This window comes from Bacillus sp. FSL R12-0074 (genome assembly GCF_038005725.1).
Lineage (GTDB): Bacteria > Bacillota > Bacilli > Bacillales > Bacillaceae_G > Bacillus_A > Bacillus_A mycoides.
Genome location: NZ_JBBOTR010000001.1, coordinates 3,809,152 through 3,866,822 on the forward strand (window position 1 = coordinate 3,809,152; position 57,671 = coordinate 3,866,822).

The 57,671-nt window shown below is 36.9% G+C and carries 57 protein-coding genes, 1 pseudogene and 1 other annotated feature (2 of these 59 only partly in view); of the genes and pseudogenes, 6 read left to right on the top strand and 52 right to left on the bottom strand.

Annotated features, from left to right (window positions below; translation table 11 throughout):
• Together NSS97_RS19655 and NSS97_RS19660 are read right to left on the bottom strand one after the other, a co-directional pair.
• On the bottom strand, positions 1-234 hold the 5' end (the start) of the coding sequence (locus tag NSS97_RS19655; protein WP_002066784.1) for a DAK2 domain-containing protein. The gene continues 1,443 nt to the left of window position 1, outside the view; only the first 234 of its 1,677 coding nucleotides appear in the window; its start codon is at positions 232-234; its stop codon lies off the left edge, out of view.
• Between the two features lie 22 nt (positions 235-256).
• A complete protein-coding gene (locus NSS97_RS19660) occupies positions 257-619 on the bottom strand; it encodes an Asp23/Gls24 family envelope stress response protein (RefSeq protein ID WP_002014507.1) in 363 nt (120 codons plus the stop codon).
• A 378-nt stretch (positions 620-997) separates the two neighbouring features.
• Between NSS97_RS19660 and rpmB the strand changes: the two genes are divergently transcribed.
• Entirely contained in the window at positions 998-1,186 is a 189-nt protein-coding gene (gene rpmB, locus NSS97_RS19665; protein WP_000124776.1) for a 50S ribosomal protein L28, read from the top strand.
• A 73-nt stretch (positions 1,187-1,259) separates the two neighbouring features.
• Here rpmB and spoVM read toward each other — a convergent pair whose 3' ends face one another.
• The 17 genes from spoVM to NSS97_RS19750 all read right to left on the bottom strand — a co-directional run bounded on the left by spoVM (position 1,260) and on the right by NSS97_RS19750 (position 19,279).
• A complete protein-coding gene (gene spoVM / locus NSS97_RS19670) occupies positions 1,260-1,340 on the bottom strand; it encodes a stage V sporulation protein SpoVM (RefSeq protein WP_001213599.1) in 81 nt (26 codons plus the stop codon).
• 66 nt (positions 1,341-1,406) lie between these two features.
• Positions 1,407-2,087, bottom strand: a complete 681-nt coding sequence (locus NSS97_RS19675; protein WP_002014506.1) for a thiamine diphosphokinase — start codon at positions 2,085-2,087, stop codon at positions 1,407-1,409.
• 100 nt (positions 2,088-2,187) lie between these two features.
• Entirely contained in the window at positions 2,188-2,832 is a 645-nt protein-coding gene (gene rpe / locus NSS97_RS19680) for a ribulose-phosphate 3-epimerase (RefSeq protein WP_002014505.1), read from the bottom strand.
• A gap of 2 nt (positions 2,833-2,834) precedes the next feature.
• Positions 2,835-3,716 (bottom strand): ribosome small subunit-dependent GTPase A, encoded by an 882-nt coding sequence (gene rsgA / locus NSS97_RS19685; RefSeq protein WP_002014503.1) that lies wholly within the window; start codon positions 3,714-3,716, stop codon positions 2,835-2,837.
• Between the two features lie 270 nt (positions 3,717-3,986).
• Positions 3,987-5,960: a Stk1 family PASTA domain-containing Ser/Thr kinase gene (gene pknB / locus NSS97_RS19690; RefSeq protein ID WP_107886425.1), complete on the bottom strand. Its 1,974-nt coding sequence runs from the start codon at positions 5,958-5,960 to the stop codon at positions 3,987-3,989.
• Between the two features lie 8 nt (positions 5,961-5,968).
• Entirely contained in the window at positions 5,969-6,721 is a 753-nt protein-coding gene (locus NSS97_RS19695) for a Stp1/IreP family PP2C-type Ser/Thr phosphatase (RefSeq protein WP_002066780.1), read from the bottom strand.
• Positions 6,722-6,725: 4 nt separating this feature from the next.
• Positions 6,726-7,814: a 23S rRNA (adenine(2503)-C(2))-methyltransferase RlmN gene (gene rlmN / locus NSS97_RS19700; RefSeq protein ID WP_002014500.1), complete on the bottom strand. Its 1,089-nt coding sequence runs from the start codon at positions 7,812-7,814 to the stop codon at positions 6,726-6,728.
• Positions 7,815-7,818: 4 nt separating this feature from the next.
• Entirely contained in the window at positions 7,819-9,153 is a 1,335-nt protein-coding gene (rsmB, locus tag NSS97_RS19705; RefSeq protein WP_107886424.1) for a 16S rRNA (cytosine(967)-C(5))-methyltransferase RsmB, read from the bottom strand.
• Positions 9,150-10,094 (bottom strand): methionyl-tRNA formyltransferase, encoded by a 945-nt coding sequence (gene fmt / locus NSS97_RS19710; RefSeq protein WP_002014498.1) that lies wholly within the window; start codon positions 10,092-10,094, stop codon positions 9,150-9,152. The genes rsmB and fmt overlap by 4 nt, the downstream gene beginning before the upstream one ends.
• Positions 10,095-10,116: 22 nt before the next feature.
• Positions 10,117-10,587, bottom strand: a complete 471-nt coding sequence (gene def / locus NSS97_RS19715) for a peptide deformylase (protein ID WP_002014496.1) — start codon at positions 10,585-10,587, stop codon at positions 10,117-10,119.
• An 11-nt stretch (positions 10,588-10,598) separates the two neighbouring features.
• The gene (gene priA / locus NSS97_RS19720) at positions 10,599-13,004 is read right to left on the bottom strand and encodes a primosomal protein N' (protein WP_341113867.1); all 2,406 of its coding nucleotides are present in this window, start codon (positions 13,002-13,004) and stop codon (positions 10,599-10,601) included.
• Positions 13,001-14,206 carry a bifunctional phosphopantothenoylcysteine decarboxylase/phosphopantothenate--cysteine ligase CoaBC gene (gene coaBC, locus NSS97_RS19725; RefSeq protein ID WP_002014494.1) on the bottom strand — a complete coding sequence of 402 codons (1,206 nt, stop codon included), beginning with the start codon at positions 14,204-14,206 and terminating at the stop codon, positions 13,001-13,003. Before coaBC ends, priA begins: the two co-directional genes overlap by 4 nt.
• 197 nt (positions 14,207-14,403) lie before the next feature.
• Complete coding sequence (gene rpoZ / locus NSS97_RS19730) at positions 14,404-14,616, bottom strand: DNA-directed RNA polymerase subunit omega (protein ID WP_002014493.1); 213 nt, start codon at positions 14,614-14,616, stop codon at positions 14,404-14,406.
• Positions 14,617-14,618: 2 nt separating this feature from the next.
• Positions 14,619-15,236, bottom strand: coding sequence for a guanylate kinase (gene gmk / locus NSS97_RS19735; RefSeq protein ID WP_002014492.1), 618 nt, complete (start codon positions 15,234-15,236; stop codon positions 14,619-14,621).
• Positions 15,237-15,249: 13 nt separating this feature from the next.
• The gene (gene remA, locus NSS97_RS19740; RefSeq protein ID WP_001251456.1) at positions 15,250-15,513 is read right to left on the bottom strand and encodes an extracellular matrix/biofilm regulator RemA; all 264 of its coding nucleotides are present in this window, start codon (positions 15,511-15,513) and stop codon (positions 15,250-15,252) included.
• Positions 15,514-15,580: 67 nt separating this feature from the next.
• Positions 15,581-16,456: a YicC/YloC family endoribonuclease gene (locus NSS97_RS19745; protein WP_002088227.1), complete on the bottom strand. Its 876-nt coding sequence runs from the start codon at positions 16,454-16,456 to the stop codon at positions 15,581-15,583.
• A gap of 99 nt (positions 16,457-16,555) precedes the next feature.
• Entirely contained in the window at positions 16,556-19,279 is a 2,724-nt protein-coding gene (locus NSS97_RS19750; protein ID WP_002033778.1) for a calcium-translocating P-type ATPase, SERCA-type, read from the bottom strand.
• 105 nt (positions 19,280-19,384) lie between these two features.
• Here NSS97_RS19750 and NSS97_RS19755 point away from each other — a divergent pair, with 105 nt between their 5' ends.
• Positions 19,385-21,094, top strand: a complete 1,710-nt coding sequence (locus tag NSS97_RS19755; RefSeq protein ID WP_002014489.1) for an Rqc2 family fibronectin-binding protein — start codon at positions 19,385-19,387, stop codon at positions 21,092-21,094.
• 41 nt (positions 21,095-21,135) lie between these two features.
• Here the strand turns inward: NSS97_RS19755 and NSS97_RS19760 are convergent, their stop codons facing one another.
• Positions 21,136-22,317 (bottom strand): lysozyme inhibitor LprI family protein, encoded by a 1,182-nt coding sequence (locus tag NSS97_RS19760; protein ID WP_044442880.1) that lies wholly within the window; start codon positions 22,315-22,317, stop codon positions 21,136-21,138.
• A gap of 449 nt (positions 22,318-22,766) precedes the next feature.
• Here NSS97_RS19760 and NSS97_RS19765 point away from each other — a divergent pair, with 449 nt between their 5' ends.
• A complete protein-coding gene (locus NSS97_RS19765; RefSeq protein ID WP_044442879.1) occupies positions 22,767-23,837 on the top strand; it encodes a M24 family metallopeptidase in 1,071 nt (356 codons plus the stop codon).
• An 85-nt stretch (positions 23,838-23,922) separates the two neighbouring features.
• The gene (locus tag NSS97_RS19770; RefSeq protein ID WP_107886422.1) at positions 23,923-24,447 is read left to right on the top strand and encodes a mycothiol transferase; all 525 of its coding nucleotides are present in this window, start codon (positions 23,923-23,925) and stop codon (positions 24,445-24,447) included.
• Here the strand turns inward: NSS97_RS19770 and NSS97_RS19775 are convergent.
• Positions 24,446-24,727 (bottom strand): annotated as a pseudogene (locus tag NSS97_RS19775) (YoqO family protein); the annotation flags it as partial. The gene NSS97_RS19770 and the pseudogene NSS97_RS19775 sit on opposite strands and share 2 nt — an antisense overlap.
• A 15-nt stretch (positions 24,728-24,742) precedes the next feature.
• The gene (locus tag NSS97_RS19780; protein ID WP_341114666.1) at positions 24,743-25,174 is read right to left on the bottom strand and encodes a YoqO family protein; all 432 of its coding nucleotides are present in this window, start codon (positions 25,172-25,174) and stop codon (positions 24,743-24,745) included.
• 101 nt (positions 25,175-25,275) lie between these two features.
• Between NSS97_RS19780 and NSS97_RS19785 the strand changes: the two genes are divergently transcribed.
• Positions 25,276-26,661, top strand: a complete 1,386-nt coding sequence (locus tag NSS97_RS19785; RefSeq protein ID WP_044442873.1) for a membrane protein — start codon at positions 25,276-25,278, stop codon at positions 26,659-26,661.
• Between the two features lie 166 nt (positions 26,662-26,827).
• On the top strand, positions 26,828-27,082 hold the full coding sequence (locus NSS97_RS19790) for a YbeF family protein (RefSeq protein WP_002033769.1): 255 nt from the start codon (positions 26,828-26,830) through the stop codon (positions 27,080-27,082).
• A gap of 116 nt (positions 27,083-27,198) precedes the next feature.
• Here NSS97_RS19790 and pyrE read toward each other — a convergent pair whose 3' ends face one another.
• The 30 genes from pyrE to spoVE form a co-directional block, all read right to left on the bottom strand.
• Positions 27,199-27,831, bottom strand: coding sequence for an orotate phosphoribosyltransferase (gene pyrE, locus NSS97_RS19795; protein ID WP_107886420.1), 633 nt, complete (start codon positions 27,829-27,831; stop codon positions 27,199-27,201).
• The gene (gene pyrF, locus NSS97_RS19800; protein WP_107886419.1) at positions 27,828-28,544 is read right to left on the bottom strand and encodes an orotidine-5'-phosphate decarboxylase; all 717 of its coding nucleotides are present in this window, start codon (positions 28,542-28,544) and stop codon (positions 27,828-27,830) included. The genes pyrE and pyrF overlap by 4 nt, the downstream gene beginning before the upstream one ends.
• A complete protein-coding gene (gene pyrD / locus NSS97_RS19805; protein ID WP_002088238.1) occupies positions 28,529-29,458 on the bottom strand; it encodes a dihydroorotate oxidase B catalytic subunit in 930 nt (309 codons plus the stop codon). Before pyrD ends, pyrF begins: the two co-directional genes overlap by 16 nt.
• Complete coding sequence (pyrK, locus tag NSS97_RS19810) at positions 29,455-30,234, bottom strand: dihydroorotate oxidase B electron transfer subunit (RefSeq protein ID WP_002088239.1); 780 nt, start codon at positions 30,232-30,234, stop codon at positions 29,455-29,457. The genes pyrD and pyrK overlap by 4 nt, the downstream gene beginning before the upstream one ends.
• Complete coding sequence (gene carB / locus NSS97_RS19815) at positions 30,231-33,449, bottom strand: carbamoyl-phosphate synthase large subunit (protein WP_002165154.1); 3,219 nt, start codon at positions 33,447-33,449, stop codon at positions 30,231-30,233. Before carB ends, pyrK begins: the two co-directional genes overlap by 4 nt.
• Complete coding sequence (locus NSS97_RS19820) at positions 33,434-34,531, bottom strand: carbamoyl phosphate synthase small subunit (protein ID WP_002111416.1); 1,098 nt, start codon at positions 34,529-34,531, stop codon at positions 33,434-33,436. Before NSS97_RS19820 ends, carB begins: the two co-directional genes overlap by 16 nt.
• Positions 34,528-35,814 carry a dihydroorotase gene (pyrC, locus tag NSS97_RS19825; protein WP_002165153.1) on the bottom strand — a complete coding sequence of 429 codons (1,287 nt, stop codon included), beginning with the start codon at positions 35,812-35,814 and terminating at the stop codon, positions 34,528-34,530. The genes NSS97_RS19820 and pyrC overlap by 4 nt, the downstream gene beginning before the upstream one ends.
• Positions 35,798-36,712, bottom strand: coding sequence for an aspartate carbamoyltransferase (gene pyrB / locus NSS97_RS19830; protein WP_002128846.1), 915 nt, complete (start codon positions 36,710-36,712; stop codon positions 35,798-35,800). Before pyrB ends, pyrC begins: the two co-directional genes overlap by 17 nt.
• Before the next feature lie 147 nt (positions 36,713-36,859).
• Positions 36,860-38,152, bottom strand: a complete 1,293-nt coding sequence (gene uraA, locus NSS97_RS19835) for a uracil permease (protein ID WP_002014712.1) — start codon at positions 38,150-38,152, stop codon at positions 36,860-36,862.
• Positions 38,153-38,298: 146 nt separating this feature from the next.
• Positions 38,299-38,841, bottom strand: coding sequence for a bifunctional pyrimidine operon transcriptional regulator/uracil phosphoribosyltransferase (pyrR, locus tag NSS97_RS19840; RefSeq protein ID WP_001156489.1), 543 nt, complete (start codon positions 38,839-38,841; stop codon positions 38,299-38,301).
• 203 nt (positions 38,842-39,044) lie between these two features.
• The gene (locus tag NSS97_RS19845) at positions 39,045-39,953 is read right to left on the bottom strand and encodes an RluA family pseudouridine synthase (protein WP_002033761.1); all 909 of its coding nucleotides are present in this window, start codon (positions 39,951-39,953) and stop codon (positions 39,045-39,047) included.
• A gap of 4 nt (positions 39,954-39,957) precedes the next feature.
• The gene (gene lspA, locus NSS97_RS19850; protein ID WP_002128849.1) at positions 39,958-40,416 is read right to left on the bottom strand and encodes a lipoprotein signal peptidase LspA; all 459 of its coding nucleotides are present in this window, start codon (positions 40,414-40,416) and stop codon (positions 39,958-39,960) included.
• A gap of 124 nt (positions 40,417-40,540) precedes the next feature.
• Positions 40,541-40,870, bottom strand: coding sequence for a molecular chaperone DnaK (locus NSS97_RS19855; RefSeq protein WP_044442869.1), 330 nt, complete (start codon positions 40,868-40,870; stop codon positions 40,541-40,543).
• Positions 40,871-41,028: 158 nt separating this feature from the next.
• Positions 41,029-43,794: an isoleucine--tRNA ligase gene (ileS2, locus tag NSS97_RS19860; RefSeq protein ID WP_002066877.1), complete on the bottom strand. Its 2,766-nt coding sequence runs from the start codon at positions 43,792-43,794 to the stop codon at positions 41,029-41,031.
• Between the two features lie 72 nt (positions 43,795-43,866).
• Positions 43,867-44,091: a binding site (T-box leader), on the bottom strand.
• A gap of 51 nt (positions 44,092-44,142) precedes the next feature.
• The gene (divIVA, locus tag NSS97_RS19865; protein ID WP_001131609.1) at positions 44,143-44,649 is read right to left on the bottom strand and encodes a septum site-determining protein DivIVA; all 507 of its coding nucleotides are present in this window, start codon (positions 44,647-44,649) and stop codon (positions 44,143-44,145) included.
• Positions 44,650-44,738: 89 nt separating this feature from the next.
• Positions 44,739-45,506 carry a YlmH/Sll1252 family protein gene (locus tag NSS97_RS19870; protein WP_107886418.1) on the bottom strand — a complete coding sequence of 256 codons (768 nt, stop codon included), beginning with the start codon at positions 45,504-45,506 and terminating at the stop codon, positions 44,739-44,741.
• A gap of 15 nt (positions 45,507-45,521) precedes the next feature.
• Positions 45,522-45,785, bottom strand: coding sequence for a YggT family protein (locus NSS97_RS19875; RefSeq protein WP_002014720.1), 264 nt, complete (start codon positions 45,783-45,785; stop codon positions 45,522-45,524).
• Between the two features lie 6 nt (positions 45,786-45,791).
• Positions 45,792-46,262, bottom strand: coding sequence for a cell division protein SepF (locus NSS97_RS19880; protein WP_328010498.1), 471 nt, complete (start codon positions 46,260-46,262; stop codon positions 45,792-45,794).
• 19 nt (positions 46,263-46,281) lie between these two features.
• Entirely contained in the window at positions 46,282-46,956 is a 675-nt protein-coding gene (locus tag NSS97_RS19885) for a YggS family pyridoxal phosphate-dependent enzyme (protein ID WP_002033757.1), read from the bottom strand.
• A 5-nt stretch (positions 46,957-46,961) separates the two neighbouring features.
• Positions 46,962-47,771: a peptidoglycan editing factor PgeF gene (gene pgeF, locus NSS97_RS19890; protein WP_002128855.1), complete on the bottom strand. Its 810-nt coding sequence runs from the start codon at positions 47,769-47,771 to the stop codon at positions 46,962-46,964.
• A 117-nt stretch (positions 47,772-47,888) separates the two neighbouring features.
• Entirely contained in the window at positions 47,889-48,167 is a 279-nt protein-coding gene (locus NSS97_RS19895) for a YlmC/YmxH family sporulation protein (protein ID WP_012261605.1), read from the bottom strand.
• 293 nt (positions 48,168-48,460) lie between these two features.
• Positions 48,461-49,240, bottom strand: a complete 780-nt coding sequence (gene sigG / locus NSS97_RS19900; RefSeq protein WP_002014725.1) for an RNA polymerase sporulation sigma factor SigG — start codon at positions 49,238-49,240, stop codon at positions 48,461-48,463.
• Between the two features lie 157 nt (positions 49,241-49,397).
• On the bottom strand, positions 49,398-50,117 hold the full coding sequence (gene sigE / locus NSS97_RS19905; protein ID WP_002128857.1) for an RNA polymerase sporulation sigma factor SigE: 720 nt from the start codon (positions 50,115-50,117) through the stop codon (positions 49,398-49,400).
• 19 nt (positions 50,118-50,136) lie between these two features.
• Positions 50,137-51,054 (bottom strand): sigma-E processing peptidase SpoIIGA, encoded by a 918-nt coding sequence (gene spoIIGA, locus NSS97_RS19910; RefSeq protein ID WP_002165147.1) that lies wholly within the window; start codon positions 51,052-51,054, stop codon positions 50,137-50,139.
• 457 nt (positions 51,055-51,511) lie between these two features.
• Entirely contained in the window at positions 51,512-52,666 is a 1,155-nt protein-coding gene (gene ftsZ / locus NSS97_RS19915; RefSeq protein WP_002014730.1) for a cell division protein FtsZ, read from the bottom strand.
• A 39-nt stretch (positions 52,667-52,705) separates the two neighbouring features.
• On the bottom strand, positions 52,706-54,007 hold the full coding sequence (gene ftsA, locus NSS97_RS19920) for a cell division protein FtsA (protein WP_002014731.1): 1,302 nt from the start codon (positions 54,005-54,007) through the stop codon (positions 52,706-52,708).
• Positions 54,008-54,408: 401 nt separating this feature from the next.
• Entirely contained in the window at positions 54,409-55,179 is a 771-nt protein-coding gene (divIB, locus tag NSS97_RS19925; protein ID WP_002014733.1) for a cell division protein DivIB, read from the bottom strand.
• A gap of 98 nt (positions 55,180-55,277) precedes the next feature.
• A complete protein-coding gene (murB, locus tag NSS97_RS19930) occupies positions 55,278-56,183 on the bottom strand; it encodes a UDP-N-acetylmuramate dehydrogenase (RefSeq protein WP_107886416.1) in 906 nt (301 codons plus the stop codon).
• 61 nt (positions 56,184-56,244) lie between these two features.
• Positions 56,245-57,339: an undecaprenyldiphospho-muramoylpentapeptide beta-N-acetylglucosaminyltransferase gene (gene murG / locus NSS97_RS19935; RefSeq protein ID WP_107886415.1), complete on the bottom strand. Its 1,095-nt coding sequence runs from the start codon at positions 57,337-57,339 to the stop codon at positions 56,245-56,247.
• Between the two features lie 102 nt (positions 57,340-57,441).
• On the bottom strand, positions 57,442-57,671 hold the final stretch of the coding sequence (spoVE, locus tag NSS97_RS19940) for a stage V sporulation protein E (RefSeq protein WP_002014736.1). Its footprint extends 862 nt past the window's final position; only the last 230 of its 1,092 coding nucleotides appear in the window; its start codon lies beyond the right edge, outside the window; it ends in the stop codon at positions 57,442-57,444.

Here is a 57,671-nt window from a genome sequence, read left to right on the forward strand (position 1 = left end):
CATTAATAATCCTTTGGCTAAACTTACACCGACTTTACCAGCATGCTGCGAAGGATTTGCTTTCACTTCACGTGCGCCTGAAGTCATTGATAAGTTCATGTTTGTACCGGTATCGCCATCTGGAACTGGGAATACGTTTAATGCATCAACAAGCTGAACATTATTTGTTAAATTATTGGCTCCTTGAATGATCATTTGTGATAAACGTTTTCCATCAATTTTTTGAATTGACACAGATTTTCCTCCTTAATGCACATTACAAGTTTATTACTTTAACTCCTTGTACGTAGATGTTTACAGAATCTACTGCTAGTCCTACAGTTTGATCTAATGTATATTTCACTTTAGTCTGCACGTTATGTGCTACTTCTGAAATTTTCGTACCATAGCTCACAATAATATACATATCAATATGTACTTCATCTTCATTTTTACGAACAATAACGCCTCTAGTGAAGTTTTCTTTTCGTAAAATTTCTGTTAATCCATCTTTTAACTGATTTTTTGATGCCATACCTACGATACCGTAGCAATCTACTGCGGCACCTCCAGCAATTGTTGCAATTACATCTGTACTAATATCAATTTGACCGTACTTCGTTTTAATTTCAATTGACATCTCGTTTCCCCCTTCATAAATGGTGAAAGTGAGCTAGACTACTTTAGTTACTATCATATAATCTTTTTAAAGAAAATTCCATCGTTCTTTCTTTTTCACTCTCATATTTTATGTTTTAAATTACATTTTTTTATGATGAGCAAAATAGTCCATTGTTATTATACAACATGTACCACTATAATATGTCAAGCAATTTTTCTTGATTTCACCTTTTCTTCATTGACATATAGTGTCAAGTATTTTTTCTTGATTTCTTTTTCCTACGGTGTTGCATTCTCTTTTTAGTTGTGTTAAATTATAGTAGTGTTTTTAGCATCGCATAAAAGACTAATATTGAAAAATTACGTATGTTACGGTAGTTAAGGGAGGGAAATATAAATGGCTCGTGTTTGTGCTATCACTGGAAGAAAAGCTCGTTCTGGTAACTCTCGTTCTCACGCAATGAACGCTACAAAACGTAAATGGGGCGCTAACCTTCAAAAAGTTCGCGTACGCATCGACGGAAAAGTTCAACGTGTTTACGTTTCTGCTAGAGCATTAAAATCTGGCAAAATCGAACGTGTTTAATAATAAAAAAAAGAGCCGCTAGGCTCTTTTTTTATTATACCATTGGAAAAAGCACCGGTAATAGGTGCTTTTTTTAGTCTTTTTTGAAGGTATTTAACATCGCACGAACAATTCCACCAAGAAATTTAGGTAACTTAATTGTATAAAATCTCATGGTTTCCCTCCTAATCCCCATTACTCCACTTGTTCACTATATGATGCAAGGAGCAAAATTGTTTCTTCAATCAGTGCTTCTTATCATCATTAATATGCCAGAAGTGAATGAAAAAGTACCTTTTTCCTCAACGAGTTCATTACTAATACAAAGTGTCGATCCCCACTCTATTGTTTTATTAGTAAGGGGATACTTAAAACCGTGAAGTGTAATACCTTCTACCCTTTCAGTAACTGGTACAAATGATACGTATGGAAAATGTTCGTTTCCTTCAATTATATACATACCAAACTTTTTCACCATTATTTCATTTTTATTGTCCACAATACACATTTCTATATTTACTTCTAATCCCTTTAAAAGCATCTGAATATTTGCTAAACCATGATCAAGTCTTCCACCAGTAGCACCAAAAATACGAATTAATTTTGGTTTCTGTTCTAAAGCCCAGCTAATTGCAATTTCTAAATCTGTTTGATCTTTTTCTCGCGGGACGATATGTAATTCATTTGTTTGCTGCCTCATCCATGCTAATTCCTCATCAGTAACTGAATCATAATCCCCAAACGCAACAGCCGGAGTGATTCCTCTTTTCAACAAACGGTACACTCCTCTATCAACGGCCGCCCAAACTACTTCTTCATTTTCATACCGCGAAAAATCTGCGCAGTATTCTGCAGGTCCTCCCGCTAAAATATGAATAATCATTTTTCCTTCCCCTTCTATTGTAAAAAGGCAATCTGCCATTCGGTAGATTGCCTTTCTCCTTATTTGCCACTCTAACATGTATAAATAGTGAAGTCTTAATGAACTAGAAGCTTCACTAGGATAAAGGTTCGTTCATTCTTTATCCGCGAATTACACGAATTGCTTCACCGCGGTCTTTTTGATTGTATACTGCTGATCCCGCTACAAGAACATTCGCTCCTGCTTCAATACAAAGTCTTGCCGTTTCAGCGTTGACACCACCATCAACTTCAATTTCCACTTCTAGATTTCGCTCTTTAACCATTTCTGCAACTTGTTTGATTTTCGGTAATACAGAATGAATAAACTTCTGCCCGCCAAATCCAGGATTTACTGTCATAAGTAATACCATGTCTATATCTTCTAATACATGCTCAATCGTTGAAACTGGAGTATGCGGATTTAATACAACCCCTGCTTTAATGTCATGAGATTTAATTAACTGAATTGTACGATGTAAATGAGGACACGCTTCTACATGAACAGTAATAATATCCGCTCCCGCTTTTGCGAAAGTTGGGATATAGTTATCAGGATTTTCAATCATTAAATGTACATCTAACGGTAATGATGTAATCGGACGGATTGCTTCTACAATTAATGGTCCAATCGTAATATTTGGTACGAAATGCCCATCCATTACATCGACGTGAATGTAGTCAGCTCCGCCTTTTTCTACATCTTTAATCTCTTCCCCTAATCTTGAAAAATCTGCTGATAAAATCGATGGTGCAATTTTAATCATGACTAATACCTCGGCTTTCTCTCTCTAATTTCTTCTACGAATTGTTTGTAATTCTTATAACGATATTCGGTAATCTTTCCTTCTTCAACCGCAGCTTTCACCGCACATTTCGGTTCAGCAAGGTGTGTACACCCTCTAAATTTACAGTATTGGCTCGCTTCTTTCAACTCTGGAAAACAATATGTAAGATCTTCTACCTCTATATCTATGAAATCAAGCGAACTAAAACCAGGTGTATCCGCAACAAGTCCGCTTCCAACTGTAATTAATTCTACGTGTCTTGTCGTATGCTTTCCACGTCCTAAATGTGAAGAAATATCATTAGTTTTCAATTCTAAATCTGGACGTAATACGTTTAGCATTGAAGATTTCCCAACACCAGATTGGCCTGCAACGACGGAAATACAACCTTCTAAGAATGGTTTCAGAATATCAATACTTTCCGATGTATTTATAGAAGTAAACAACACATCATAACCCATTTCACGATAATCATTTGCATAAGATTCAACAGTTTCTCTCATTTTTTCATCTACTAAATCCATCTTACTAATACAAATAATTGGTTTAATGTTATGATATTCAATTAATACTAAAAATCGATCTAACAGTCCTGGATTAAAATCTGGTTCTACCGCAGAGAAAACAAGAATAGCTTGATCAACATTAGCAATAGGAGGTCTAACAAGTTCATTTTTCCGATCAAATACTTCTAACACATAACCTTCATTCGGATTATCCGCTTGAAAAACAACTTGGTCTCCTACAAGTGGCGTAATTTTATTCTTTCTAAATACACCACGCCCACGACATTGTGTAATCCCTTCCTCATTCTGCACATAATAAAACCCACTTAGAGCTTTTACAATTTTTCCTTCTGGCATATAATTCTCCTTTATTTTGTATAAAATGAAACTGCAATTAAATATGAATAGACTAGCGTTCTTTAAACAATTAGTTCAAAGCCCACCAAATATATATCCAGGTTCATATATTTAATCTACCATCAAATTTGAAATATTATTTACAACAGTATCACTTTTACAGCTTTTTGAATCATATATTTTTGCCTGTTATACAGTCCACGATGTAGACAGCATAACAGGCAAGAGTAATAAATTCCATCTTCTATATAAGGACGATGGAATTCACTATTATTGAGCTGGATATGGTACTTCCTTGTCCATAATCGTTACTCCATCTCGGACAATTTTATAGTGTCCCTTTGCACCTTCTTGAATTACAAATTCTAAAGAAATAATCGCTGACTCAGTAATTGTTCTCGTTTCAACTGGTTTATCCATTTTTTGCTGCATATCTTCTTTATAAATTTCTATTGTTTGCGGCTTTTTCTCACCTGCTGCAGAAGCTTCATATGGGATAGAAATGTTATCCACTTTTACCGTTTTCGTCACTTTAGGCTTCGGACCATCGGAGATAACAATCGATACTTTATCTCCTTCTTTTAAAGGTGTCCCAGGCTTTGGTAACTGTGAAATAACAAGACCTTTATCAACCTTATCTGAATACTCTCTTTGTATATCAGAAACAAGCTTTCTTTCATTTAAATAACCTTTTACACTATTTTCAGTCCATCCTGAAAAATCACCTGGTCTTATTTGATAAGGTCCTTTACTTACCCAAATTTTCAGCTCTTGTTCTGTCTCTATAACCATTTGATCAGGCGTTGGTATTTGCTCTACAATTTCACCTTTCGGCTTATCATTTTCAATATAATTTATTGTAACTTGTTTATATTTTTCTTCTAACTCAGCTCTTATACTCTCGAAATCTTTTCCTGTCAAATCACGCATCTTACTTTTCTTTTTCCCACCTGATTGATAGATAGTAATTTTAGAGTTTTCTTTCACTACTCTTCCTGCTATAGGATCTGTTTTTATCACGTTTCCGGCTTCAACATCATCTGTATATACAAGATTAGGTTCAGTAACTTCAAAACCTTTTTCAACTAATGTATTTACCGCTGTCGTATATTTCATACCAGCCACATCAGGAACCTTCACATCTTTCGGAATAAAGAAGCCTGGAATAACAGTAAGTGCTAATGTTATCCCTATCGCTAAAAGTAAAAATGTTGTAATTAAAACTTTCAGCCATTTATTATTTCGCTTTTTCTTCTTACCTGATTTGGTCTCTTCTTTTCTTACTTGTTCATCCACTTTACTTCCTTTTAATACAATCGTTTCATCACTTACATTTTGAAATAGTTGTTCTTGTTGAATAATTGGAATCGCTTTCGTTGCTTCCATATCTTCTGGTATGTAAAATGGTTGTTCATTTATTCGTTCTGGGTATAGTGCTGTTTCAATATCTCGTTTCATCGCGTTAGCAGATTGATATCGATGGAACGGATCTTTCGCAGTTGCCTTTAATATAATATTTTCAACACTTTGTGGAATATTGTCATTCCATCTTTTTGGAGATGGCATTTCATTTTGTAAATGTTTTAACGCAATTGCAACAGCAGATTCACCAGAAAACGGTTGTCTTCCTGTTAACAATTCAAACATAACAATCCCAAGTGAATAAATATCTGATTGTTTATTCGCTATACCGCCGCGCGCTTGTTCTGGTGATAAATAATGCACCGAACCGAGCACCGAATTTGTATGTGTAATTGTTGCTGCACTTGTAGCTGTCGCAATTCCAAAGTCTGTTACTTTGACCACTCCGTCATCTCGAATCAAAATATTGTGTGGTTTAATATCACGATGTACAATCTCAAAATGATGGGCGTGTGCCATAGCGGACGTTAACTGCTCCATTATATCAAGAGCCTCTCCTATCGGTAACATCCCTCGATCAATTATGTATTGCTTCAATGTTCGTCCAGGTACATATTCCATTACAAGATAATATATATCATCCTCTTCCCCAACATCATACATATTCACAATATTTGGATGCGACAACGTTGTAACAGATTGCGCTTCTCGATGGAAACGTTTAATAAACTCTTCATTATTTGAATAGTCGAGTCTTAATATTTTTACCGCTACATCTCGGCCGAGTATATCATCATGAGCTAAATATACATTGGCCATTCCTCCACCGCCAATCATTTTCAGCAGCTTATAACGGTCATTTAAGCGTTTTCCAATCAGCACGTTGCACTTCACCTACTTTCGTTTGTCGAATCCGTATAATCAATAATAACGAGGGTAATATTATCTTCTCCACCACGATCATTTGCTAATTGAATGAGATGCTCTCCCTTCGCCTCGAGCTGTTCATTCAATTGTAAAATTTGTTGCATATCAGCAATAGAAACTTTGTTAGACAATCCATCCGAGCAAAGAAGTAATTGATCATCTTCTTCAAGCACCAATGTTTTAACATCTAATCCAACTGTTTCTTCATTTCCTAATGCTCTTAACAAAACATTCTTTTTCGGGTGATATTCTGCATCTTCCTTTGAAATTTCGCCATGTCTTACAAGTTCATTTACAAGCGAATGATCTTCCGTTACAAGCGTCATTTTCCCCTCTGATACCATATAACAACGACTATCTCCTATATGACCTATCGTCACAAAATTCGATGTACAAATGGCTATTATAAGTGTTGTTCCCATGCCATTACATTCTGCATGCTGCTGAGAGTAAGCATATATGCGCTCATTAATAATTCCAACGTTAGTATGTAACCACTTTTCTACCTTTTTAGGCTCATTCATATTATGCGTTTGCTTCCAATAATCATGGAATAATTGAATAGCCATCGAGCTAGCTACATCGCCAGCTCGATGACCTCCCATTCCATCTGCTACTACCGCTAAAATATTTCCATCTAAATTGCGAAAAACTCCTGCACTATCTTCATTATGTTGACGAACTTTTCCTTTATCCGATAGAAACACGGCTTTCATCTAGTCACCTCGTCTCTTCTTTGCGCTCCTTTGCACGCAACTGACCGCAGGCTGCATCAATATCATGACCTTGTTCACGGCGAATGGTTACATTCACTCCACGATCTTTTAGCGTCTTTTCAAATAAGAAAATTTGCTCTCGTGGCGTACGTACATAATCACGTTCTGGCACGTAGTTTACCGGAATTAAGTTTACATGACATTTTACACCTTTTAAGAGCGCAGCAAGTTCTTCAGCGTGCTCAACTTGGTCATTTTCTCCTCCAAATAAGCCATATTCAAATGTAATACGACGCCCTGTTCTATTTACATAGTATTTAACAGCTTCCATTAAATCAGGTAGCTTATAAGCACGGTTGATCGGCATTAATTTTGAACGTATCTCTGTATTTGCAGCATGCAATGAAATCGCAAAATTAATTTGCATATCTTCTTCAGCGAACTTATAAATTTTTGGAACAATTCCACTTGTTGAAACTGTCATATGTCTTGCACCAATATGAATTCCTTTTTCATGATTTACAATGCGTAAGAATGACATTAAGTTATCATAATTATCAAATGGCTCTCCAATTCCCATAACAACAAGAGAACTTACACGTTCTTCTGTTTCATCAAGCGCACGCTGAACTTCTACTACTTGCGCTACAATTTCTCCAGCCTCTAAGTTTCGTTTTAACCCACCAAGTGTAGAAGCACAGAACGTACAGCCAATGCGGCAACCCACCTGTGTTGTTACACAAATGGAATTTCCATATTCATGTCGCATTAGTACAGTTTCAATAGAGTATCCATCGTATAACTGGAATAGGAATTTAATCGTTCCATCCGAAGACGTTTGTTTTACTAAAGTGTTTAAAGTAGTAATATCAAAGGAATTCGACAATTTATCGCGCAATCCTTTAGCAAGGTTTGACATATCCTCATAATTTTTTACACGTTTTTTATATAGCCAATCAAAAATTTGTCCTGCACGGAACTTAGGTTCCCCTTGTTCCTTTAACCAATCTTGCATTTCATGAAGTTGTAAAGAATAAATTGATGGTTTCTTTGTTTCTAGATTTTTCTTTTGTTTTTTTACAGTCGTTTCCATGATGCTACACCTTCTTTCTTAAACAAGCAATATAAAAGCCATCTGTTGCAAAATAATGCGGTAAAATTCGTACTTGACCTTCATCAATATACGGATTTAACTTTTCTGGCATGCGATCTTTTATCGTAGTATCCCATTCAAATTCAGGATGCTCTTGTAAAAATTGCTTTATTACTTGTTCATTTTCTATTTTTTCAATTGTGCACGTACTATAAACAAGGCGACCACCTTGTTTTAACAATGGTGCTATTTTTTCTAGTATCGCAAGTTGAATCGTTGATAACCTTTCACTATCGCCCTTATCTTTACCTAACTTAATATCAGGTTTACGTCTAATAACACCAAATCCAGAACATGGTGCATCTACTAATATTTTGTCAAAAGATTCATTTGCAAAATGCTCTTGAACTTTTCTAGCATCTAAAGCCATCGTTTCTACATTTTCTAAACCAAGTCTCTTCGCCTGTTGTTCAATTAAACGTACTTTATGTGCGTGTAAATCAAGCGACATTACCTTACCAGTTCCGTCCAAACGCTCTGCAATATGAGTTGTTTTTCCGCCAGGAGCAGCACAACTATCTAGAACTGTATCTCCTTTATTCGGTTCTAAAGCACGTGCTACAAGCATTGAGCTTTCATCTTGAATAGAAAGGCAACCTTTTTTGAACGCTTCTGTATGTGCGACATTTCCTCTTTCAATTTGAATTGCATCCTCTGACAATTCGCCACGTTTTGCTTCTATACCCTCATCAGCTAATAACGCAACCGCTTCTTCTACCGTTACTTTATCAACATTTACACGTGCTGTTGGTACAGGTGGCAACATATTTACTTCACACATTTTCTCTGCTGTCTCTAAACCATATTCGGATGCCCATTCTTGTACAAGCCACATTGGATGACTCGTTGCAATCGCAAGACGTTCTACTGGATTTTCGATTTCTTCTAACGAAGGTACACCTTCTCGCTGAATTGAACGCAATACTCCGTTCACCATGCCTGAAATCCCTTTATGCCCACGACGCTTTGCAATCTCAACTGCTTCATGAATAGCCGCTCTTTCTGGAACTCGGTCTAAATATAGCATTTGATATAGAGATAGGCGAAGCAACACTCTTACCCACGCTTCAACCTTTTTTCTTAAAAATGGTTGTAAATAATAATCTAGTGTGTCACGACGTTGAATTGTTCCATATACCATTTCAGTTAATAAACCAATATCTTTTCTGTCAATTGTATTTTTTTCAATCAAATTATTTAAAAGTAAGTTGCTATATGCACCACTTTTTTCTACTTGAATTAAGCCATCCAGAGCTAACTCACGAACATTTTGTCTCATGCATTTTCTCCTAACTTCGTACCAATTTCAGGTTTTGTTCCACGTAAAAATTGTGAACAACTCATACGCTTTTTACCAGATGGTTGCAATTCAGTGATTTTAACGCCTGTCTCGTTCCCTGTTGCAACAACAAATCCATCTTCTTCAAGAGCTACTATTGTACCTGGTTCAGCTTTCTCTGTAATAGAGACCTTCTCTCCCCACCATACTTTAATAACTTGTCCTGCCAAAGTCGTATAAGCAACTGGCCATGGATTCAATCCGCGAATGTGATTGTATACTTCTTCACCTGTTTTTGTCCAATCAATTATCTCTTGCTCACGTTTTATATTATATGCAAACGTCACTTCAGCTTCACTTTGTTTAATTGGTTCTAGTTTACCCTGAATTAGTAAAGGAACCGTTTTAGATAAAAGGTGTGCTCCTGCTTCGCTTAACTTATCAAATAATGAACCTGTTGTTTCACGCTCTTCAATTTCTACTTCTACTTGCGTTAATATATCGCCCGCATCTAATTTTTCTACCATATACATAATTGTAATACCTGTTTTCTCTTTACCTTCCATGATCGCATAATGAATTGGTGCACCACCGCGAAGTTCTGGAAGTAATGATGCGTGGACATTAATACATCCATACTTTGGCGCTTCTAAAATTTCATTCGGTACGATTTGTCCAAATGCTGCTGTTACAATTAAGTCTGGCTCTAGTGCTAATACTTTTTCATATTCGTCTTTTTCACGAATTTTTAACGGCTGTACTACTGGAATACCATGTTTCTCCGCTTCTACTTTAACAGGAGTAGGTGTTAAAACCTTTTTTCTACCAACTGGACGATCAGGTTGCGTTACAACACCAACTACGTCATATCCGTCCTCGATAAGACGACGAAGCACCGGCACAGAAAAGTCCGGTGTCCCCATAAATACTACTTTCATCATTCAAAAACCGCTCCTTTTAAACCTATTCTAATTCGCCTGCTTCATAATACCTTTTCACTTTAGATGTAAATAAAACACCGTGTAAATGATCGATTTCATGCTGAATTGCACGCGCTAAGAAGTCATCCGCTTCTAATAAAAATATTTTACCGCGACGATTTTGTGCACGTACTTTAATGTAATCTGCACGCTCCACTTCACCATAAAGTCCCGGAAAGCTTAAGCAGCCTTCGGGACCTACTTGTTCACCACGTTTTTCTAAAATAACAGGATTAATTAATTCAATTTTACCCGTATCATCACCTATATCAACAACAGCAACTTGTAAGCTTACACCCACTTGTGGCGCAGCTAGACCAACTCCGTCTGCAATTAACATTGTTTCATGCATATCTTTTAACAATTTCACTAACTTTTTATCAAAGTTAATTACTCTTTCGCATGGTGTTTCTAACACTTCATTTGGATGCTTTACAATTTCTAAAACTGCCATATTTCCCTCCGCTACATTAACATTGTTGGATTAAAATCAATTGAGATTTGTAGCTCTTTTTGCATTTCTGCTTGATAATGTTCATTTACCATTTTGAGCACGTTCTTTAAGTTTGGTTCCCGTTTGTATTTTATCATGCATTGGTAACGATATCTATCTTTTATCCTTGGAATTGCTGAAGCAACCGGCCCTAACACCATTGTTTGCCTTGAACAATGCGTTCGTAAATGACCGACAATTTTTTCCGTCACTTGGACTGCCTTTAATAACTCCGGATGAGATACAGTTACAAGTACAACGTAGTAATATGGCGGATATTGTCTCATTTGCCTCATTTGCATTTCGTGATCATAAAATACATCATATTGTTGATTCTTTGCTAATTCTACACTGTAATGTTCCGGCGTATACGTTTGAATTACAACTTCACCTGGCAATTCATGTCTTCCTGCACGTCCACTCACTTGTGTCAATAGCTGATACGTCTTTTCACTCGCCCGAAAATCAGGTAGATGAAGCATCGTATCCGCCGTTAAAACGCCAACAAGCGTCACCTTCGGAAAATCAAGCCCTTTTGCAATCATTTGTGTTCCAAGTAATATATCTGCTTTCTCTTCACCAAACGCCTTTAATAATTTTTCATGCATTCCTTTACGGCTTGTTGTATCCACATCCATTCGAATGACCCGCGCCTCAGGGAAGAGTTTTGTGATTTCTTCTTCAACCTTTTGCGTCCCTGTACCAAAGAAACGAATATACGTACTATTACAAGCAGGACACTCCGTTGGCATATTTTCCTCATGACTACAATAATGACACTTTAAACGATGGTTCATTTTGTGATATGTCAACGAAATATCACAATGCGGACATTGTACGACATACCCACAATCACGACACATCACAAACGTAGAATGACCCCTTCTATTTAAAAAGAGAACCATTTGTTCTTTCTTTTCTAATCGATCTGCTATTTTTTCATGCAGTGCCTTTGAAAACATTGAGCGATTTCCATCACGAAGCTCTTCACGCATATCAACAATTTCTACAGTCGGCAAAGCTTGTTTGTTCATACGTTTTTCCATTGTAAGCAACCCATAGACACCTTTTTTCGCTCTAGCAAACGATTCAAGTGTCGGCGTTGCACTTCCGAGAACGATTGGACACTTATGGTATTGTCCTCTCCACACTGCTACATCTCTTGCATGATACTTTGGGTTATCCTCTTGCTTATAACTTGATTCATGCTCTTCATCAATAATAATGATTCCTAAATTTTCGAATGGAGCAAAAATAGCTGAACGCGCACCAACTACAACTTTCACTTCTTTTCTTAATATCTTTCGCCATTCATCATATTTCTCGCCAACAGAAAGCGCACTGTGAAGAACTGCAACTTGCGAACCGAACCTACCTTTAAAGCGATCTACCATCTGGGGCGTTAGCGCAATTTCAGGAACAAGCACAATTGCTTCTTTTCCTTTCTCGAGCACCGCTGCTATAGATTGTAAATACACTTCAGTCTTACCACTTCCTGTAACACCATATAGTAAAAATGGATTGTAAGTTTCATTTGTAATTGATGACAAAATCGGTGTAATTACTTGTTTTTGTTCCTCAGTAAGCGGAAATGGTTTCGTTTGTTCAAAATCATCATCGTCATACGGACTCCGGTATACCTCTACATACTTTTCTGAGATTAGACCCTTTTTAACAAGTGCTTTTATTGGAGCATCTGTTATTTGTAATTCTTCTGTTAAATTTTTTAACGGTACACTTTTGTAGTTTTCTACAAAATAATAGAGTACATCTTGTTGTTTTTTACTTTTCAGTTCAAATGCTGCTAATTCCAATTTATCTGCCGGCAACTCCGGTTGAACTACTCTTTGTTTCTTCTTCTGCACTTTATCCTTTACTTGATAAACCACTTCAGTCGTACCATTTTTAATTTCTTGTTGAATAGTGCGATATAGGTGCGGCTGTGCTTCGATAACTTCCCAATCTATCGTTTCCTTCCCTTGAAATAAAGAAAGAATTTCTGGTGCTACTTCTTCTCGGTTACGAAGTTGCAGACGCTTTTTATATGTTGCTTTAATCGCCGTCGGAAGCATCACCTGAAAAGCTGAAATCATATAACATAACGTTTCACTTGTAAGCCAATACCCAAGTTTTAATAATTCATCATTTAAAACCGGAGTGACATCTAATATTTCATACAACGCTTTTAACTTTTTACTTTCTAGTTCAACCGAATCCTTTATGCCAATAATAAAACCTTGCAATTTCCTCGGACCGAATGGGACTACTACACGCATTCCTGTTTGCACGATATCTTCCCATTTTCTAGGGATAATATAATCAAACGGTCGATCTGTTTGACGTGCAGGTACATCAACAATTACACTTGCAAACTTCATACATAATCATCTTCTAACATCATTTCTATTTGCTTTAATATTTCACGAGCCACTTCTTTCTTCGTTAAAAGTGGCAGCTCAATGATTTCTCCATCTTTTCTATACATTGTCACAATATTTGTATCCGTACCAAACCCAGCTCCTTGCGCTTTCACGTCATTCGCAACAATCATATTTGCATTTTTCTCACGTAATTTTCTCGTTGCGTATTCCTCTATGTTTGTCGTTTCAGCTGCGAAACCGATAAGTAACTGTCGGTCCTTCTTCTCACCTAACGTTTTTAAAATATCCACTGTTCTTTCTAATTCAATTACAGCATCGCCATTTTTCTTTTTCATTTTATTATCATGAACATATTTCGGACGGTAATCTGCAACGGCTGCTGTTTTGATGACAACATCCACACTCTGATAATGCTGAAGGACTGCCTCTAACATATCTTGTGCAGATTCTACTTGTATTGTTGTGACATGTAATGGTGACTCTAATGCTGTCGGTCCTGACACAAGTATGACATCAGCACCTAAGCCTGCTGCAACTTCTGCGATCGCATACCCCATCTTTCCAGAAGAAAAATTCGTCATAAAACGAACCGGATCAATCTTTTCACGTGTCGGTCCAGCTGTTATTAATATTCGTTTTCCTTGCAATGGTTGTTGTTCCGAGAAAGCCTCTTCTAATCGTCCAATAATTGCTTCAGGTTCTTCCAGTCTTCCTTTTGCTACATAACCACATGCTAAAAAACCTTCCCCAGGCTCAATAAATGTATATCCTAATGTTTTTAACGTCATCATGTTTTTTTGAACAATTTTATTTTCATACATATGCACATTCATAGCAGGTGCAATCCACACTGGAGCTGTAGTAGCTAACAAAGTAGTTGTAATCATATCATCAGCAATACCGCCAGCTAACTTTCCAATGCAATTAGCTGTAGCAGGTGCAACAAGTACAACATCTGCCCAATCCGCTAAATCAATATGAGCAATAACAGCGGAGTCTCTCTCATCAAACGTATCCGTATATACATCATGGCGAGAAAGTGCTTGAAATGTAAGAGGCGTAACAAACTTCATTGCCGACTCACTCATCATTACTTTTACAAGAGCGCCAGCTTGTGTCAATTTACTTGTTAACGCAGCCGCTTTAAAAACTGCAATGCCTCCTGTTACACATAGAAGTATCTTTTTCCCTTTTAGCATATGACTCGTCCTCTTTCTTTTTCAAACTTATTCTACTGAAATAGAATTTCCAGCTCGTCAGTACCAGTATTTCGTTCCGTCTTTTTCGATTCCTTTTCATCCCTATCGTAAAAAAATAACAACCTACTTGTAAATAGGTTGTTACCGTTACATAGAAAATTATAAAGTCTATGTTTTAATTTGTCGAAAAGAATGTCTTAATCAATTATTGTGTCATCGCTTGGTACATATTTTAATACTTCTAAATCGATTTCTTCTAACGCTTTACCTACACATTTATAAGAAACAGGCTTTTCAATAACACAATTGTCAGCAATTTGCATTTCACGTGCACGCTTTGCAGCTACTGTTACAAGTGTATATTTAGAATCGATTTTTGTTAATAATGAGTCAATTGATGGATTTAACATAATTATAGACCCTCCGTCATTTCTTTATAGTATTTTGCCACTCTTTCGCGGCGGCAATGTTCACCAACCACAATTGCTTTAATTCGGTCGCAAGCTAATTCAACTTGATCGTTTTCTACAACATAGTCATAAGCGTCCATCATTTCGATTTCTTCTTTCGCTACAGTTAAACGATTTTCAATAACATCTTCAGTTTCTGTACCACGGCCGACAATTCGGTTCTTTAGTTCAGATAAACTTGGAGGTGCTAAGAAAATAAATACACCTGCTGGGAAGGCTTTCTTAACTTGAATTGCTCCTTGCACTTCAATTTCTAAGAACACATCTTTTCCTTCTTGTAACGTTTTTTCAACATAATCAATCGGTGTTCCGTAATAATTACCAACGAACTCAGCCCATTCAAGTAACTTTTCATTACGAATCATTTCTTCAAATTCTTCTCTCTCTTTAAAGAAATAATCCACACCATCTACTTCACCTTCACGCGGTTTACGTGTCGTTACTGAAATAGAGTACTGAAAACGTGTGTCTTCATGGCTAAACAGCTCTTTTCGAACCGTTCCTTTCCCGACACCAGAAGGTCCCGAAAGAACGATGAGCAATCCTCTTCTACTTCTCATAAATATGTAAAACCTACCCTTCCTCACTTAAATCTTCTTTATTATTCAAACGATGTGCAATCGTCTCTGGCTGAATTGGACTTAATACTACATGCCCATCATCCATAACAATAACCGCCCTTGTTTTTCTCCCATACGTAGCATCAAGCAAAGCATTATGTTCACGCGCTTCCTGTACTGTCCGTTTAATAGGAGCTGACTCCGGACTTACAATAGCAATAATTCGATGAGCAGATACTATATTTCCGTATCCAATATTTAAAAACCGCATGGCCATAGTTTGCGCCTCCTAGTAAGTCTATCCGATTTCTCCACCACGTATAACTTTATATATTTTTTGAAAGCTACTCAATATTTTGTACTTGTTCACGAATTTTTTCAAGGTTATTTTTCATTTCTACGACATATTTTGAAATTGTTAAGTCATTTGCCTTAGAACCTATCGTATTAACTTCCCTATGCATCTCTTGCACGATGAAGTCCATTTTCCTTCCAACAGGCTCTGTAATTTGCAGTGCTTCACGAAATTGATCTAAATGACTTTGTAATCGAACTAATTCTTCGTGAATATCTGAACGCTCTGCAAATATTGCTACTTCTGTCAACAATCGTTGTTCATCTAAATCTTGATTATGTAATTCTTTTAAGCGATTTTCTAATCGTTCACGATATTTTTGTGTAACAATTGGTGCATGTGGAATAATTGCATTTACACAATTATGAATCTCTTGCAAACGATATGCTATATCTTTATGTAATCGTTCTCCTTCGCCATCTCTCATCGTTTTCAACATATGAGCAGCTTGGCGAACAGCTTCATATAAACCGGTTTCAAATTGTTCATTTACATTTTCTATTTCTTCAACTGCCGTTACTTCTGGCATTCCCATTAGTTGCCCGAGTGTAATAGAATCTTGTAATTGAAATTTCCCTTTTATATCTTCCATAATGGATTGGTACTGCTTGAGAAGTTCCCAATTCACAGTTAATTTTCTTTCAACAAGCCCTTCGCCTGTTATACTAATAGACACTTCAATACGTCCACGGCGAACTTGCTTTGCAATTATTTTACGAATCTTGTCTTCAAACGCCATCATTTGCTTCGGAAGCCGAATACTCATTTCTAAAAAACGATGGTTCACCGACTTCATTTCTACTGTTATTTGAAAAGTATCGTTTTCTACCTTCGATCTTCCAAATCCTGTCATACTACAAATCATCTTTATCACATCCAAGCCATGAAATAACTCAATGAAAAAGGCAATAGAGATGCGACTCTACTACCTTCTGTAAATTATATCATATTTTCATATCATTGACTATTTCAAGTTTAATCCCTTCTTATATAACAGCGGCTTTTTCTTTTTCTCCTTTTTTCTTGTTAATAAGGATCCTACTAATAAGAAGGTCGGAATAGATGATAATCCTCCAATTAACAACCAATCTCGTGCTTGTATCGGCATTGTGCTAAAAATCGGCTGTAATGGTGGATAATATATAACTACAAGCATTAACAGTAAAGAAATAATAACCGCCCCTACTAAATATATATTTCCAAACGGGTTGCGGTGAAATATAGAATGTTCACTACGACAATCAAATACATGAATAAGCTGAGCCAGTACTAATGTTGCGAAGGCTACCGTTTGTGCATACTTCAATTCATTCGGATGCTGGTTAAATGCAATAATAAACGCTACTAATGTCACTGCTCCGATTAGAAAACCACGACTTATAATTTTCCACGCAAGCCCTCTAGCGAACACCCCTTCTTTCGGATGGCGTGGTGTTCTCTTCATCACATCTCCTTCAGCCTTATCCAAACCTAATGCCATCGCTGGTAAACCGTCAGTAACTAAGTTCACCCATAAAATTTGAATTGGAACCATCGGCAATGGCAGTGCAAGTAACATCGCAAATAACATAACTAAAATTTCACCAACGTTAGATGCTAACAAATACCGAATAAACTTCCGAATATTTTCATATATGTTTCTACCTTCTTTAATCGCCGATTTAATCGTAGCAAAGTTATCATCTAACAACACAAGTGAAGAAGCTTCTTTTGCAACATCTGTCCCTGTAATTCCCATCGCAATCCCTATATCAGCTGTTTTAATAGCTGGAGCATCGTTCACTCCATCACCTGTCATAGCTACTATATGTCCCTTATTTTGCAGCGCCTTAACGATTTTCAATTTATGCTCAGGAGACACTCGAGCGAATACATACGTATCTTCTACAATATCTTCTAATGCCTCTACATCCATATTCGCAAGTTCTACACCTTCAACAACGCGTCCACCCGCCGGTAAAACCCCTAGCTGTTCCGCAATTGCCATTGCCGTCACTTTATGATCTCCCGTAATCATTACCGTTCTAATACCAGCTTCCTTACACTCTTTCACCGCTTGCGCCACTTCTAGTCTTGGCGGATCTATCATTCCTTGTATTCCAACAAGCATAAAATCCTGCTCGACTTCTCTTTCATGTTCAATTGAATCTGTAGCTTTTAACGGTTTAAATGCCACCGCAATCGTTCGTAAAGCTTGACTTCCTAAACTATGAATCGCTGCCTGCACTTCTTTTCGATACATTTCACTTAAAGGCTGCTGCTTATTTCCCCACAAAATTGTTTGACTCATTTGCAAAAGAACATCTGGTGCTCCTTTTGTAATAACAAATTTTTTACCTTCACGATCACGAACGATAACGCTCATCATTTTTCTAGTTGAATCAAAAGGAAATTCACGAATGACTTCAAACTTTCCTTTAAGAGCTTCACGTGATATTCCCGCCTTCATTGCAGCAGCAACGAGAGCTCCCTCTGTTGGATCTCCATCTAACACATACGTCTTTTTCTTTTGAATGACATTCGCATTATTACATAAACAGCCAAATGTAAGTAGTTGATACAGTGATTTCGTCTTAGTAGGGTCAATTACTTCTTCACCTTTCATAAACGAACCTGTTGGCTCATAGCCTTGACCTGTTACTTTCCACAATTCTCCGCCTGACCACATATGTGTTACCATCATTTTATTTTGTGTCATTGTTCCTGTTTTATCTGAGCAAATAACAGAAGCACAGCCTAATGTTTCTACAGCTGGCAACTTTCGCACAATTGCCCTCTTTTTAATCATACGCTGTACGCCAAGTGATAGCGCAACCGTAACGATAGCTGGCAATCCTTCTGGAATAGCTGCAACAGCAAGCGAAACCCCAGCCAAAAACATGTGATACACTTCATTCCCTTGATATACACCAGCTAGTACAACAAGAGCCGTCAAAATAAGAGCAACAATAATTAAAATTTTTCCAAGCTGTTCTAATCTTCTTTGTAATGGCGTTTCCATTTGCTCAGCATTTTGCAACATATTTGCAATTTGCCCCATAGCTGTATTCATTCCAGTTGCTACGACTACCCCTGTTCCAGCACCTCTCGTTATCATCGTCCCCATAAATGCCATGTTTTTTTGATCACCAATTGAAACATCTTGACCTTGTAACGCATCTACCTTCTTTTGTACAGGCAATGACTCTCCTGTAAGAGCCGATTCTTCAATATATAAACTTGAAGATTCCACAAGGCGAACATCCGCGCCAATACGGTCACCACTAGAAAATTTAATAATATCACCTAGTACAAGTGCTTTTGACGGCGCTTTTATCCACTTCCCATTTCTTAGTACAGTAACTTGAGGAGCTGCCAATTCTTTTAAAGCTTCCAACGATTTTTCAGCTTTCCTCTCTTGGAAGAAACCGAGGACACCATTAATAATAACAATTGCAACAATTGCAATCGAATCAATATACTCTCCTAAAAAAGCTGAAATAATTGTAGCACCAAATAAAACAAGTACCATAAAATCTTTAAATTGCGCTAAAAACACCATAAGCGCAGAAGGCCGCTTTGCTTCTTGCAATTCATTTGTACCAAATTTCTTTAATCGGCCCTCTGCTTCTTGCTCTGTAAGACCTACCTCCACATTCGTATTCGTTCTTTCCTCCACTTCATGTGCTCGCATTTCATACCAGTTCATCCTGCCATCGACCTCCTGATTCCAGACATACTCTAATGAAAGCTTATTCAGCCTCGTCCAAAAAAATGCTATAATTAACTTTTAGTTAGAAAGGAGTGTTCATTCATGGCATTCGATGGATTATTTACAAGAGCAATTACACATGAAATTGCAAATTCTCTTCAAACAGGAAGAATTTCAAAAATATATCAACCCTCAAAATATGAAGTTTTATTACATATTCGAGCAAACGGAAAAAACCAAAAGCTAATTCTTTCATCTCACCCTACATATGCGCGTATGCACTTAACAAATCAAAACTACAATTCACCAGCGCTACCGCCGATGTTTTGTATGCTTCTTCGCAAACATTTAGAAGGCGGATTTATTGAAAAAATTGAACAAATTGACTTAGAACGTATTATTCAAATTACAGTCCGCAGTCGCAATGAAATCGGTGACGAATCAGTAAAAACATTAGTAATCGAAATAATGGGACGACACAGTAATATTATCTTAGTAGATACGAAAACAAATGTTATTTTAGATAGCTTAAAACACGTTTCTTTAGCGGTAAACCGACATCGTACTGTATATGCTGGAGCTGAATATGTTGCCCCACCCGCACAACATAAGGTTAATCCGCTTCTTATCGAAACAGAAGATGATTTTATTAAACCGCTAGACTTTTTATCTGGCAACATGGACAAACAACTTGTCGGAGCATTCATGGGAATTTCCCCATTATTTGCAAAAGAAGTTGTAAAAAAAGCAGGTATGGCAAATGAAAAAGCATTATCTGAAGCTTTCTTCAGCTTGCAAAAACCTTTGCTAACACATCAGTACGTGCCAGCAATGATAACAGCAAATGGAAAAGAGTTCTTTTACCTATTCCCTCTTTCTCACTTACAAGGAAACGAAAAAACATTTTCATCTGTTAGTGAATTATTAGATCGTTTCTTCTTTGGTAAAGCAGAGCGCGATCGTGTAAAACAACAAGCTCACGATTTAGAACGCTTTATGCAAAATGAAAAAACAAAAAACGAAAAGAAGCTAATTAAACTAGAAAAAACATTACAAGATGCCGGAAAAGCAGATAAATATCAACTATTTGGAGAGCTACTTACAGCCAATATGTACGCTTTGAAAAAAGGTGATAAAGAGATAGAAGTCGTTAACTATTACGACGAAAATGGTGGGACTGTAAAAATCACATTAAATCCTTTAAAAACACCATCTGAAAATGCACAACGCTATTTCCAAAAGTACCAAAAAGCGAAAAATTCAGTCGCTATTGTAGAAGAACAAATCGTAAAAACAAATGAAGAAATTCTTTATTTCGATAGCTTACTTCAACAAATGGAGGTTGCTTCTTCAAAAGATATTGAAGAGATTCGTGAAGAACTGACCGAAGAAGGTTATGTACGTAATCGTAAGAAGAAAAACACAAAGAAAAAACCGACAAAACCAGTATTGGACAAATATTTAGCTAGTGATGGCACAGAAATTTTCGTCGGTAAAAACAATAAGCAAAATGATTATTTAACAACGAAATTCTCCCGTCGTGATGAAATTTGGTTACATACGAAAGACATACCTGGGTCCCACGTTGTCATTCGTTCTCTTGAACCTACGGAAGAGACTTTACAAGAGGCCGCTAAAATCGCTGCTTATTACAGTAAAGCAAAAGATTCTAGTTCTGTTCCTGTAGATTTCACAAAGGTACGCCATGTCAAAAAACCGAGCGGTGCAAAACTTGGATTTGTTACATATGACAATCAACAAACATTATATGTAACACCAGATGCTGATACAGTAATGAAATTAAAAGCGTAAATTTAAAGAATGCGTTGCTTGCTAGCAACGCATTCTTTAATTTAGTTCATATATCCATTAACTAATTCGTAACATCTTTCTTTTGTCATCTTATATTTCTCTTCCGAAGCCTCTATACGTCTCATCGTTCCATTATTTGGATCTGTACCAATCGCTGTAACTTTACTTTCTTTTTCTTTAACCCATGCAATCTGTTTTGTTTTTAATGACTGAAATGCATCAGCTGACATCGTATTTTTTAATGTACTGTAAATTTCATTTAGTTTATTATCCCATAGTTGATAATTTCCTTCTATTTCATTTACTATGTCATTTGTTGACATAACATTTGTATGTTTTTCTTCGTTTTCTAGAGCAACTAACTCATTTAGAGCCTTAGTTTTACCTAATACTGAAGAAGATTCTTTTTTTGGCTGCTTCTCTTCTTTTGAACTAGTATACGTACTGGAATCATTTCCCTTAGCTGTTTCTTGCTCTTGAATAAAATCTTGTTTCGTTACCTTTTCTTGCTCTTCATCATCTACATTGTGAGTAATAACAGATGTTTTGGCATCCACAGCAACTACTCCGTTACTTTCTTTAAAAATATATTTCTTATTTCCACTATTCTCTTCTCTAACGAAAGAGACATTCTTGAAACCTTGAACTCTAAAAATTTCGTTAGCTTCTTCTTTAGTTAACTTTAAATCTACTGGCGTATTTGATGACCATTTATCCATTAACCATTTTCCATCGGTATAAACTAAAACAAATTCCCACGTCTCCGCTTCATTCCCCATATCATTTGCAAGGATAAGCGTCTCAATCTTTAAAACATCATTTTTCTGTGAACAAGTTATTCTCACGTCTGGCTCAATATGAATTGGGAATGGCAACATATCCGTCTCTCTAGACCTATTAAATGTGTCAAGCGACTTAGGAAGCTGATTTTCTACAAACTTATCTGTAACTAATCCCTTAACTCCTTTTTTCGCTGTCTCCATATCTCCAGGATTATTTCGGCTCCATCCATTTTCTTTTTCCATCTCACTAAAAGCGTTTGCTATCCTATCTACGCTCTTTCGTACAATCTTTTTCGCTTCTTTTCCTGTTACTTCCGGTGCTTCATCAAGCTGTTCAATCTTTTCATTTACTTGAACTTTGTTTTCACTTTTTTCACAACCTGCTAGAACAAACATACTAACTACCAAGCAAAATGACATTACTTTACTTAATTTTTTCATAGACTCACATTCCTTAATCCTATTTATTCGTTACGTATCCCTATCTTCGAGAGAAACCCAAAAATTACCTATTGTATCAATAATTTTTTATTTATACATTAATTTTTATATTAAAATAAATAATAAATGTAATGTTATTTTCAAATATACACTCTAAACATCGCTTATCCTTTTCTTTCCTAACTTCGATATTCCAAAAAAATTTGACATTATTTTCTCGTATTTGTATAAAATTTTTTACAGTGTGTAAAAAAATCGATTCGATGTTCTTTTCATTTGCTCACTAATATTTTGAAGCAATCCGTAGTTTTCAAATAGTCCTTCCCACAAATAGCGGAAAGAACTTTACTTTACCTTCCCTTATATATATTCCCCACTATCCTTTCTCTAAAGTTAACTTTTGGCACGCTATTTGCTTTATTCAATACTGTGAAAAGGGGGAAATTAACATGACTTTAAGAATTAATAAAATCCAAAATCAACTACAAAAATATGAAATTGACGGATTACTTATTACAAAAAAAGAAAATCGCCAATATGCAACAGGCTTTACAGGCAGCGCTGGCGTCGTCTTAATCTCTGCGGATAAAGCGGTTTTTATAACTGATTTTCGCTATGTAGATCAAGCGAAATCACAAATAAAAGAAGCTAAAATTATTATGCATAAAGGAAATCTAGAAAAAGAAATCGCAAATCAAGTATCGAAATTAAACATTCAAAAACTTGGAATTGAAGAAAATAACATGACATTACAACAATATAAAAACTTACAAAAATACATACATGCGGAAATGGTGCAAGTGTGCGAAATCATCGAAGATATTCGCATTATTAAAGACACACCTGAAATAGAAACAATGAAAATTGCGGCTAATATTGCTGACGAATCATTTCACCACATCCTTACGTTTCTAAAGCCAGGAATAAGTGAGACTGATGTCCGAGATGAATTAGAATTTTTCATGCGAAAGAAAGGGGCTACATCCTCATCATTTCAAATTATTGTAGCTTCTGGCGTTCGCTCTTCACTTCCTCATGGCGTTGCATCGAATAAAATAATCGAGCACGGCGATATCGTTACCTTAGATTTCGGTGCACTTTATAACGGGTATTGTTCCGATTTAACACGTACTGTAGCGATTGGCGAACCATCGGAAGAATTCAAAAAAATATATAATGTTGTATTAGAAGCATTAAAGCGTGGAACTGCAGCCATTAAACCTGGAGAAACTGCGAAAAGTATCGATGATATAACGAGAGATTACATTACAGAACATGGATACGGTCAATATTTCGGCCACTCTACTGGTCATGGGCTTGGGTTAGAAATTCATGAACCTCTCCGTCTATCCCAAGAAAGTAAGGCTACTTTAGAAGAAGGTATGGTTGTTACAGTTGAACCAGGTATTTATATACCAAACTGGGGCGGGTGTAGAATTGAAGATGATATTGTCATCACAAAAGAGGGCTATGAGGTTATTACAAAGGCAAATCGGGAACTAATTGTCATTCCCTGTTAAAAATCATGAACTTTTTAACAGGAGTTTTTTCTTTACACATAAAATTCCTTCTCTGGAGTAATTGTTTAAAGAGGGGGAATTTTAATTGAACTTTGTAATCGATAAGGTAGATGGTTTACAAATTGAGTTTTCAAAACTTGTTTCCATGATGAATTACGCTCGCTATACAACAATGCAGGCTGTCGAAGGCTTAACAATTGAAGAACTTGATTATTTATATGATGATGAAGCAAATTCAATTGGTATGCTTTTGTACCATATGGCTGCTATTGAATTTTACTACCAAATTCATACTTTTGAAGATCGTGAACCAACAGATGCTGAATTAGAACGTTGGTTACCTGCTGTTGAGTTAGGAAATCTTGGACGCGAGAAAATAAAAGGCAACTCAATAGAATTTTACATAAATACGTTACAAGAAGTGCGCTCTAAAACGATCGAAACATTTCAGTCTTTACCTGACGAATGGCTATTTAAAACGACCGACTTTTGGCATGACAAACCAGCAAATAACTACTTTAAATGGTTTCACGTATTTGAAGATGAGATCAACCATCGCGGACAAATTCGTTTAATTAAAAAGATGCAAAAAGCTCATTCAGTAAAGTAAGAAAATACCACCCTTGAAACATTACAATTCCATCTATTACCTCATTTCCTTTCAATAACAAAAACGGAATCGTGCTAATTATAATGACAAACTCGATGCTGAAAACAATTTTCTTTTTTCGACTATATGCTTTCCATTCATCCCAGCGATACATAGGAGCAAAAATCAATACTCCTATACATAATATTACTGGTACCCATTCACTTTTAAGAAATTGCCCCGAAATAACTGATAATATTAAACAACCGAGCACACCATAATACCCTATTTTCTCTCTCATTCGTACTCCCCCATTCTACTTCTCCTTTAATATGTAACTTGCTATTCTTATCATGACTCTTAGAAAAATAACGACTACAATTACAAGATAAAGACCTTTCGCAGAAGACATCCAATCTTGAAAAATAGACATTTTCTCCATTTGCTTTTGGCCCTCTATTAAAATAACCCCTACGACAAATGAACAAACAACAATGATACCTATCATAATTCCAATACTTTTCTTACCATGTTGTTTCATGTCATCCCAACGATATAACAGTATAAAAACAAACCCGAGAACAGGTATGATACTTATCCATTCATTGTTTGTAAGCAGATTTAAAATGATTAATAGACTACAAGATATGATAAATCCCCAAAATCCAATTTCTTTGCGCATAAGTCCTCCTTTAATTCCATTTTTAGGATTAATTGTATTGTAACATCCATTTATTATTCTTACCATTACAGTACATGAAATTTCACTTTTTTTCTTTTTCTTATACTCACATACTTTCACTGCTTCCATACAATGAACTACACGAATGCCTAAAGGATGTGAATGTTATGGGAGTTGAATTAACGCTTTTACATGCTCTCTATATTCTTTGTTTACTCACTATTATTACCTTTTTTATTTTTAGAAAAGATACGACGATCATTTGTATCGTTTTTATCTTTTTATTAGCATTAACCGCTACAAGTTCTATCCCTCTTGCCATTAGTGGTATCTTTCAAAGTTTCATTTACGCCATTACCGAACTATTACCAACTATATTAATCATCTCCATTATCGTATCAATGAGCAACCTACTCGTTCATACCGGCATAAATGATACGATGATTTCGCCATTTACAAAGATGATTCGTACACCTGCACATGCCTACTGGATTATCGGTCTTTTAATGATGACAATTTCCTTTTTCTTTTGGCCTTCTCCAGCTGTCGCCTTAATGGGGGCTATTTTATTACCAGTCGCTGTACGCGTTGGCCTTCCGCCAATTGGTGTTGCCATTGCTATGAACTTATTCGGACACGGCATCGCCCTATCTGGTGACTTCGTAATTCAAGGTGCACCGAAATTAACTGCAGACGCTGCTGGTCTTCCTGTTTCCAGCGTTGTTTCAGCCAGTGTTCCCCTCGTTATTGTTATGGGTATTGTGACAACTTCCGTCGCATTTTTCTTCTTACGAAAAGAATTTCATACAGGCTTATCTATACAAGAATCTATTCCATCAACTGAGTCTTCTAAAACGCTCACTTCATTATCCCCTCAGACAAAAAAATGGCTCGCTATTTGTATTCCGATCGTATATGCCATAGATATTCTTTGCATGATTCAATTTAAACTACAAGGAAGCAATGCAACTGCACTTATCGGCGGGACGACTGTTATTATGATTATCATCATTTCTCTCATCGCCTACAAAGGTAATGGACTGAATAAAACGACCGATTATTTTATAGAAGGGCTCCAATTTGGATTTAAAATCTTTGGTCCAGTTATCCCAATTGCTGCACTCTTTTATTTAGGAGATAGCGGCTTTATAAAAATTATCGGAGACTATTTACCGAAAGGTTCACATGGAATCATTAACGACTTAGGAATCGCCTTATCCCAAACTGTACCTTTAAATCAATATGTATCGGCAGGAACATTAACTATTGTTGGTGTCATAACAGGCTTAGATGGATCTGGTTTTTCCGGTATATCACTTGCTGGTTCGATTGCAAACCTTTTCGGAACAGCACTTGGGCATGGAACCGCTACATTAACAGCACTCGGGCAAATTGCAGCAATCTGGACCGGTGGTGGCACTTTAATTCCTTGGGCGCTTATTCCTGCCGCTGCCATATGCAAAGTAGATCCGTTTGAACTTGCACGCCGAAACTTTTTACCAGTTGTGATTGGCTTAATCGTCACCACGATCGTTGCGATGTTTATTCTATAGCGTAAGCAAGTATTCTCTTGCTTACGTTTTTTATTGTGAAATCAATCATTTATTACTGACTTTCAAAAGGGATTATGTATATGTTAGCGAAGTTATATTAGGAGAGTATTTATTTCAAAACGTTTACGAGAAACAGATTACTTCAATTAGAAAAGGGGACATAACTATGAATGAATTGATTTTTGTCTTATTAATTTGTCCATTACTTATCTTTATCGTTTCTGTTATTGGAACACGTAGAACGAGAACGTACTATGTAATGCCAATTGTAACGTTTGCTAGTTTTTTAATAGTAGGTGCTATCGCCTTCCCTCCAAAGTTTTTCTTTTGGGTCGGTATGTATAGTATCTTCTCATTTATTATTTCTTATATGACTCTATTGTTTGTGAGAGGATATGAAGTTGCAGAAAACAATAAGTAGTTATTAGTGAGGAGATTGTACTATGATTTTCTTTGATATCGATGGAACTTTACATAAAATTTTAGCAATGATATAAAAAAGACGACCACGTTCCCCCGCGGTCGTCTTTTTTCGTGTTACGCTGTAATCCAAGCTTCATTTGCTGGATTTTTACGCCACTCTTGTAATTTTTTCGTTTCAGCTTGTCCGATCATACCTTTTTCTGCTGCAACTTCAGTTAATGCACTGTAATCACTTAAAGAATATGATGCTACGTTTGCTGCTTCTAGTTTCTCTTTTCCTGACTCAAGCTCGTATGTGAAGATTGATACGATTCCTAATACTTCACAGCCAGCTTCGCGAAGTGCTTCTACACATGTAATTGCACTACCGCCAGTTGAAATTAAGTCTTCTACTACTACTACTTTTTGACCTTTTTCAGCTTTTCCTTCGATTTGGTTCCCTTTACCGTGACCTTTTGCTTTACTACGCACGTAGCACATTGGTAAATCCATACGATCGCTTACCCATGCAGCGTGCGCAATACCAGCAGTTGCTGTTCCTGCAATAACTTCTACAGTTGAGAAGTGCTCTTTAATTAACTCTTCTAATCCAGCTGCAATCGCTTGGCGTACTTTTGGATAAGATAAAGTTAAACGATTATCACAATAAATTGGTGATTTTATACCAGAAGACCAAGTAAATGGGTCATTCGGTTGTAAAAATAATGCTCCAATTTCTAATAAATGCGATGCGATTTCTTTTTTCATACTGTTACACCTTCCCACTGTTGTTTTACTGTTTTATACGCTTCAAGCGGATTTTCTGCTTTTGTAATACTACGTCCAACTACGATGTAGCTTGAACCAAGTTCCCTCGCACGTTTCGGTGTTGCTACGCGCACTTGGTCATTTACATCATCGCTTGCAAGACGAATCCCCGGTGTTACTGTTACAAATTCATTTCCGCATACTTCACGTAATTTTGGTACTTCAAGTGTTGAACAAACAACTCCATCAAGTCCACTTTCTTTCGTTAATTTTGCATAATGAGCAACCGCTTCTTCTAACGTTTTCTCAATGCCAATCTCTTTTTTCATCATAGCTTCCGAAGTGCTTGTTAATTGTGTAACTGCAATACAAATCGGTCTCTCTTTTCCTTCTTGCTTACCTTCCTCTAATCCCTCAATCGCAGCTTTCATCATACTGCTTCCCCCAGCAGCATGAACATTTACCATATCTACATCTAGACTAGCTAGGCTACGCATAGCGCTTTTTACCGTATTCGGAATATCATGAAGTTTTAAATCTAGGAAGATTTTATGTCCTTTTTCTTTTAAGTACGTAATAATTGCAGGACCTTCTTTGTAAAACAACTCCATACCAACTTTGACAAATAACTCTTCCCCTTCAAAGTAGTGTAAGAATTGTTCTACCTCTTGTTTCCCTGGAAAATCTAGTGCAACGATTAACGACTGTGACATGTTTGCTTCCAGCTCCTTCCTTGACATTCCGAAATATGATCAAATCCTAATTCATCTAGTAATGCTGGTAATTCTTCAATAATTGTCGGACATACGAACGGATCGATAAAGTTCGCCGTTCCAACTGCGACCGCGCTTGCGCCCGCATAGAAGAATTCAATTACATCTTCCGCTGTTTCAATACCACCCATTCCAATGATCGGAATGTTAACCGCTTGACTTACTTCATGTACCATACGAATTGCTACTGGCTTAATCGCAGGCCCTGATAGTCCGCCCGTACGGTTTGCTAAAATTGGTTTTGCAGTTTTTAAATCTAGACGCATACCAAGCAATGTATTAATCATCGTTAAACCGTCCGCACCCGCATTTTCAATTGCTTTTGCAATTTCCACAATGTTTGCCACGTTCGGTGACAATTTCACATATACCGGTACTTCAGAAACCTCTTTTACTCGCTTCGTTAAATCAGCAGCAATTTCAGGATTTGTACCAAAAGCGATACCACCCGTTTTTACGTTTGGACAAGAAATATTTAATTCTAGCGCATGAACATTAGGTGCCTTTGAAATCGCCTTCGCAACCGCTACGTAATCCTCAGCTTGTGAACCCGCAACGTTTGCAATAATCGGAAGATCAAATTGCTCGAGAAAAGGTAATTCAGAATTCATTACCTTTTCTAATCCAGGATTTTGAAGCCCGATTGCATTTAGCATTCCGCCTGGTGTTTCAGCAACACGAGGCGTTGGGTTTCCATAACGAGGTTGTTCTGTTGTCGCTTTAATCATAATTGATCCAAGTACACTTAAATCATAGAACTGTGCATACTCACGACCAAATCCGAAGCAACCAGATGCTGGGATGATTGGATTTTTTAATGATAACCCTGGTAATTCAACTTGCAATCTGTTCATAGTACAACCTCCCCGATTGGAAATACTGGTCCGTCGCTACACACCTTCTTGTAAGAATGCCCACTCGGATCTGCTTGCAAATGGCATACACATGCGAAACATGCTCCGATACCACAGCCCATACGTTCTTCTAATGAAATGTAGGCTTTTCTCTCCTTATAGCGTCCTTCTAATGCACGAAGCATCGCTAAAGGTCCACATGAGTAGAGAATGTCAAAGTCAATTCCATAGCTATCGATTACATCTGTTACAAACCCTTTTGTACCATGTGTACCATCAACTGTTGCAACATACGTATCACCAAGTTCTGCGAATTTCTCTTCATAGAAGACAACATCTTTCGTTTGGAAACCTAAGATGTGAATAACGCGTACTCCTTTTGCTACAAGACGCTGTGACAATTCATATAGTGGTGGTACACCAATTCCCCCACCAACTAATAGAGCCGTTTGTCCAGATTCCGCTTCTTCTACAGGAAATCCATGACCAAGTGGTCCTAACACATCTACAAGTTCACCTTGTTTTCTTTTCGCTAATGTTTTTGTCCCTTGTCCTTCCGCACGATATAGCATTGTAAATTCGTTCTTGTCTTGATCGACATTACAAATACTAATTGGGCGGCGCAGAAGGGGCGTAATGCCCTCTGCTACCTTAATGTGTACAAACTGCCCTGGATCGTTCATTTGCTGCACTAAATCCCCTTGAAGCACTAATTCGTAAATGTTTTTTGCGATTTCTTTTTGGTTAACGACGATCATATTTTGCTTTTGCATCATGCATGTACCACCTCGTGACGCTTCGTTTGCGTAATTTCTTTCATTGAATGAGCTGAGAATGTCATAGATTCTAATACTCTCAAGATTGCTCTCGTTGTATCAAGTGATGTTAAGCAAGCCACACCATTTTCTACTGATTCACGGCGAATGCGGAAACCATCACGCGCTGGTTGTTTTCCTTTTGTTAATGTATTGATTACAAACTGCGCTTTCCCTTGACGGATAATATCAAGTAAGTTGTAGTCTTCAGAATCAATTTTGTTTACAACTTGCACCGGAATGTTTTGTTCTGTTAGCGATTGTGCTGTTCCTGCTGTTGCTAATAAGTTATAGCCGATTTCATGGAAGCGTTTTGCAATTTCCAGCGCTTCTTCTTTATCTTTATCCGCTACAGTGATGATTACTGATCCGTGCGTTGGAATGTTAATTCCTGAAGCAACAAGTCCTTTATATAATGCTTTTTCAAGCGTTAAATCTTTACCCATTACTTCCCCTGTTGATTTCATTTCAGGCCCTAATGTTGTATCAACTGAGCGTAGTTTCGCAAATGAGAATACCGGTGCTTTTACATACACTTCCTTCTCTTCTGGGTGATAGCCAGTTCCATATCCTTGTTCTACAAGGTTTTGACCTAAAATAACTTTCGTTGCGATATTTGCCATCGGTACGCCTGTAATTTTACTTAAGAATGGTACTGTACGGCTCGCACGTGGATTTACTTCAATTACATACACTTCATCTTTGAATACTACAAACTGAATGTTTAGTAATCCAACAATGTTTAAACCTTTTCCAAGCCCAATTGTATGTTCAATAATTTGTTCTTTTAGTTTTTCAGATAAGCTCTGTGGTGGATATACTCCAATTGAATCCCCAGAGTGAACTCCAGCGCGTTCGATATGTTCCATAATACCTGGAATGAATACATTCTCACCGTCTGAAATTGCATCTACTTCAATTTCTTTACCAACCATATAACGGTCGATTAATACTGGGTGATCTGCGTGAACTTTAACCGCATTTTTCATGTAGTGCAGTAATTCTTCTTGACGATATACGATTTCCATCGCACGTCCACCTAGTACGTAAGATGGTCTTACTAATACTGGGTAACCAATTTTGTCAGCGATCGCTACTGCTTGCTCTACAGTCGTTGCTGTTTTACCAACTGGTTGCGGGATACCAAGCTTTGTTAAAGCTGCTTCAAACTTATCACGATCTTCTGCACGGTCTAAATCTTCAAGTGATGTTCCTAAGATTTTTACACCGTGTGCTTCTAATTTAGCCGCTAAGTTAATTGCCGTTTGTCCACCGAATTGGACGATAACACCTTCTGGCTTTTCTAAATCGATAATGTGCATTACATCTTCGATTGTTAATGGTTCAAAGTATAATTTGTCAGAAATACTGAAGTCTGTTGAAACTGTTTCTGGGTTGTTATTAACAATGATTGCCTCATATCCAGCTTCTTTTATTGCCCATACAGAGTGAACTGTTGCATAATCAAACTCAACACCTTGACCAATACGGATTGGACCAGATCCTAGTACAACTACACTCTTACGATCTGTTACAATCGATTCATTCTCGTCACCATATGTGCTGTAGTAGTATGGTGTTGCAGATTCAAACTCTGCCGCACAAGTATCTACCATCTTATAAACAGGAGTCATATTGCTTTCTTTACGCATATCGTAAATTTCACGCTCTGTTTTGTTCCAAGCATTGGCGATGTAATGGTCACTGAAGCCCATTTCTTTCGCAGATTGTAACACTTCCATATTTCCTACATTCGCTTTTACTTCGCGTTCCATGTTTACGATATTTTCAACTTTTTGTAAGAAGAAGAAGTCCATTTCACACCATTCGTTGATTTCTTCTTTCGTTACACCTTGACGGATCGCTTCTGCTACAACGAACAGACGCTCGTCATCAGCTTTTATAATACGCTTTTTCATCGTTTCTTTATCAAGCTCTTTTAAGTGGTCTAACTCTAGGTGATAAACGCCAAGCTCTAAAGAACGGATCGCTTTTAATAATGATTGTTCTAAGTTACGTCCGATTGACATAACTTCACCAGTTGCCTTCATTTGTGTACCAAGTGTTCTGTTTGCTGATTCAAACTTATCAAATGGCCAACGTGGAATTTTTGAAACAACATAGTCTAATGCTGGCTCGAAGCAAGCGTATGTTTTTTGTGTTACTGGGTTTATAATTTCATCTAATGTTAAACCGACTGCAATTTTCGCCGCTAACTTCGCAATTGGATATCCAGTTGCTTTAGATGCTAGTGCAGACGAACGACTCACACGCGGGTTTACTTCGATTACATAGTATTGGAAGCTATGTGGATCAAGTGCAAGCTGAACGTTACATCCACCTTCAATTCCTAATGCACGAATAATTCTTAATGAAGTGTTTCGTAACATTTGATACTCACGGTCACTTAATGTTTGGCTCGGTGCTACAACGATAGAATCACCTGTGTGAACCCCAACCGGATCGATATTTTCCATGTTACATACTACAATCGCGTTATCATTCGAATCACGCATTACTTCATATTCAATTTCCTTACAACCGGCAATACTCTTTTCTAATAAACATTGTGTTACTGGACTATGTTTTAATCCACCTGATACGATTTCAATTAGTTCTTCTTCATTATTACAGATTCCGCCACCTGTTCCCCCCATTGTAAATGCTGGGCGAACAATAACTGGATAACCAATTTCTTTTACAAATTCATGTGCTTCTTCCAGCGTATGAATAATCGTGCTAGATGGAATTGGTTCATTTAATTCCTGCATTAATGTACGGAATAAATCACGATCCTCGGCTTGCTCGATTGCTGATAATTTTGTTCCTAAAATTTCAACTCCGCACTCTTCAAGTATGCCTGATTTCGCAAGTTCAACAGCCATGTTTAGGCCTGTTTGACCACCTAATGTTGGTAGGAGTGCATCTGGACGTTCTTTACGAATGATACGGCTTACGAATTCTAATGTTAATGGTTCTATATATACTTTATCTGCTGTTGCAGTATCTGTCATAATTGTTGCTGGGTTAGAGTTAACAAGGATTACTTTGTAACCTTCTTCTCTAAGAGATTGACAAGCTTGTGTACCAGAGTAATCAAACTCTGCTGCTTGCCCAATTACAATTGGTCCTGATCCGATTACTAAAATTGTGTTAATGTCTAGGCGTTTTGGCATAACTCTTCCCCTTCTTTCTTGAAGTTTTCAATCATTGCTAAGAAATCTTCGAATAAATCATTTGCATCTTCTGGTCCTGCAGAAGCTTCTGGATGGTATTGCACTGTAAATGCTGGGAACTTCGTATGACGAAGACCTTCTACTGTTCCATCATTTAAAGCAACATGTGTAATTTCCAGTTCTGTATTTCCAACTGATTCTTCTTCTACTGCGTAACCATGGTTTTGAGATGTAATTGCTACTTTTCCAGTTGCAAGATTTTTTACTGGATGATTTAAACCACGGTGACCGAATTTTAACTTACTTGTATTCGCACCAGATGCCAGGGCGAACAATTGATGTCCTAGGCAAATCCCGAATAAAGGAACTTTACCAATAATTTCTTTTAACATTTCAATTGCTTCTGGTACATCTTTTGGGTCCCCAGGTCCATTACTTAACATAATTCCATCTGGGCTAAGGCGTAGAATTTCTTCTGCTGTTGTATTGTAAGGTACAACAATTACATCACAATCACGCTTATTTAATTCTCGTAAAATACCATGTTTCATTCCGAAGTCTACAAGTACAACTCGGTGTCCACGGCCTGGACTTGGATATGGATCTTTTGTTGATACGCGTTTCACATGATCTGTAAAGACAGTTGCTTTCAATTGGCTAACGATGTCCTCTACATCCACATCCATATTGCAAAGACGTCCACGTAAAGTTCCATATTGACGAATTTTTCTTGTTAATTTTCTCGTATCAATTCCTGCTAATCCTGGGATATTTCTTTCTTTCAAGTAATCATTTAGCGAAATTTCATTACGGAAGTTTGATGGGTGATCACAAATTTCGTTTACGATTAAACCATTTACAGATGGGTGAATTGATTCAAAATCATCACGGTTAATGCCGTAGTTTCCGATTAATGGATACGTAAATGTTACGATTTGACCGCAGTATGATGGATCAGATAAAGTTTCTTGATATCCAGTCATCCCAGTTGTAAATACAACCTCACCTGACTTTTCTATTTCTCCTCCGAAACCTTTTCCAATTAATACTGTTCCATCTTCTAAGATAAGTTGTCTTTTCATACTAATGCACTCTCCTTTTGCCATGCGATCTTACCACCAACGATTGTCATAACCGGCCAACCTTGGCATTTCCAACCTGCGAATGGTGTGTTTTTTCCTTTTGATAAGAATGTTGTTGGATCAATTTCTTCTTCTTGTTCTAAATCGATAATTGTAATATCAGCTTTTCTACCTTCTGTTAGGCGCCCTGCTTCTAAACCGAATGTGTCAGCCGGTTTTTCTGTTAAGAATTGAATCAGTTGCTCTAATGTAATGATTCCTTTTTTCACAAGGTTTGTATATAAAAGCGGGAATGCTGTTTCAAAACCAGTAATTCCGAACGGTGCTCTTTCAATCCCTTGCGCTTTCTCTTCTGCAGTATGCGGTGCATGGTCAGTTGCGATCATATCAATTGTTCCATCTAATAGTCCTTCAATTAACGCTGCATGATCTTCTTTTCCTCGAAGCGGTGGATTCATTTTAAAGTTAGGATCAGCCGATGGGATATCATCTTCACATAATACTAAGTGATGCGGTGTTACTTCTGCTGTCACCTTAATTCCAGCACGTTTCGCGTCACGGATTACACGTACAGATCCTTTTGTACTTACGTGACATACGTGGTAGTGACAATTTGCAGCTTCCGCAAGTAAGATGTCCCGGGCAATATGTACGGATTCACATACTGATGGGATACCGTTTAATCCGTGTTTCTCAGAAAACTTCCCTTCATGTACACATCCTTTATTAATAAGTGTGTTCTCTTCACAGTGTGCAACAACTGCCATATTTAATTTCGATGCACGCTTCATTGCAGCTAACATCATGCTTGCATCTTGCACGCCTACGCCATCATCAGTGAAAGCGAACGCTCCAAGTTCTTTTAACGTTTCAAAATCGGTCATTTCAGAACCTGCTTGACGTACTGTAATTGCTCCATATGGTAATACATTTACATGTGCTTTTTCTTTAATACGCTTTTGCAGGTCTTCCATATGTTCTTTACAATCTGGTACTGGGCGTGTGTTTGGCATTGCGCAAATTGTAGTAAATCCACCTTTTGCTGCTGCAAGTGTTCCTGTTTCAATTGTTTCTTTATGTTCACCACCTGGTTCACGAAGATGAACGTGTACATCTACTAATCCAGGTGCGATTAACTTTCCATTTACATCGATTACTTCAGCATTATCTGCCGTAATATTTTCTGCTACCTTCGCAATTTTACCGTCTTGTACGAGAAGATCTGTTGCTACGATTGTTCCTTCTGCATTCATATAACGACCATTTTTAAACAAATAATTCATGTTTCATTCCTCCTAATACATTTGGTAATGCGCGTTTTAGTACAGCCATTCTTACGTAGACCCCGTTTTCCATTTGCTTGAATATGCGTGAGCGTTCACACTCGACAAGTTCACTCGCAATTTCAACATCACGGTTTACAGGGGCTGGATGCATAATAATGCTTCCTTCTTTCATACGTTTTTCTCTTTCAACTGTTAACCCATGTTGCTCGTGATACTCTTTCATAATGTCTGTTTCATAATGGTCATGACGCTCATGTTGTACACGAAGTAACATCATCACATCCACTTCTGGAACAAGTTCATCTAAACTCTTGTACGTTCCAAATGTGTTCTCTTCATCTTTCCACTCTTCTGGGCTTGCAAAGTAAATTGTCGCGCCCAGTTTCGTTAATGCTTCTGCATTAGAACGTGCTACTCGGCTATGACGAACATCCCCAACTATTGCAATCTTCAAACCTTCAAATCTTCCAAACTCTTGTTTAATTGTTAGAAGATCGAGTAGACATTGCGTTGGATGATTTCCACATCCATCTCCAGCGTTCAAGATTGGGATATTCACCTGATCTTTTAATTCATCGAAGTAACGATCTTGCTCATGGCGGATGACTACCGCTTTTGTTCCGATTGATTCTAGTGTTCTTATCGTATCGTATAAAGTTTCTCCTTTTTGTACGCTAGATGCATCTGCGGAAAAGTCTAATACTTCAAGTCCTAATCTCTTCTCAGCAACTTCAAAGCTAAATCTCGTCCTCGTACTATTCTCAAAGAACAAGTTCGCAACAAATGTTTGCTCTGTCGTTTTTCTCTCTTTTCCATTCGCGAAATCTTCTGCGTCTTTTAGGATTTCTGAAATTTCTTGTTCCGATAATTCACTCATCGTTAACAAATGGCTCATCGTCATCCCTCATCTTTCTGTTTTTTATGATAACACCATTGAATTTATATAACAATAACTGTATAAAAATACCCTAGTCTTTGAGACTAGGGTGCGTTAAAGTAGCCACCCTTTTCTATCTCACAGGACTGAATTAAAAGGTTATTTTTATGAAGCAATCTGCTTAGATTGTTTTGTTTTATTTGTTTGTTTTGTCTCTGGTAGTAGTAGATTTAATAGTACACCTACAATTGCTGCTAGCGCCATTCCTTCTACTTGGAACGATTCACCTACGTGCAGTACCGCTCCGCCAATACCGATTACTAGTATAACTGATGCAATCATTAAGTTTCGTTTGTCACCTAAGTCTGTTTTATCGTCTACCATCATACGTAAACCACTTGATGCGATTACACCGAAGAGTAAGATTGATACACCACCCATAACTGGTGTTGGAATCGAATGAATCAGTGCTGAAATCTTCCCGATAAATCCAAACATGATTGCGAACACTGCTGAACCGATGAATAAGTATACACTGTATGCTCTCGTAATTGCTAGCACACCGATGTTTTCACCGTACGTTGTATTCGGTGGTCCTCCTATTAGTGATGCGATCAATGTTGCTATCCCATCACCGAAGATTGAACGATGTAAACCTGGTTTTTCAATTAAATCTCTTTTAATAACATTTCCAAGTACAATTTGATGTCCGATATGTTCTGAAATTGTTACAAGTGCAACTGGCACCATTAAGAGTACAATTTTCCATGAAAACTCCGGAGTATATGTTACAAACGGTACTGTGAAGTCTGGTATGACAAACCATTTTGCCTCAGCTACTGGCTTTAAATCTACTAGCCCTTGGAAGTAAGCGAATATATACCCGCCGATGATTCCAAGTAGCACTGGTATGATACTGAAAAATCCTCTCCCGAATATGGAGCAAATGATTGTAATTGCTAATGTTACTAATGCTACTGAAAAGTGTGTAATGCTATACTTACCATCCGCACCGTTCATCGCCATGTTCACTGCTGTATGTGCTAAAGATAAACCGATTACCATTACGACTGGCCCAACTACGATTGGCGGAAGTAATTTCATAATCCATTCTGACCCAGATTTCTTAATTCCGAGTGAGATTAAGATGTAAACAAGTCCCGCAAGCATTCCTCCAAGCATCGCTGCTCCAGGTCCACCTGCTGTTTTTGCTGTAATAATTGGTGCAATAAAGGCGAATGATGATCCTAAATATGCTGGTACTTGACCTTTCGTTATTAGAAGAAACGCTAGCGTTCCTAATCCACTTGATATTAAAGCTACTGATGGATTCAGTCCTGTTAAAAACGGAACAAGCACTGTTGATCCAAACATCGCGAACAAATGTTGTATACTTAATAATAACCATTTTCCCGGTTTCGGTACTTCATGAATGTCTAACACTGGCTTTTGCTCCATTGTTACATCCTCCTTCAGTTTTGATTTTTGCAATAAAAAAACTCTTTGTGCCTGTGCACAAAGAGTCCTACACTTTCGTATGCCAAATTTGACATATGAAAGCCAAGACCCTTTGGCAGCCTCACAGGACTACATTTAAAAGGGCTTTACTTATCGTATATGCTTACTCGATCTTGTTGATCTGTCTCTTGCAAATCAACTTCGATACGCTCTTCACTAGATGTTGGAATGTTCTTTCCTACATAATCAGCGCGAATTGGTAATTCACGATGACCTCTATCAACAAGAACAGCTAATTGGATTTGTGATGGTCTACCTAAATCCATAAGAGCATCCATTGCTGCTCGAACTGTTCTTCCTGTATATAACACATCATCCACAAGGATAACTTTTTTCTTCGTAATATCTACAGGAATATCAGAACCTTTTACAAGTGGTTCTTTATGTTTCGATTGTAGTGTTAAATCATCACGATACAACGTAATATCTAACTCTCCTACTTCCATCTCTTTTCCTTCAATTTGACCAATTCGTTCTGCCAAACGTTGTGCAATAAAAATTCCACGTGTTTTTATTCCGACAAGAACACAATTATCGACACCTTTATTTCGTTCCACGATTTCATGACTAATTCGTGTTAAAGCGCGGCGAATCATTTGGTCATCTAAAACGACAGCTTTCTCTTGCATGCTCTACACCTCCAAGTTTTTTTCTTGCGTGAGAGTAATGGTATAAAAAAAGTCCTCTCAGCGTGTGCGAGAGGACTTTTGAAAAAAGGGTACAACATACCCTAAGTATTTCAAACCGTTACCTTCTCAACCTCACGGGGCTGTGTTAAAGGATCATTATTTAACTGTTGTCAGTATCTCAGTTTTCTTATGATTTGTCAATACTATTTCCGTAAAATATTTAGCGCTTCTTCAAACACTTCTGGAATCGGTGCCTCAAACTCAATATATTCACCAGTACGAGGGTGATCGAAACCTAAAATCCCTGCATGAAGTGCTTGTCCATTCATATCTAATGTTTTCTTCGGACCATACTTTGGATCCCCTGCAAGTGGATAACCAATATATTTCATATGAACACGAATTTGGTGTGTACGTCCCGTTTCTAAGCGGCATTCTACAAGTGTGAAATCCTTAAATCGCTCTAACACTTGGAAATGTGTAACTGCATTCTTACCATTTTCATCAACAGTCATACTTTGACGTTCTTTTTTATCACGACCAATTGGAGCGTCAATTATTCCTTTATCATGTGGAATTACACCATGTACAATCGCTTTATAACGTCTTGTTACCGTTTTTGCTACAAGTTGATTTACAAGTGATTCATGCGCCATATCATTTTTAGCAACCATTAATAATCCAGATGTATCCTTATCAATACGGTGTACTATACCAGGACGCATTACACCGTTAATACCTGATAGGTCTGTACAATGATGCATAAGTCCGTTTACAAGCGTACCCTTCGTATGCCCTGGTGCTGGATGTACTACCATGCCACGCGGCTTATTTACAACTAGTACATCGGCATCTTCATAATAAACTTCTAAATTCATATCTTCCGGTTGAATATCTAACTCTTCTGGCTCGGGAATTGTTACTGTAATTTCATCATTTCCTTTTACTTTATAATTCCCTTTAACTGATTTTCCATTTACTGTAACAACAGCATCTTTAATCCATTGCTGCACTTGTGAACGTGACCATTCACTGTTTATTTCTGCAACGAATTTATCAATTCGCTCGCTTTTTTGTTCTTCTGCAACTGTTACTTGTACTACTTCACTCATTCAATTACTCCTTCGCTTTCTTTCCTTCTAATACTGTTTGAATAATAATTAATACAACTCCAATACATAATGCTGAGTCAGCTATATTGAATACCGGATAGTTGTACGAGAAAATATACACGTGAATGAAATCCACTACTTCTTGTCTAAATACACGATCAATAAAATTGCCAATTGCTCCGCCTAAAATTAGACCTAATGAAATACCTAGAAGCTTGTCCGTTTTCGCATATTTTTTCATATAAAATACGATAAATGCTACGAAAATGACTGTAATAATGTAGAAAAACCACATTTTATTTTCTAAAATACCCCAGGCAGCTCCTCTATTTCGATGAGATGTTATGTATAATACATTATCGATAATCGGAATGCTCGTACCCAATTCCATGTTCTTTACAATTAGCCACTTCGATATTTGATCGATGGCAATGACAAATAACGCTATTACATAATATATCATTTTCATTTCCCCCACAAAGACAGTGTACCTCAAAATTTTAGCATAGCTGCTACCTTTTCACAATGAACCTTTGTAGAAGAATAAAATAAATTAAAAAAAGGTAACATAATATCGTTGTGCGTATTCATACATTTACCTTTTCACAGAAAAATTCATGAATAGTACGAGCAGTCGGCATTGTTTTCATTTGTTTTGTAGAAATCGCTCTTCCAGTTTCTTCACAAATACCGTACATATCTATTTCCATTTTAAATAATGCACGTTCTACATCTTTTAAATCCTCTTTTATATCATGTAATAGCAATTTTTTCTTTGTCTCTTCCTTTATTTCGTATCCAAGTTCTTGCCCAAATTCCATATAGTATGTGTGCATTACTTCTTTCGCCAATCTATCTTGCAACTCTTTTCTCATCAATTGCAATTCTTCTTTTATTTCCATATAAATTTCATTCACGTGTACATTCCTCCCAGCTGCAATGTACAATTAGTGTGTCCGAAATTTCCACGCTTACCTCACACACATTTTTCCTTCATAGGAAAGAGAGTGAAAGTTATTTCGATATATCATCAACAAAAAACTGACTGCTATTATGAGCAGTCAGCTTTTTTTCATTATTTTACATAATTTTCTTTAACAACCGTTGCACAACGCTCACATAATGTTTCATGCTCTGCATCTTTACCAATTGTTTCTGAAACAACCCAACAACGTTCACACGTCTCACCTGTCGCCTGTGCTACAACTACAGCTGTATGCTCATACTTTGGTGCTTCTGTTGGCGCTTCTTCAATTGTACCACCAAGTTTATACTCAGAGACGATGAATAATTGCTTTAAGTCTTCGCTAATAGACTCTAACATAGCCTTCATTTCTGCAGTCGGATATAGCGTAATGCTCGCATTTAATGACTTACCAATTACTTTCTCATTACGAGCTACTTCTAACGCTTTTAAAACGTCATCACGTAATGTCATAAATGCATCCCATTTTGCTCTTAACGCTTCTGAACCCTCTACTTCTGTAGCTTCTGGCATATTAGTTAACTGTACGCTTTCTTCTTCTGCACCAGGAACATATGGCCATACTTCATCAGCTGTATGAGGTAAGATTGGCGTTACAAGTTTCGTTAATGCAACAAGAACATCATATAATACAGTTTGAATTGCACGACGATCCGCGTGATCTGCACCTTCAATGTATAAAATGTCTTTTGCAAAGTCTAAGTAGAATGAACTTAGATCAATTGTACAGAAGTTGTGAATTGCATGATATACAGCAGCAAAGTCATATGTTTCATATGCATCTTTTACTTTTGTAATTAAGTCATTTAACTTCACTAACATGTAACGATCTACTTCACGAAGTTCAGCTACCGCTACTGTATTTTCACTTGGATTAAAATCATCTAAGTTTCCTAATAAGAAACGGAATGTGTTACGGATTTTACGATACACTTCTGCTACTTGTTTTAAAATATCATCTGAAATACGTACATCAGATTGATAGTCAACAGAAGATACCCATAAGCGTAAAATGTCTCCGCCTAATTGATCCATAATTTTCTTCGGTACGACGATGTTTCCAATCGACTTACTCATTTTACGTCCGTCACCATCTAGTACGAAACCATGGCTTAGTACGCCTTTATACGGAGCTTTACCAGTTACAGCAACTGCTGTTGATAATGAAGAGTTAAACCAACCACGATACTGGTCAGATCCTTCTAAATATAAATCAGCTGGACGTTGTAAGTCTTCGCGCTCTTCTAATACCGCTTGGTGAGAAGAACCTGAATCGAACCATACATCCATGATGTCTGTTTCTTTACGGAATTCACCATTTGGGCTACCTGTATGTGTAAATCCTTCTGGTAATAAATCTTTCGCTTCACGCTCGAACCATACGTTAGAACCGTGCTCACGGAATAAATCTGCTACATGATTAATTGTTTCATCTGTAATAATTGGATCACCATTTTCTGCATAGAATACAGGAATTGGCACACCCCATGCACGCTGACGAGAAATACACCAGTCACCACGATCACGAACCATATTATGAAGACGAGTTTCTCCCCATGCTGGTACCCATTTTGTTTCCGCAACAGCTTCTAATAATTCTTTACGGAACGCTTCAATAGATGCAAACCACTGCGCTGTCGCACGGAAAATAATTGGTTTTTTCGTTCTCCAATCATGTGGGTATGAATGCGTAATGAATGTTAGTTTCAGTAACGCGCCTACTTCTTCTAATTTTTCCGTAATTGGCTTGTTAGCTTTATCATAGAATAAGCCTTCAAATCCAGGTGCTTCATTTGTTAATACACCTTTATCATCAACTGGGCAAAGTACTTCTAAGCCATACTTTTTACCAACAACGAAGTCATCTTCCCCGTGTCCTGGTGCTGTATGAACACAACCTGTACCTGCATCTGTTGTTACGTGCTCTCCTAGCATAACTAATGAGTCACGATCGTAGAATGGATGTTTTGCAACTGTATACTCAAGTTCGCTACCTTTTACCGTTTTCACAACTTCAGCATTTTCCCACTCTAACGTTTTTGCAACTGTCTCAAATAGTTCAGAAGCGATGATATATTTCTCATCATTTACTTTCACAATAGCATATTCAAGTTCTGGGTGAACAGAAATACCTAAGTTTGCAGGTAACGTCCAAGGCGTTGTTGTCCAAATAATGTATTTCTCATCACCTTCTAATACGTTCTTTCCATCTTTTACAGGGAATGCTACGTAAATAGATGCTGATTTTTTATCTTGATATTCAATTTCAGCTTCTGCTAAAGCTGATTCACTTGTTGGAGACCAGTAAACTGGTTTTTGTCCTTTATAGATATAACCTTTTTTCGCCATGTCACCAAACACTTTAATTTGTTGTGCTTCATAAGCTGGCTCTAAAGTAATATATGGATTATCCCAATCTGCACGTACACCTAAACGCTTAAATTGTTCACGTTGACGTTCCACTTGCTCATATGCATACTCTGCACATAACTTACGGAACTCAGCAACTGTCATTTCTTTACGCTTTACACCTTTATTTGTTAAAGCTTGCTCAATTGGTAAACCGTGTGTATCCCAACCTGGTACATATGGTGCACAGTATCCAGTCATTGATTTAAAACGAACAATAAAGTCTTTTAACACTTTATTTAGTGCGTGTCCCATATGGATGTCACCATTTGCATATGGAGGTCCATCATGTAGTACAAATAAAGGACGGCCTTTCGTATGTTCTTGTACCTTTTCATAAATATTCATTTCAGCCCATTTTTCTTGCATTGCAGGCTCACGTTTCGGTAAATTCCCACGCATCGGGAATTCTGTTTTTGGCATTAGTAATGTATTTTTGTACTCCATGCTCAATTCCTCCTTAAATATATAAACGACAGACCTTAAAAAAGGGAATAAAAAAGAGACCTCTCATCCCCAAAAAGGGACGAGAAAGTCTCCCGCGGTACCACCCTAGTAGACCATATACAAATGCATAAGGTCCTCTTTATATTCTTAACGCGAATATACGCCTACGCTTACTAAATTTGTTCAGCGCGGAACTCCAGGGTGATATTCCCATTATCTCCTTATCCTGAGCTTACACCATCCTCAGTTCGCTATATAAGGTATGAAAAAGGTACTTATCCCTATCTTCGTTTTTCTTAATAAATATGCTGTTTAAAATTATATGTAATAATGAGAAAAACGTCAAGCTTACACTGTTTCTTCTTTTTTCAACAGTTCGTCCACTTCGTCTTCTAATTCAATTAGTTTATCCCAATCATCGTTGTTTAACATTTCAAGTTGTGTTTCTAATAACATACGGAAACGAGTTCGGAATACTTTCGCTTGTTTCTTCAACTCTTCAATATCAAAAGCAACTTTTCTTGATTTCACTAACGCTTCATTAATGATACGATCTGCATTTTTTTCTGCTTCACGTACAATTAATTTTGCTTCTTTTTGTGCATTACGCTTCACTTCTTCAGCAGCTTCTTGTGCGACAATGATAGATTTGTTCAGCGTATCTTCAATATTAGAAAAATGATCTAACTTTCCTTCTAATTGTGCAACCTTTTCTTCTAAAGCTTTTTTCTCACGAATGACTAATTCATAATCTTTGATGATTTGATCAAGAAACTCATTTACTTGATCTTCATCGTAGCCACGAAACCCGCGACCAAATTCTTTGTTATGAATATCTAATGGTGTTAACGGCACAACGCCACCTCCAAGTAGTTATCTAAATTTCCTCTTTCAACTATATCTTTTCTTCGACAAAATAAGAGAATTTCCTTCTAAAAAACCAATCATTTTAGTATACCATACAAAACTCTCCATTTGTCGCGCTTCGTTTTACCTTCTACAGAAAATAATTTACTTCGTCCATACCCTCTAACCGAGAAAACATCCCCCGGAAAACATTCATACGAAGTTTGCTCTACTGTTTTCCAATTGACTTTTACTAAGCCACCTTTTATAAGAGGCTGTACCTTCTGCCTAGATATATGTAGCATTTCAGCTAATAAAACATCTAGACGAAGTGACGAAACAGTCCCAGATTTTTCTCCCCATTTTTCACCTACACGCAAAATTTTCTCTACTTGTATAGGAGAGAGTGTGACTTTCATTTTCCCTACTGATTGTAAGTTCATTTCAATATACGATACAACTTCTTTGGCAACTGCAATTTGGGCACGGTCTTCTTGAAGCAAAATATCACCACATTTTTCCCTTGTTAAACCAAGCGACATGAATGCACCTAATATTTGCCTATGTTCTAGCGTAAAAAACTTGGAAGGATAGTCAATTTCTAATACTTCTACTTGAAATTCCTCTTCATTTAATTCTAGATAATCTGGATAAATTAGTGCTCTTTTCCGTTCGGCTTCAGGCATCGCACCATCAAACCGTACAGCTACATCTCCTTGCCCTATTACCATAGAAACAATTTGTTGCTGTCTTGGATCAAGAAAATCTGTTAACTTGACTTGATGGTACTCAGCAGCCTGTTTCCACTCTAATACTTTATCCACAAAGACCTCTTCATCAGGTCTAAAATGCTCATAGATGCTCATGTATTTAACCTCACACTATAAAAAATAGTTGAATAAACTCACTAAACCACCTCTAGCAAGTTTCAAGGCAACAATAGCAACAAGTGGAGAAATATCAATCATACCAAATGGTGGAATAAACCTCCTAAACGGCTCTAAATACGGTTCGCAAATACGCGCAAGAAAATCTCCAAAAGCTGATTCCTTTGCGCCAGGAAACCATGATAGGAGAATGTAAATAATTAGTGCCCACGAGTAAATCTCGATAGCAGTAAGTAACACTGTTAAAACTGTTGTCATGGCGTATTACCACCTCTTTATATTTGTCTCTTCTTCTTCACCGAATAACTCTGAAATCGCACCAACGATATCAACATTTTCAGGTGTACACATAAATGTTTTCGGGCCTATTTTTTGAATATCCCCGCCTAAAGCGTATACAGTACCACTTAAAAAGTCAACGATACGTACAGCTTGATCTGTAGACATTCTTTGCAAATTAATTACAACAGCTCGTCTACCTTTTAAGTGATCCGAAATGCCTTGCGCTTCCGAATATGTACGTGGTTCTAGTAAAACAACTTTTGAAGATTGCTTCGCTGTTTCAATACTCACTACATTTTGCTTCGGTTGCACTTTCGCAAACGGAACATCTTGTTGTTCTGGGGGATCTTGTTGCTTTTTCATGTCTGTTTGCTCCTTTTCATAACTATATTGAGCTGCTTCTTTTTCTTCCGGTGTGTCAAAAAAGAAGTATTTTACTTTTGACCAACTCATAATAACTTTCTCCTTCCTCCTACGCTTTTCCTACTAAAACCGTTCCCAAACGAATATATGTAGCGCCTTCCTCAATTGCAATCGTGTAATCATTTGACATTCCCATTGATAATTCTTTACATGGTGCATGTAATAATTCTAGCTCCTGCACCTCTGTTTGTAGCATGCGCAATTCCTTAAAGCAGCGACGAATCTCTTCCTCTTCTCCTGTAAACGGAGCCATTGTCATTAATCCTACCACTTCAATCTTATCCAATTCTTGCAAACTTTGAATAAAAGAAATTGTTTCTTCTATCGCCAATCCTTGCTTTGATTCTTCAGATGATGTTTTCACTTGAATAAAGCATTTAACTTTCTTATCAGCACGTTTTTGAATTTCTTTTGCAAGCGAAAGACGATCTAATGAATGTAAGTAATCAATCTCATTAATGATTTCTTTTACTTTTCTCGTTTGCAATGATCCAATAAAATGCCAATTCACTTTTGAACCGAAATGCTCGTATTTTTGTAAGAAACCTTCATTTCTATTTTCACCTAAATCAATAATTCCTGTTTCAATTACTTCGCTTGTTTTTTCAATCCCTACAGTTTTTGTAACTGCAACGAGCTTAATATCTTTCATCGAACGTCCAGCTCGTACACAAGATTCTTTAATTACTTCGTTTACATCTGCTAAATTCCCTTGCACTGTCACTTACTTCACTCCTCCTTAAAACCTATGAAACTCAACATTCTCCCCGTCTTACCTTGATCACGACGATGAGAGAAAAATAATTGTTCTTCACAGCTTGTACAAAGAGATGACATTACAATATGTTCTTCTTTTATGCCTGCTTGTACACATAATATACGATTAACTTCTTTTAAATTAATTGCATACTGACCATCAGAAATTACTTTATGAGGAACAGATCCGTTTACTACTTGCTGTGCTGCTGTTAATACACGATCATCAACAACATAACAACATGATCCGATTGCAGGACCAATTGCGACATGAATTTCATCACTTGAAACACCTTCTGCATTCCACTTTTGAATCATTTCTTTCGCAATCTCTGTTACAGTCCCTTTCCACCCAGCATGCGCAAGTCCTATCATATCATGTGATGGTGCATAAAAATAGAGCGGAACACAATCAGCGTAACAAGATGTTAAGAGAACATCTTTGTTAGTCGTATAAATGCCATCCGTTTTTGGAATACCGTCTTCATATGAATAAACGCCTTTCCCTTTTTCTTGCAGTCCTACTTTCTCAACATGATGGTCATGAACTTGTTCAGAGCAAATCCATTTTTCTAATGGTTTTTGTAACTTATTCGCTAAAATGCGTCTGTTTTCATGAACATTCTCCACGATATCATTCACATGTAATCCTAAATTCATCGCATGAAAGGAGCCTGTACTTACTCCACCATCTTTTGTCGTAAATCCAACAGTAATGTTTCCAAGTTCTTTCCACGCTTGTAAATACAGTATACCGTCCGCATATTTAAATGGTTCTCTCATAAAGCGACTCCTTTTAATTAAAATAACAGAAAAAAGTATGGTACTTCCTGTCTATTTTACCATACTTTTATTTTTTCATAATGACAACAGAAAAAAAAGAGGAATTTGTAATATTCTTTATGAAATTGTCGGTGTTTGTATTGATTCTGTTACAGAATTAACATGATCTACTTTTACAAGTATGACATCTTCTCCAATTTTCATAATTTGCTCCCAAGGAATCACAAATTCTACTTCCTTCCCAAAGAGTCCAAGCATTCGTGCCTGCTTAGAAATAATAACCGCCCTAATCTTTCCTGTGTCTATATCAATATCAATATCTCCAATATTCCCAAGCCTCTTTCCATCTGAAACATTTACAACATCCTTCATTTGAAACTCCGAAATCCGTATCATATTCATCCTCTCCCTTATATCATGAATCGTAAGTACGCTCTCAAATAAAGTGAAACCTTAATCAGTGGGATTATCCCCATCCCTACTGATTATTAACCCATGCCAATCGGACTTTTACGGGCAGTCCCGCTTCCATCTAACTTTTTACTTCAGCCTAATTTCGAAGCGGATAAACAGTATATAACCGCTACTAATAGAACACCCATTTTATTTTCATTATATGAACCTACCCAATCTACTATGAGCGCAAAATATTATATATAAAAAAGACCTCACCATAACTGGTGAGGTCCTTATCCTTGAATCGTCTTATTCATTTGCTTAATAGCAGACTTCTCCAAACGTGATACTTGCGCTTGAGAAATCCCAATTTCTTCGGCAACTTCCATCTGTGTCTTTCCTTGAAAGAAACGTTTTCGAATAATCATTTTTTCACGATCATTTAAACGCTTCATTCCTTCTTTCAACGCCAGTTCTTCAACCCACTGCTCGTCCTTTTGTTTTTCATCCTTTAATTGATCCATAACAAAGATAGGATCTCCTCCATCGTTATAAATCGGTTCAAATAATGAAACCGGATCTTGAATCGCATCTAGTGCAAAAACAATCTCTTCATGTGTCACTTCAAGAACTTTCGCAATATCCATTGCTGTTGGTTCTTTTGAATTTTCAGCAATCAATTTTTCTCTTACTTGCAACGCTTTATACGCAATATCTCGTAATGAGCGAGATACACGAATTGGATTGTTATCACGCAAATATCTGCGTATTTCTCCAATAATCATCGGCACAGCATACGTTGAAAACTTTACATTTTGGCCTAAATCAAAGTTATCAATGGATTTCATAAGTCCAATGCAACCAACTTGAAATAAATCATCAACATATTCTCCTCTGTTATTAAATCTTTGGATGACGCTCAGTACAAGACGTAAGTTTCCATTCACTAATTTCTCTCTGGCGCTTATCTCTCCACTTTGCATTTCACGAAATAATTTACGCATCTCTTCATTTTTTAGTACTGGAAGTTTAGCTGTATCAACACCGCAAATTTCTACTTTGTTTCTCGTCAAAGTGTTCCCTCCTATCGGGAGTTGCTGTACAGTGTAAAGTATTTCCTTTGAAGGGGATTTTATGCATACGGTTTTTCTATCATTTTTCACAAATATCATATTTCCTAATGCAAAAAAAAAGAATAAGACCAGTCTAGATACCGACTGGTCTTATTCTTCACACCATTTTATTAAATTCTTTTCGTAATCTTTTTATAATTCTTTTTTCCAAACGAGAAATATAAGACTGTGAAATTCCAAGCATATCAGCCACATCTTTTTGTGTCTTCTCTTCGCCACCAGCGAGTCCAAACCGAAGCTCCATAATTTGTTTTTCACGGTCATTTAATTGATGCAATGCTTTCATTAAAAGATGACGATCTACAGTAGCTTCTAAATCTTTTGTAATAATGTCATCATCTGTACCTAAAACATCTGATAATAACAGTTCATTTCCGTCCCAATCAATGTTAAGCGGTTCATCAAAAGAAACTTCCGAACGATTTTTATTATTTCGACGCAAATGCATTAAAATTTCATTTTCTATACAACGAGATGCATATGTTGCTAATTTAATTTTCTTTTCTGGATTAAATGTATTCACTGCCTTAATAAGACCAATTGTTCCTATACTAATCAAATCCTCAATATTGATCCCTGTATTTTCAAATTTTCTTGCTATATATACAACAAGCCTTAGGTTACGTTCAATAAGCATCGACCTCGCAGCTTGATCTCCATTTGGTAATTTATTCAAAAGAACTGCCTCTTCTTCTTTCGTTAACGGCGGTGGCAATGCTTCACTTCCACCAATATAATAAATTTCATCGGTCTTAATTCCTAATTTCAGCAATACTTTATACCAAAGGTATACCAAATAAAATTTAAATTTCACCATATTATCCCGCCTCTCATAATTAAGCAATTACCATCTTTTGCGAAATCAACATTTTCGGATGTACAATGCATTGATACTCTCCATTAGTAGATAATTGTTGTGTATTTAATCCAATCAGTACTTTGTTTACAACAACCGAACTACCTTCATGATAAACTCGCACACAATCTGGCTTAATTGCCCATAAAAATTGATTCTCTACTCCTACTGCTCGGAAAGGAATTAAACGTAGTTTCGTCGCCCATCCAGAATCATTTTCTGGTATTTGAGGAATTTCTGTTTTGGAATAAATTTGTTCTGTTAACCAAGCTGGCAAACAATGTTCTAATGATGAAATATGCATAATCATAACGGGTGTTTTCGTTAACGGGTCATAAAGTTGGTTCCCACTATCAATTAGACCTGCTAATTCTAGTTCCTCTCCAGCTAATTGAATTTCCACTTTCACGATTTGATCATAGTGTATCTTTGTGACCTCTACGCTTTCTATACGCTTTTTAGAAAAATAATAAATTACTGGAAAACCAAAAATAACAAATACCCAACTAATTGGATCACCGTAAGAAACTGATTTAGATTGAACTAATCCATTTACCATTTCGTTCGTTTGCAAAAAGTAATGCGTTCCAATTAATCCTCCACCAACCATAAAGGTTACAAAATAGAAAGTAAAAACAGTTTGTGTATAATTTCTAAATGTCGAAAACCCAAATGCTGTATACACAATAAGTAACGAGTACAATAGTTTCATAATTGGATGTGTCATCATAGAAGCAAAAGGCGTAAAGGCGAAAATAACAATAGTTGAACCTATAAATGCCCCTAACACAAGCCTCCATCTTTTGATTCTCTTTTTTAACACGGTGGCTGTTAATAAAAGTAAAAGAAAATCAATGCAGGCGTTTAACAACCAAACGATGTCGGCGTAAACAACCAAACAATTCACCTCTTTTTTTAAGTTGAGACTAGTATAATGCATATCCAATAGGAAAGTGTGTCAATTGGTGGAGGGATTTTTTTGTTATTTTGTGATTTCTAGACATAATCTGTCGGTAAAAAATAAAAGTGTATTTTTCATAGAATAATATAAATTTTTTACTTGTATACATAATAATTGAATTATATATATACAAAGTTTATCTTGCTATTTGCTGGCAGTAAGACCCTGCCTCAAAATTCAGCTATAAAAAAGTACAGAAGTTAAGTGGGAGTCGGGCTAACAATCATTTTTGGATGAACACCCCCGACTAATTAAAGTTTCAATTTATTTATCACAGCTTATGGTTTAAAAATAGGACTGGGCTCTCCATATGCAAAATAATAAAAAAAGATCTGCTTAGCAAATCTTTTCCATTTAGACAACAAAAAAAAGGAGCATGAAAGCTCCTTTTCTTTTATCGTCTACGACGGTTACGTAAGAATGCTGGAATATCGATGTCATCTGAATCAGTATGACGATCATGCACAACCGGCTCTTCACGTTTCATTTCACGCTTAACCTCACGTTGTTTTGAAGGTTGAGCTACTGGTTGTTGTTGCTGTTGCGTGTGATTCGCAGTCGGACGGATAATTGGTTTTGGTGGTTGTGTCGAAGCACTATCATCAAAACCAGTTGCAATTACAGTGACAACGATATCATCTTTTAATCCTTCATTAATAACAGAACCGAAGATCATATTTACTTCTGGATCCGAAGCCGAAGCTACAATGTCTGCTGCTTCTTGTACTTCATATAAACTTAAGTTTGCGCCGCCCGTAATGTTCATAATAACACCTTGAGCTCCATCAATAGATGTTTCTAGTAATGGACTAGAAATCGCTTTTTTCGCAGCTTCAGCAGCACGATTTTCACCATTACCAGAACCGATACCCATTAAAGCAGAACCTCTATTAGACATAATTGTTTTTACGTCTGCAAAGTCTAAGTTAATTAGACCTGGTGTAGCAATTAAATCAGAAATACCTTGAACACCTTGACGTAATACGTTATCTGCTTCACGGAACGCTTCTAACATTGGCGTATTTTTATCAACAATCTCTAATAAGCGATCATTTGGAATTACGATAAGTGTATCTACATTTTCTTTAAATGACGCAATACCAGATGCAGCTTGAGTTGCACGTTTACGCCCTTCAAATGTAAATGGACGTGTTACAACACCAACTGTTAACGCGCCTAGTTCTTTTGCAACTTGAGCAACAACTGGAGCTGCACCAGTTCCAGTTCCGCCGCCCATACCAGCAGTTACGAAGACCATATCCGCGCCACGAAGCGCTTCTTGAATCTGTTCTTTACTTTCTTCTGCAGCTTTTTTCCCTACTTCAGGGTTTGCGCCTGCACCAAGTCCACGCGTTAATTTTCCACCAATTTGCATTTTCGTTTCAGCTTTTGATAGATTTAATGCTTGTGCATCAGTATTCACAGCGATAAAGTCTACACCTTGTACACCGTGTTCAATCATACGGTTTACAGCATTGTTTCCGCCACCGCCGACACCGATAACTTTTATATTCGCTAATTGATCTTGAGTAGTATCAAACTCTAACATGTCGAAATCCCCCTAGAACCTCATTTTTCGTGTCCAATTTTAATCCCATAAATAACGGAATGCACGTTTTACTTTTGACATCATGCGGTCATCATTTTGATTAGTATTGTTTTGATTACGAGTTTTTTGTTTCGCAGGTTGCTGTTGTACCGGCATTGGTGCTGGTACTGGTTCAAAATGTTCTTGCTTTTCCTGCACATTTTTCCCACGTAATTTAGCTTTTTGATAAGAATGTTTAATTAATCCAACTCCACTTGTATATTGAGGCTCACGAACACCAATATAATCAGGAGTTGCTATACGAACATTTTCATGTAAAATATCGTATGCAAGATCAAGAACACCTGGCATAGAAGCTATCCCACCAGTTAGTACATATCCAGAAGCAGCTTGCTTTACTCCTAACTTATGCACTTCATCTTGAACAAACATTAAAATTTCCTCTACACGAGCCTCTATTATATCCGATAATTCCAACTGAGAATATTGTTCTGTTTGATCGCTTCCCATAATAGGAACCGTAAACATCTCTTCTTCAGATGCTGTATCATAAAAAGCATGTCCATATTTCAGCTTAATTTGATCTGCATTTTCTGTTGAAGTTTTCAGCCCAATCGCTATATCCTTCGTTATATGATCTCCACCTAATGGCAATACGCTCGTTGCTTGCAACTCTCCATCTTTAAAAATAGATAAGGTTGTAGATCCTCCGCCCATATCAACAAGGGCTACCCCTCTATTTCTTTCATCCGAAGATAACGCAACTGTCGCTGCCGCTAAAGGTTGCAGACAAATATCAACAATTTCAAGACCTGCTTTTTCTACACAACGAAGTAGGTTATGTAGTAAAGTTCTCGAGCCTGTAATAAGTGTACCTTCCATTTCTAATCTTACACCGATCATCCCGCGTGGATCGTTAATCTCGTCAAGACCGTCTACAATGAACTGTCGAGGTACCACATCAATAAATTCACGTTCAGGAGCAATTGACACAACTTGCGCTGCATCTAGAACGCGTAAGACATCTTCATTCCCGATTTCACGATCTTCATTTGAAACAGCGACTACTCCGTGACACGGGAGCAACTGTACCTGGTTTGCATTGACACCTACTACAACTTGCTCAATGTGGATACCCACCATGCGCTCAGCTTGTTCAATTGCTTTTTTAATTGATCGAACAGTTTCATCTATATCAACTATCGATCCCTTTTTCAACCCATTTGATTTTACGTTTCCAACACCAATAATGTTTAAGCTATCATTAACCATTTCACCAATGATGACTTTAACATTGGATGTACCGATGTCAAGACTAACATATATTTCATTGCTGTTCATTCTTTGGCACCTCCTTCTTTATTTATACCATACAACTCAATATATGGAACAACAATCGCAACTTTACTATTTATAAGAAAAATATTCAACGTCTTTGTACGTTTCCCTTTTTTAACCCTATATTTTTCTTATTTTTATTTAACATTCATTTAAGAATATCGCAGTAACCTGTGAATAACTGCTCTATCTTGAAATAATTATATTTCAAGTGTAAAGATTACCGCCAAGTATAAGTCTACACTAAGATGTACTTGTAGAAAAGTGAAACTTGTACCAATCCTAGTATGAATCTAAGAAAATTTACATTTTTTTCATCAAATTAAGCATTCTTGCAAATTAGCATCCATATAAAAGAACGTTTGTTTCATTTCATACGTAATAACGCAGTAAAAACTATCATTCTATTCTTTCTTTTCTTCAGCACCTAGTTCCTTCGTATATGCACCCACTTCTAAGTCAATTAAAACCTTCTTACCAGGTTCAATTGTTTTTAAAATAAGTGGATAAGCTTCCATTCGCTTTGCGAAATTTTGAATAGTGGTGCTCACTTCATATCCTTCATTCATATATAAAGTAAGATGATCTTCATTTGCGTTCGTTGGTGTATAACGAATTTCAGAAATAGACCTTAAAATAGTTGGCGTTAATTTTTCTAGTTCTGCAATTAATTCCTTCATTTTTTCCTCTTTAAATGGTTCAAAAATTGGTGCTGCAACTGGAAGCTTTCCGTTCGGAAGTACATCGAGTGTTTTCCCATTTTCTAATAACGGTTGTAATTTCCCATCTTTGTTTATATAGCCAATTGTTAAATATTCTTCGATATGAACATCAATTTTGTTTGGGAAACGTTTTTTTACATTTACCTCTTTAATTTCTTTTCGTTTCGTTAAGTTTTCTTCTGCTTTATGTGCTGTTACTCGGAAATAACTCGTATCATATGTCACACCTGATTCCTTCATAACTTGTTCATCTGTCATATAATGATTTCCAAAGACACTTATCTTTTTTATATTACTAAGCGGAGACCGAAAATAAATTAAAAAGAGTACTAATAAAAATAAAATCGATATGTATAAAATTAACCGATGATTAACAGGTTTCTTATTTTTTTTATTTTGATTCTTTAATTTTGGTACACGATCTTGTAGTTTAATCACTTTACTATTTTTCATGTACGATCCCCCTATGTAACATAAAGAACGGCATGTTCCTCATGCCGTTCTTATCTTCTTATTATAACATAAATGATAATGAGCGGAACGAACAACCGTTATCTTCCAATTATTTCTACTTCTGTATGCATATCAACACCAAATTTATCTTTAATTGTACGCTTTACCAATGCGATTAAGTCTAATACATCTTGCGCTGAGGCCACACCAGTATTAACAATAAAATTCCCATGCATTTCAGAAATTTGAGCTCCACCTATTGTATAACCACGAAGCCCTGATTTTTCTATTAAATCTCCTGCAAAATAGGGGACTGGATTTCGAAATATACTTCCTGCACAAGGGTGATTCCAAGGCTGCGTTTCACGGCGATACTCTTTATTCTTTTGCATGCTTCTTACAATTCCCTCGCGTTCGCCTACCTCCAATTGGAATTCAGCTTCCAAAACAATACCAGGGCGTTTCATTTGCAATACAGATGTGCGATAAGAAAAGCCCATTTCGGTATTCGTCAACCAATTAATTGTTCCATTGTCAAACAAAATACGAGCTTTCGTTAATACACTCGATATGTCGGACTTATGAGCGCCTGCATTCATATACACTGCACCGCCAACACTTCCTGGAATACCACTTGCAAATTCCAGGCCCGCTAATCCCTGTCGACTAAGTAAAGTTGACAATTTAATAAGGGGATATCCAGCACCTACTCTTACTCTATGTTTTTCGACTTCTAAATGGTCTAATCCTTCTCCTAAACGAATAACCACACCTTCTATACCTTGATCAGATACGAGAAGATTTGAACCACGACCAATTGCAGTCCACCCTGTCTTGTACCTCTTTACTAACTCTAGAGTCTTCTCAATACCAGCAACATGCTTTGGTACAATTAAAATATCAGCTGGTCCGCCTATTTTCATAGTCGTGTAACGCGCTAACGGTTCATTAACTAACACGCGACCAACATTTGCTTCTAAAAGCTCTTTTACTAATTGTTCCATAGACAATCTCCCCCATATCAAGTCTCCTTATTACAGTAATATGCAGGGCGTTCACCTAATGTTATTTTTTAATAAGCTTGTTCATTACTTCATATAGCTTATTTGCTGCATCTGGAATACCAAGTTGCTTAGTAGCCAGTTTCATATTTTGTAATGTTTGTGTATCCAATAAAATCTCATCAATGTCACGAATAAGCGTTTCAGATGTTAAATCTTTTTCAAGTAGCATTTTAGCTGCTCCTTTATCAACAACTGATCGTGCATTTTTTTCTTGATGGTTATTTGTTACGTACGGACTTGGAATTAATACACTCGGCTTTCCTAACGCTGTTAATTCTGCAAGCGTTGTAGCCCCTGCCCTTGAAACAACAAGATCTACACCCGTCAGTACCTCTGGCATATTATGAATAAAAGGTTTAATAATAACATTATTCGGATTCCCTTTTTGTTTCACGGCTTCCATAACTTTATCATAATGTACTTCGCCTGTTACATATAATACTTCGTAACTTTTATTCCCAAATTGTTCAATCGCTTCTACAAAAGCATCGTTAATCGGTCTAGCCCCGCGGCTCCCACCAAAAATAAGCACGGATTTTTTAGAAAGGGATAGTCCTACCGAACGTTTTCCTTTCATTCCATTTTGGTCCATTACTTCTGATGCACGTGGATTACCTGTCATAACCACTTTTGACTGTGGAAAATATTCTGCAGCTGCTTCAAAACAAACTGCAACTTTATCGACATAACGACTTAAAAATTTATTCGTTACACCAGGTACACTATTTTGTTCATGGACAATAGTCGGAATACCTAATTTAGCCGCAGCATATACAACTGGCCCACATACGTATCCACCCGTACCAATCACAATATCAGGGTTAAAACGACGAATATATCGTTTACTATCTTGAACACCTTTTAGGAAACGCATCACTGTTTTTACATTATCAAGAGATATTTTTCGTTTAAATCCACTTATAACAATAGATTGGAACGGAATACCCGCTTTCGGTACGATGGTACTCTCTAATCCATTCTCTGTACCAATGTATAAAAATCTTGCTTCCGGATTTAGTTTTTTTATTTCTCTAATTAAAGCAAGAGCTGGATAAATATGTCCTCCAGTACCCCCACCACTTACTAATACTCGCACTACTGATTCCTCCACTTCCCTGTTCTTATTCAATCGTATTTATTTCTATATACATATTGTATTTTCACACACACACGAAAAACCCTGTCTTTTAAACAGGGTTTAATAGCGAGAATGGCGACTTATATTCAATAATACACCTACTGCCATTAACATTAAGGTCAAACTTGATCCACCATAACTTAAAAATGGCAAAGTAATACCGGTAACAGGCATCAGTCCTGTTACAACACCAACATTAATCATTACTTGAATCGCAATCATCGCCACAATACCTACTGCTAAAAACGTACCATATAAATCTGGCGCTCCTAATGCTATACGAATCCCAC

Excerpts from the sequence above, each read along its gene's own strand:
- NSS97_RS19745 (WP_002088227.1), bottom strand. The coding sequence starts at position 16,456 with ATGATTTGTAGTATGACAGGATTTGGAAGATCGAAGGTAGAAAACGAT.
- pyrD (WP_002088238.1), bottom strand. The coding sequence starts at position 29,458 with ATGAACAGATTGCAAGTTGAATTACCAGGGTTATCATTAAAAAATCCA.
- NSS97_RS19755 (WP_002014489.1), top strand. The coding sequence starts at position 19,385 with ATGGCATTCGATGGATTATTTACAAGAGCAATTACACATGAAATTGCA.
- remA (WP_001251456.1), bottom strand. The coding sequence starts at position 15,513 with ATGGCCATGCGGTTTTTAAATATTGGATACGGAAATATAGTATCTGCT.
- rpe (WP_002014505.1), bottom strand. The coding sequence starts at position 2,832 with ATGATTAAAATTGCACCATCGATTTTATCAGCAGATTTTTCAAGATTA.
- pyrC (WP_002165153.1), bottom strand. The coding sequence starts at position 35,814 with ATGAATTATTTGTTTAAAAATGGTCGTTATATGAATGCAGAAGGAACA.
- murB (WP_107886416.1), bottom strand. The coding sequence starts at position 56,183 with ATGGAACAATTAGTAAAAGAGCTTTTAGAAGCAAATGTTGGTCGCGTG.
- NSS97_RS19695 (WP_002066780.1), bottom strand. The coding sequence starts at position 6,721 with ATGAAAGCCGTGTTTCTATCGGATAAAGGAAAAGTTCGTCAACATAAT.
- gmk (WP_002014492.1), bottom strand. The coding sequence starts at position 15,236 with ATGAGAAGTAGAAGAGGATTGCTCATCGTTCTTTCGGGACCTTCTGGT.
- pgeF (WP_002128855.1), bottom strand. The coding sequence starts at position 47,771 with ATGAGAGAACCATTTAAATATGCGGACGGTATACTGTATTTACAAGCG.
- def (WP_002014496.1), bottom strand. The coding sequence starts at position 10,587 with ATGGCAGTTTTAGAAATTGTAAAGCATCCAAATGAAGTGTTAGAAACA.
- pyrB (WP_002128846.1), bottom strand. The coding sequence starts at position 36,712 with ATGAGCCATTTGTTAACGATGAGTGAATTATCGGAACAAGAAATTTCA.
- rsmB (WP_107886424.1), bottom strand. The coding sequence starts at position 9,153 with ATGAGACAAAATGTTCGTGAGTTAGCTCTGGATGGCTTAATTCAAGTA.
- NSS97_RS19870 (WP_107886418.1), bottom strand. The coding sequence starts at position 45,506 with ATGAGCATCTATGAGCATTTTAGACCTGATGAAGAGGTCTTTGTGGAT.
- NSS97_RS19875 (WP_002014720.1), bottom strand. The coding sequence starts at position 45,785 with ATGACAACAGTTTTAACAGTGTTACTTACTGCTATCGAGATTTACTCG.
- spoVM (WP_001213599.1), bottom strand. The coding sequence starts at position 1,340 with ATGAGATTTTATACAATTAAGTTACCTAAATTTCTTGGTGGAATTGTT.
- uraA (WP_002014712.1), bottom strand. The coding sequence starts at position 38,152 with ATGGAGCAAAAGCCAGTGTTAGACATTCATGAAGTACCGAAACCGGGA.
- NSS97_RS19785 (WP_044442873.1), top strand. The coding sequence starts at position 25,276 with ATGGGAGTTGAATTAACGCTTTTACATGCTCTCTATATTCTTTGTTTA.
- sigE (WP_002128857.1), bottom strand. The coding sequence starts at position 50,117 with ATGGTGAAATTTAAATTTTATTTGGTATACCTTTGGTATAAAGTATTG.
- rpmB (WP_000124776.1), top strand. The coding sequence starts at position 998 with ATGGCTCGTGTTTGTGCTATCACTGGAAGAAAAGCTCGTTCTGGTAAC.
- coaBC (WP_002014494.1), bottom strand. The coding sequence starts at position 14,206 with ATGCTAAAAGGGAAAAAGATACTTCTATGTGTAACAGGAGGCATTGCA.
- NSS97_RS19675 (WP_002014506.1), bottom strand. The coding sequence starts at position 2,087 with ATGGCAGATTGCCTTTTTACAATAGAAGGGGAAGGAAAAATGATTATT.
- NSS97_RS19760 (WP_044442880.1), bottom strand. The coding sequence starts at position 22,317 with ATGAAAAAATTAAGTAAAGTAATGTCATTTTGCTTGGTAGTTAGTATG.
- rlmN (WP_002014500.1), bottom strand. The coding sequence starts at position 7,814 with ATGGAAACGACTGTAAAAAAACAAAAGAAAAATCTAGAAACAAAGAAA.
- NSS97_RS19750 (WP_002033778.1), bottom strand. The coding sequence starts at position 19,279 with ATGAACTGGTATGAAATGCGAGCACATGAAGTGGAGGAAAGAACGAAT.
- ftsA (WP_002014731.1), bottom strand. The coding sequence starts at position 54,007 with ATGAACAGCAATGAAATATATGTTAGTCTTGACATCGGTACATCCAAT.
- divIB (WP_002014733.1), bottom strand. The coding sequence starts at position 55,179 with ATGAAAAATAGTAAAGTGATTAAACTACAAGATCGTGTACCAAAATTA.
- pyrE (WP_107886420.1), bottom strand. The coding sequence starts at position 27,831 with ATGAAAAAAGAAATCGCATCGCATTTATTAGAAATTGGAGCATTATTT.
- ftsZ (WP_002014730.1), bottom strand. The coding sequence starts at position 52,666 with ATGTTAGAGTTTGATACTACTCAAGATCAATTAGCGAATATAAAAGTT.
- NSS97_RS19820 (WP_002111416.1), bottom strand. The coding sequence starts at position 34,531 with ATGAAAAGACAACTTATCTTAGAAGATGGAACAGTATTAATTGGAAAA.
- NSS97_RS19660 (WP_002014507.1), bottom strand. The coding sequence starts at position 619 with ATGTCAATTGAAATTAAAACGAAGTACGGTCAAATTGATATTAGTACA.
- NSS97_RS19780 (WP_341114666.1), bottom strand. The coding sequence starts at position 25,174 with ATGGTAAGAATAATAAATGGATGTTACAATACAATTAATCCTAAAAAT.
- rsgA (WP_002014503.1), bottom strand. The coding sequence starts at position 3,716 with ATGCCAGAAGGAAAAATTGTAAAAGCTCTAAGTGGGTTTTATTATGTG.
- lspA (WP_002128849.1), bottom strand. The coding sequence starts at position 40,416 with ATGATATATTATGTAATAGCGTTATTTGTCATTGCCATCGATCAAATA.
- NSS97_RS19895 (WP_012261605.1), bottom strand. The coding sequence starts at position 48,167 with ATGATACGGATTTCGGAGTTTCAAATGAAGGATGTTGTAAATGTTTCA.
- pyrR (WP_001156489.1), bottom strand. The coding sequence starts at position 38,841 with ATGCAAGAGAAAGCTGTCGTTTTAGATGACCAAATGATTCGCCGCGCT.
- NSS97_RS19765 (WP_044442879.1), top strand. The coding sequence starts at position 22,767 with ATGACTTTAAGAATTAATAAAATCCAAAATCAACTACAAAAATATGAA.
- fmt (WP_002014498.1), bottom strand. The coding sequence starts at position 10,094 with ATGATGAAAGTAGTATTTATGGGGACACCGGACTTTTCTGTGCCGGTG.
- carB (WP_002165154.1), bottom strand. The coding sequence starts at position 33,449 with ATGCCAAAACGCCTAGACATTAACACAATTTTAGTAATCGGATCAGGA.
- pyrK (WP_002088239.1), bottom strand. The coding sequence starts at position 30,234 with ATGATGCAAAAGCAAAATATGATCGTCGTTAACCAAAAAGAAATCGCA.
- rpoZ (WP_002014493.1), bottom strand. The coding sequence starts at position 14,616 with ATGTTAAATCCATCAATTGACTCATTATTAACAAAAATCGATTCTAAA.
- pyrF (WP_107886419.1), bottom strand. The coding sequence starts at position 28,544 with ATGTCACAGTCGTTAATCGTTGCACTAGATTTTCCAGGGAAACAAGAG.
- NSS97_RS19880 (WP_328010498.1), bottom strand. The coding sequence starts at position 46,262 with ATGAGTTGGTCAAAAGTAAAATACTTCTTTTTTGACACACCGGAAGAA.
- NSS97_RS19845 (WP_002033761.1), bottom strand. The coding sequence starts at position 39,953 with ATGAGTGAAGTAGTACAAGTAACAGTTGCAGAAGAACAAAAAAGCGAG.
- priA (WP_341113867.1), bottom strand. The coding sequence starts at position 13,004 with ATGAAGTTTGCAAGTGTAATTGTTGATGTACCTGCACGTCAAACAGAT.
- ileS2 (WP_002066877.1), bottom strand. The coding sequence starts at position 43,794 with ATGGAGTACAAAAATACATTACTAATGCCAAAAACAGAATTCCCGATG.
- NSS97_RS19790 (WP_002033769.1), top strand. The coding sequence starts at position 26,828 with ATGAATGAATTGATTTTTGTCTTATTAATTTGTCCATTACTTATCTTT.